At 28.9% G+C, this 57,671-nt stretch carries 53 protein-coding genes (1 of these 53 cut by a window edge); 15 read left to right on the forward strand and 38 right to left on the reverse strand.

The window, feature by feature from the left end; genetic code table 11:
• A partial coding sequence (locus tag H518_RS20855) for a cold-shock protein (RefSeq protein ID WP_162143115.1) occupies positions 1-89 on the reverse strand: 89 nt, incomplete at its 3' end.
• A gap of 767 nt (positions 90-856) precedes the next feature.
• Here H518_RS20855 and H518_RS21335 point away from each other — a divergent pair.
• From H518_RS21335 to H518_RS0111515, 3 genes are all read left to right on the forward strand, one after another.
• Positions 857-5,770, forward strand: a complete 4,914-nt coding sequence (locus H518_RS21335; RefSeq protein WP_081411183.1) for a PKD domain-containing protein — start codon at positions 857-859, stop codon at positions 5,768-5,770.
• A 14-nt stretch (positions 5,771-5,784) separates the two neighbouring features.
• A complete protein-coding gene (locus tag H518_RS21295) occupies positions 5,785-5,955 on the forward strand; it encodes a hypothetical protein (RefSeq protein WP_169720518.1) in 171 nt (56 codons plus the stop codon).
• A 213-nt stretch (positions 5,956-6,168) separates the two neighbouring features.
• A complete protein-coding gene (locus tag H518_RS0111515) occupies positions 6,169-6,744 on the forward strand; it encodes a helix-turn-helix domain-containing protein (RefSeq protein ID WP_028889194.1) in 576 nt (191 codons plus the stop codon).
• 43 nt (positions 6,745-6,787) lie between these two features.
• On the opposite strand, the gene H518_RS0111520 is transcribed toward H518_RS0111515, so the two are convergent.
• From H518_RS0111520 to nadC, 14 genes are all read right to left on the reverse strand, one after another.
• Complete coding sequence (locus tag H518_RS0111520) at positions 6,788-8,614, reverse strand: hemopexin repeat-containing protein (RefSeq protein ID WP_051263752.1); 1,827 nt, start codon at positions 8,612-8,614, stop codon at positions 6,788-6,790.
• 140 nt (positions 8,615-8,754) lie between these two features.
• Positions 8,755-9,426: a phosphonatase-like hydrolase gene (locus tag H518_RS0111525; protein WP_043706873.1), complete on the reverse strand. Its 672-nt coding sequence runs from the start codon at positions 9,424-9,426 to the stop codon at positions 8,755-8,757.
• A complete protein-coding gene (locus H518_RS0111530) occupies positions 9,427-10,584 on the reverse strand; it encodes a TIGR03364 family FAD-dependent oxidoreductase (protein ID WP_028889197.1) in 1,158 nt (385 codons plus the stop codon). It lies immediately after the preceding gene.
• Positions 10,574-11,836 (reverse strand): DUF5690 family protein, encoded by a 1,263-nt coding sequence (locus H518_RS0111535; protein ID WP_028889198.1) that lies wholly within the window; start codon positions 11,834-11,836, stop codon positions 10,574-10,576. Before H518_RS0111535 ends, H518_RS0111530 begins: the two co-directional genes overlap by 11 nt.
• 81 nt (positions 11,837-11,917) lie before the next feature.
• Positions 11,918-13,060 carry a phosphoglyceromutase gene (locus tag H518_RS19745; RefSeq protein ID WP_051263753.1) on the reverse strand — a complete coding sequence of 381 codons (1,143 nt, stop codon included), beginning with the start codon at positions 13,058-13,060 and terminating at the stop codon, positions 11,918-11,920.
• 74 nt (positions 13,061-13,134) lie between these two features.
• The gene (locus H518_RS0111545) at positions 13,135-14,520 is read right to left on the reverse strand and encodes a SusD/RagB family nutrient-binding outer membrane lipoprotein (protein ID WP_028889199.1); all 1,386 of its coding nucleotides are present in this window, start codon (positions 14,518-14,520) and stop codon (positions 13,135-13,137) included.
• Positions 14,521-14,540: 20 nt separating this feature from the next.
• On the reverse strand, positions 14,541-17,810 hold the full coding sequence (locus tag H518_RS0111550; protein ID WP_028889200.1) for a SusC/RagA family TonB-linked outer membrane protein: 3,270 nt from the start codon (positions 17,808-17,810) through the stop codon (positions 14,541-14,543).
• Between the two features lie 253 nt (positions 17,811-18,063).
• Complete coding sequence (gene folE, locus H518_RS0111555; protein ID WP_369800510.1) at positions 18,064-18,732, reverse strand: GTP cyclohydrolase I FolE; 669 nt, start codon at positions 18,730-18,732, stop codon at positions 18,064-18,066.
• Positions 18,733-18,800: 68 nt separating this feature from the next.
• A complete protein-coding gene (gene hisS / locus H518_RS0111560) occupies positions 18,801-20,165 on the reverse strand; it encodes a histidine--tRNA ligase (RefSeq protein ID WP_028889202.1) in 1,365 nt (454 codons plus the stop codon).
• Positions 20,166-20,268: 103 nt separating this feature from the next.
• The gene (locus H518_RS0111565; protein WP_028889203.1) at positions 20,269-21,198 is read right to left on the reverse strand and encodes a YihY/virulence factor BrkB family protein; all 930 of its coding nucleotides are present in this window, start codon (positions 21,196-21,198) and stop codon (positions 20,269-20,271) included.
• Complete coding sequence (locus tag H518_RS0111570) at positions 21,195-21,782, reverse strand: pentapeptide repeat-containing protein (RefSeq protein WP_456154799.1); 588 nt, start codon at positions 21,780-21,782, stop codon at positions 21,195-21,197. Before H518_RS0111570 ends, H518_RS0111565 begins: the two co-directional genes overlap by 4 nt.
• A 67-nt stretch (positions 21,783-21,849) precedes the next feature.
• Positions 21,850-23,964 (reverse strand): M3 family metallopeptidase, encoded by a 2,115-nt coding sequence (locus tag H518_RS0111575; protein ID WP_028889205.1) that lies wholly within the window; start codon positions 23,962-23,964, stop codon positions 21,850-21,852.
• Between the two features lie 112 nt (positions 23,965-24,076).
• Entirely contained in the window at positions 24,077-24,586 is a 510-nt protein-coding gene (locus H518_RS0111580; RefSeq protein ID WP_043706875.1) for a TlpA family protein disulfide reductase, read from the reverse strand.
• Between the two features lie 113 nt (positions 24,587-24,699).
• The gene (nadC, locus tag H518_RS0111585; RefSeq protein ID WP_028889207.1) at positions 24,700-25,560 is read right to left on the reverse strand and encodes a carboxylating nicotinate-nucleotide diphosphorylase; all 861 of its coding nucleotides are present in this window, start codon (positions 25,558-25,560) and stop codon (positions 24,700-24,702) included.
• A gap of 165 nt (positions 25,561-25,725) precedes the next feature.
• Here nadC and rlmH point away from each other — a divergent pair, with 165 nt between their 5' ends.
• A complete protein-coding gene (gene rlmH, locus H518_RS0111590; protein ID WP_028889208.1) occupies positions 25,726-26,199 on the forward strand; it encodes a 23S rRNA (pseudouridine(1915)-N(3))-methyltransferase RlmH in 474 nt (157 codons plus the stop codon).
• Positions 26,200-26,341: 142 nt separating this feature from the next.
• A complete protein-coding gene (locus tag H518_RS0111595; protein WP_028889209.1) occupies positions 26,342-27,187 on the forward strand; it encodes a hypothetical protein in 846 nt (281 codons plus the stop codon).
• Positions 27,188-27,386: 199 nt separating this feature from the next.
• On the opposite strand, the gene H518_RS0111600 is transcribed toward H518_RS0111595, so the two are convergent.
• Entirely contained in the window at positions 27,387-28,172 is a 786-nt protein-coding gene (locus H518_RS0111600) for a helix-turn-helix domain-containing protein (RefSeq protein ID WP_028889210.1), read from the reverse strand.
• Positions 28,173-28,349: 177 nt separating this feature from the next.
• On the opposite strand from H518_RS0111600, the gene H518_RS0111605 reads away from it, so the two are divergent.
• From H518_RS0111605 to H518_RS0111620, 4 genes are all read left to right on the forward strand, one after another.
• On the forward strand, positions 28,350-28,928 hold the full coding sequence (locus tag H518_RS0111605; protein WP_028889211.1) for a non-canonical purine NTP diphosphatase: 579 nt from the start codon (positions 28,350-28,352) through the stop codon (positions 28,926-28,928).
• Positions 28,925-29,956 carry a FecCD family ABC transporter permease gene (locus tag H518_RS0111610; RefSeq protein ID WP_028889212.1) on the forward strand — a complete coding sequence of 344 codons (1,032 nt, stop codon included), beginning with the start codon at positions 28,925-28,927 and terminating at the stop codon, positions 29,954-29,956. Before H518_RS0111605 ends, H518_RS0111610 begins: the two co-directional genes overlap by 4 nt.
• Before the next feature lie 2 nt (positions 29,957-29,958).
• Positions 29,959-30,756 (forward strand): ABC transporter ATP-binding protein, encoded by a 798-nt coding sequence (locus H518_RS0111615; RefSeq protein WP_028889213.1) that lies wholly within the window; start codon positions 29,959-29,961, stop codon positions 30,754-30,756.
• A gap of 67 nt (positions 30,757-30,823) precedes the next feature.
• On the forward strand, positions 30,824-31,870 hold the full coding sequence (locus H518_RS0111620) for a M28 family metallopeptidase (protein WP_028889214.1): 1,047 nt from the start codon (positions 30,824-30,826) through the stop codon (positions 31,868-31,870).
• A 280-nt stretch (positions 31,871-32,150) separates the two neighbouring features.
• Here the strand turns inward: H518_RS0111620 and H518_RS0111625 are convergent, their stop codons facing one another.
• The 21 genes from H518_RS0111625 to tssD all read right to left on the reverse strand — a co-directional run bounded on the left by H518_RS0111625 (position 32,151) and on the right by tssD (position 51,082).
• Positions 32,151-32,594, reverse strand: a complete 444-nt coding sequence (locus H518_RS0111625; protein ID WP_155995211.1) for a hypothetical protein — start codon at positions 32,592-32,594, stop codon at positions 32,151-32,153.
• A gap of 242 nt (positions 32,595-32,836) precedes the next feature.
• Entirely contained in the window at positions 32,837-33,187 is a 351-nt protein-coding gene (locus H518_RS0111630; RefSeq protein WP_028889216.1) for a hypothetical protein, read from the reverse strand.
• A 369-nt stretch (positions 33,188-33,556) separates the two neighbouring features.
• The gene (locus tag H518_RS20540) at positions 33,557-33,970 is read right to left on the reverse strand and encodes a hypothetical protein (protein ID WP_051263754.1); all 414 of its coding nucleotides are present in this window, start codon (positions 33,968-33,970) and stop codon (positions 33,557-33,559) included.
• Between the two features lie 177 nt (positions 33,971-34,147).
• A complete protein-coding gene (locus H518_RS0111640) occupies positions 34,148-34,552 on the reverse strand; it encodes a hypothetical protein (RefSeq protein WP_028889217.1) in 405 nt (134 codons plus the stop codon).
• Between the two features lie 132 nt (positions 34,553-34,684).
• Positions 34,685-35,032, reverse strand: coding sequence for an SMI1/KNR4 family protein (locus tag H518_RS0111645; protein WP_043706876.1), 348 nt, complete (start codon positions 35,030-35,032; stop codon positions 34,685-34,687).
• Between the two features lie 6 nt (positions 35,033-35,038).
• On the reverse strand, positions 35,039-35,152 hold the full coding sequence (locus H518_RS21560; protein ID WP_407635132.1) for a hypothetical protein: 114 nt from the start codon (positions 35,150-35,152) through the stop codon (positions 35,039-35,041).
• Positions 35,153-35,281: 129 nt separating this feature from the next.
• A complete protein-coding gene (locus tag H518_RS0111655; protein WP_155995212.1) occupies positions 35,282-35,647 on the reverse strand; it encodes a hypothetical protein in 366 nt (121 codons plus the stop codon).
• Positions 35,648-35,874: 227 nt separating this feature from the next.
• Positions 35,875-36,195, reverse strand: coding sequence for a hypothetical protein (locus tag H518_RS19755; protein WP_051263755.1), 321 nt, complete (start codon positions 36,193-36,195; stop codon positions 35,875-35,877).
• Entirely contained in the window at positions 36,196-36,861 is a 666-nt protein-coding gene (locus H518_RS20860) for an RHS repeat domain-containing protein (protein ID WP_316929593.1), read from the reverse strand.
• Positions 36,862-37,251: 390 nt separating this feature from the next.
• The gene (locus tag H518_RS0111675) at positions 37,252-37,911 is read right to left on the reverse strand and encodes a hypothetical protein (protein ID WP_028889221.1); all 660 of its coding nucleotides are present in this window, start codon (positions 37,909-37,911) and stop codon (positions 37,252-37,254) included.
• A gap of 94 nt (positions 37,912-38,005) precedes the next feature.
• The gene (locus H518_RS0111680) at positions 38,006-38,608 is read right to left on the reverse strand and encodes a hypothetical protein (protein WP_028889222.1); all 603 of its coding nucleotides are present in this window, start codon (positions 38,606-38,608) and stop codon (positions 38,006-38,008) included.
• Positions 38,609-39,262, reverse strand: coding sequence for an RHS repeat domain-containing protein (locus H518_RS21495; protein WP_081411184.1), 654 nt, complete (start codon positions 39,260-39,262; stop codon positions 38,609-38,611).
• A 124-nt stretch (positions 39,263-39,386) separates the two neighbouring features.
• Entirely contained in the window at positions 39,387-39,752 is a 366-nt protein-coding gene (locus tag H518_RS0111690; RefSeq protein WP_028889223.1) for a DUF7716 domain-containing protein, read from the reverse strand.
• Between the two features lie 87 nt (positions 39,753-39,839).
• Complete coding sequence (locus H518_RS19770) at positions 39,840-40,406, reverse strand: hypothetical protein (RefSeq protein WP_043706878.1); 567 nt, start codon at positions 40,404-40,406, stop codon at positions 39,840-39,842.
• 212 nt (positions 40,407-40,618) lie between these two features.
• Positions 40,619-41,125, reverse strand: coding sequence for a hypothetical protein (locus H518_RS0111700; RefSeq protein WP_028889224.1), 507 nt, complete (start codon positions 41,123-41,125; stop codon positions 40,619-40,621).
• Between the two features lie 330 nt (positions 41,126-41,455).
• Positions 41,456-41,992 carry a hypothetical protein gene (locus H518_RS0111710; protein ID WP_028889225.1) on the reverse strand — a complete coding sequence of 179 codons (537 nt, stop codon included), beginning with the start codon at positions 41,990-41,992 and terminating at the stop codon, positions 41,456-41,458.
• Positions 41,993-42,018: 26 nt separating this feature from the next.
• Positions 42,019-42,618 carry a hypothetical protein gene (locus H518_RS0111715; protein WP_028889226.1) on the reverse strand — a complete coding sequence of 200 codons (600 nt, stop codon included), beginning with the start codon at positions 42,616-42,618 and terminating at the stop codon, positions 42,019-42,021.
• Positions 42,609-46,832 carry an RHS repeat-associated core domain-containing protein gene (locus tag H518_RS0111720; RefSeq protein ID WP_028889227.1) on the reverse strand — a complete coding sequence of 1,408 codons (4,224 nt, stop codon included), beginning with the start codon at positions 46,830-46,832 and terminating at the stop codon, positions 42,609-42,611. The genes H518_RS0111715 and H518_RS0111720 overlap by 10 nt, the downstream gene beginning before the upstream one ends.
• 11 nt (positions 46,833-46,843) lie before the next feature.
• Positions 46,844-48,199, reverse strand: coding sequence for a hypothetical protein (locus tag H518_RS0111725; RefSeq protein ID WP_028889228.1), 1,356 nt, complete (start codon positions 48,197-48,199; stop codon positions 46,844-46,846).
• 8 nt (positions 48,200-48,207) lie between these two features.
• Positions 48,208-49,938: a type VI secretion system Vgr family protein gene (locus tag H518_RS0111730; protein ID WP_028889229.1), complete on the reverse strand. Its 1,731-nt coding sequence runs from the start codon at positions 49,936-49,938 to the stop codon at positions 48,208-48,210.
• Between the two features lie 745 nt (positions 49,939-50,683).
• Positions 50,684-51,082 carry a type VI secretion system tube protein TssD gene (gene tssD, locus H518_RS0111735; protein WP_028889230.1) on the reverse strand — a complete coding sequence of 133 codons (399 nt, stop codon included), beginning with the start codon at positions 51,080-51,082 and terminating at the stop codon, positions 50,684-50,686.
• Positions 51,083-51,680: 598 nt separating this feature from the next.
• Between tssD and H518_RS0111740 the strand changes: the two genes are divergently transcribed.
• Positions 51,681-52,160 carry a membrane protein gene (locus tag H518_RS0111740; protein ID WP_028889231.1) on the forward strand — a complete coding sequence of 160 codons (480 nt, stop codon included), beginning with the start codon at positions 51,681-51,683 and terminating at the stop codon, positions 52,158-52,160.
• A 64-nt stretch (positions 52,161-52,224) separates the two neighbouring features.
• On the opposite strand, the gene H518_RS19775 is transcribed toward H518_RS0111740, so the two are convergent.
• Positions 52,225-53,109, reverse strand: a complete 885-nt coding sequence (locus H518_RS19775; protein WP_051263757.1) for a LysR family transcriptional regulator — start codon at positions 53,107-53,109, stop codon at positions 52,225-52,227.
• Positions 53,110-53,245: 136 nt separating this feature from the next.
• Here H518_RS19775 and H518_RS0111750 point away from each other — a divergent pair, with 136 nt between their 5' ends.
• The 5 genes from H518_RS0111750 to H518_RS0111770 all read left to right on the forward strand — a co-directional run.
• A complete protein-coding gene (locus H518_RS0111750; protein ID WP_028889232.1) occupies positions 53,246-53,971 on the forward strand; it encodes an SDR family oxidoreductase in 726 nt (241 codons plus the stop codon).
• A gap of 243 nt (positions 53,972-54,214) precedes the next feature.
• Complete coding sequence (locus H518_RS0111755) at positions 54,215-55,549, forward strand: ankyrin repeat domain-containing protein (protein ID WP_028889233.1); 1,335 nt, start codon at positions 54,215-54,217, stop codon at positions 55,547-55,549.
• Between the two features lie 36 nt (positions 55,550-55,585).
• Positions 55,586-56,584, forward strand: coding sequence for an SAM-dependent methyltransferase (locus tag H518_RS0111760; RefSeq protein WP_028889234.1), 999 nt, complete (start codon positions 55,586-55,588; stop codon positions 56,582-56,584).
• A gap of 4 nt (positions 56,585-56,588) precedes the next feature.
• Positions 56,589-57,176, forward strand: a complete 588-nt coding sequence (locus H518_RS0111765) for an alpha-ketoglutarate-dependent dioxygenase AlkB (RefSeq protein ID WP_028889235.1) — start codon at positions 56,589-56,591, stop codon at positions 57,174-57,176.
• Between the two features lie 178 nt (positions 57,177-57,354).
• Positions 57,355-57,671: the 5' portion of an aspartyl/asparaginyl beta-hydroxylase domain-containing protein gene (locus H518_RS0111770; RefSeq protein ID WP_028889236.1), read on the forward strand. 403 nt of this gene lie beyond the right edge of the window; only the first 317 of its 720 coding nucleotides appear in the window; the start codon lies at positions 57,355-57,357; its stop codon lies off the right edge, out of view.

Raw genomic sequence — 57,671 nt, forward strand, 5'->3', positions numbered from 1 at the left:
TGTACAAAATGTTCTTTGTTTGATCCTTCTTCTGTGATAAATCCAAATCCTTTTGATTCGTTGAAGAATTTTACGGTACCTTTATGCATAATAAAAAATTATTTGTTGTTTACTTAAGTGCAAACAACGTTTATTGAGTTGCAAATATACTGCCAATATTTTTAATTCTACATAAAAAAATTATTTTATTTCAATTTATTTTTTAATAAGTACATTTAAATTATTAGAAGAACAGCTCTTGGAATAATGTACTTATATGTTAACAGTGGTTATACCTTTTTCTTCTTCTAACTCGAATTAAACTTCTCTTTATCAATAAGTTTTATCGACTCTCCATTAGCTTAGCTATTTGCAAAAAATTATATCTTTAATTATTCTTCAGCTAAAATTCCAAATATTTCAGATTCATTGAAAATTTTATTATACATATAATTACTTAATATCTATAAATATTAAGTAAGCTTATTTTAGTTAAAATAATACTGTTTACTGTAAAAATATAATTACACATTTAACAATATTAACGTCGTGTAATTTACTTATCAATAATAAAACAAAACAGGTACAAACATATATACATAATACCTGACTCATAAATAAAAATACAGCAAAAACAAATTCACCTAAATTGATGGATAAACCATAACAATTTTGTTGATTTCCACTAAATATTATCTATTACTAATACTATATATCCTCAATAGTTACTCAAAGTGTTCATATCACAGGTATTTTTGTATCATTATGCATTAACTACCTTTTTATCAGAATAATATCACTCACAAATAAGGTGATTTAAAAAGCATATTAAACTTAATGTACTTAAAATAAGTATAACAAAAATCAATACATAATCATGATTAAAAACTTTTTATTAATAACATTCTTTACCATTTCTATGAGTGCAATTTTTGCTCAGAAAAAAGAAATTGGATGTGGTGTGAAATTATCACCCAAAGAACAAGAAGCTTACAAAAAAGCAATTTTAAAAAATAAACAACTAAAAAGTAGAAAAGGAGTACAAGGATCCTATAAAATACCAGTTGTTTTTCATGTATTAAATAATGGAGGGTCTGTTACTCGAGAAAATATGGAATGTCGAATTAATGACGTTATGGAAGTTGTTAATAAAGATTTTCGTGGAGAATTCCCTGGATATAACAGTACAGATCCAAGGTTTGATGCTGTAAAAAGTAAAATGGAGAATATTGAATTTATTTTAGCTAAAGAAGATCCTGATGGAAATTTATTAGAATATCCTGGTATGAACTGGTTAGCAGACAGTAATCTTGTTCAAGATGGTTATGATACCAAAATTACAGGAGACCAATGGTGGTGGGGTAAAAATGGTAAATACTATTTACAAGTATTTATTGTATCACATTCTAATGGAATGGATGAAGGTGAGTATCAATCAGGACATGCATTTTTACCTGTTCAAGATGCATTTCCTAGAGTAGTATTTAATTGGAGATACGTAGGTAGAGCTTCTGCTTGCCCTAGTAACCCTTCTGAAAGTAATATTGGCTTTGAAAAAGTTATGACGCATGAATTTGGACACTATTTTGGTTTAAAACATACTTTTAATGGCAGTAATAAAGCGGAAGGAACATGGACTGTAGAAAATGATGGTATTGATGATACACCTCCTACTTTAGGTTCTGAAGGCTGCACTAGAGATGTATTAAATGTACCAGGAGTATATCCTAATTTAGAAAACCACATGGATTATAATACTTCATGTCAAAACATGTTTACTATTGATCAAGTTGCAATGATGAATATGTGGTTAGAAGATACCAATACCGCTCCACACCCAAGAAGTTTACTTTGGCAACCTAACAACCTTATTGCAACAGGTGTAACACCAAGAGTTCCAACGGCTATATTTACTAGTGATGAAACTGCCGTGTGTATTAATAAGAATGTTATCTTCAATGATATATCTACAGGTTTACCAAGTTCTAGGCTTTGGACTTTTGAAGGCGGAACACCAGCAACATCTACAGCTATAAATCCTACAGTTACATATAGTACTGCTGGTAGATACAAAGTAACCTTACAAGTAACAAATACATCTGGTACAAACACTACTGAAGCAGTAAATTATATTGATGTTGACCAATATACAACAACTGATACTGCTGAAGATTTCTCTGGTACTTTTCCTGCTAAAGGATGGACTATTACAAATCCTGACGGGAAATTATCATGGGAAAAACGTACCGATGTTGGTAATGGTGATTCTTCTTGTATTATAATGAATAATGCAGATAATGCAATTACAGGAGAAGAAGATTATTTAAGATTACCTTTTTATGATTTTACTAGTGCAACAAAAGCACAAATGCATTTTGATGTAGCTTATGTTAAATTTGATGCTAATAGTCCTGATATTTTAAAAGTAGAAGTATCTACAGACTGTGGAACAAGTTGGAATGAAGTATACTCAAAAACTCATTTAGAACTAGAAACTACCATATCTGCATTATCTCCAAATGATTGGATTCCTAATGAAGAATCACATTGGAGAAAAGAAATTGTAGATTTAAGCGCTTATGATGGTACCTCTAATTTAACATTTAGATTTAAAAACATATCTGGATATGGAACTAGAATCTGGTTAGATAATGTTACTATCTCTTTAAAAAATGATGTTGCTCCAGAAACTGACTTCTATACCAAAACAAGAAACTCATTATGTAGTAGTGAACAGGTCGAGTTTTTTGATACATCAAACGCAACACCAACCTCTTGGGCTTGGGAATTCCCAGGAGGAACACCAGCAACTTCTAACCTACAAAACCCTATAGTTGATTATAATGGTGCGGGTTCTTATGATGTTACGCTTACAGCAACAAACATGTACGGTAGCACTTCTGTTACTAAAACGGCTTTTATTGTTTTAAAAACACCTAAATCACAATCATTTACTGAAGATTTTTCTGGCACCTTCCCTCCTACTGATTGGCAGATTCGAAATTTTGATAGTGGATTAGAATTTGAACAAGGAAATGCTGGAAACGGCGATAATTTATGTATGATAATGAATAACGCTGATAACGCTACTGTAGGTGAACTAGACGAAATTTTATTACCTTCATTAGACTTATCAGTAGGAGCTACCGATTTTTATTTTGATGTAGCTTATACTAAATTCGATAATGACAGTCCTGATAAACTTAAAGTACTAGCTTCTAAAGATTGTGGAGTAACTTGGGTTACATTGTATGAAAAAACTCATACCGAACTAGAAACTACAGAAGTTTTAGATAACCCAGGAACACCAAATAATGAAGCCAATGACTGGGTTCCTTCACTACCTGAACATTGGAGAAAAGAAAGAGTTATTCTTAATGACTATCAAGGAGAATCTAATGTATTAGTAAAATTTGTAAATGAATCAGGATACGGAACTCGTATTTGGATTGATAATGTAACTATTACAACAGATAGTAAAGAAACACCTATTTCTAATTTTGAAAAAGAAGATAAAGGAGTTTGTCAAGAAAGTTCTGTTCAATTTACTGATTCATCTACAGGAATACCAACTGTATGGAGTTGGAAATTCGAAGGAGGAACACCTGCTACTGCTACTGAACAAAATCCACTAGTTACTTATAGTCAACCTGGTGTTTATAAAGTAGAACTTACAGCCAGTAATACTTATGGTACAGGAACAACCACTATTAAAACATCGTACATTACAGTTAAAGGAACAAATTCTTTGCCTTATACTGAAAACTTTGAAGGAGTTTTTCCTATTACTGATTGGGAAATTATTAATCCTGATAATGATGAAATTCTTTGGGAGAAAAGAAGTGATGCAGGTAACGGAGACACTTCATGTTTAGTTATTAACAATGCAGATAATCCTACTGACAAAGTAGATGAACTAATATTAAAACCTTTTGACTTCTCTAATCAAGGAGATAAAAAAATGGAATTTGATATCGCATATACTAAATATAATAACGCAACAGATCCTAATGTTATTAGTCCTGATAATTTAATTATTTTAATTTCTACAAATTGTGGAACTACCTGGACAGAGGTTTACAACAAGAATCAAAATGAATTACAAACTTTTGAAGTATTAGATGATCCTGCAACAGTTGATGATAACGAGGCTAATGACTGGATTCCTACATTACCAGCGCATTGGAGGAAAGAAGCTATCGATTTAAATACTTTTGATGGTAATCCTAATGTTTTAGTAAAATTTAAAAACATTTCGGGGTATGGAACAAGAATTTGGATTGATAACTTAAGTTTAAACTCAACTGTTGATAATACTTATGTTACTTGGACTGGGAATACTGATAATAATTGGAATACATCAAGCAACTGGAATACGAACACAGTACCATCTGCTACAAGTATTATTACAATTCCTAATGGTTTAACTAATTACCCAACAGCAAATACAGCTGTAAATTTTAATACTTTAACGATTAGTTCTGGTGCTTCTTTTATACCACAAAATACAGTTACAGGAGAAGTAACATATAGAAGAAATATACCTACTACCAATTGGCATTTAATTTCTTCACCAGTTGCAGGTCAAACTATTGAAGATTTCATTACAAATCCAAATCATACTTTTGCCTCTGGAACAAATACTAATATAGGTATTGCTCCTTTTAATAATGATAATCTTACAAGTGCTTGGAATTATCTATCGGCAGCTTCAACTGGAGCTATTGAAACTGGTAAAGGTTATTCTGTAAAATTAGCTAACACAGGATATCTATCATTTACAGGAACATTAAATACAGTTGATATTAATATGAATATTAGCAATGGTAGTAGAAATAGTTTTAATTTATTAGGAAATCCTTTTTCAGCATATGTTAGTTCAGCAATGTTAACTTCAAGCAACACACTTGAACTTTCAGAAGAAACTGTTTGGTTATGGAATGGTACTGAATATGTAGCTCATAATGCTTTAAATCCTATTCAAATTGCACCTGCACAAGGTTTCTTTATAGAAGCAAACGCGAATCCTGCTACTAATAGCGTTTCTTTTGCTACTTCTAACCAAACACACCAAAATGGTGACACATTTAAAAGGGAAACGCCAAAACAGTTTTTGGAATTATTTGTAGAAAACGGAACTAGTAAAAAATCAACTAAAGTATTTTATGTTGCTAATAAAACTACTGGTTTTGATAATGGTTATGATTCTAAAATATTTGGAGGAGTTAGTAATGATTTTGAGTTATTTACAGAATTATTAACTGATAATAAAGGAAATAAATTAGAAATTCAATCTTTACCTAATAGTAATATTGAAACAATGGTAGTTCCTATTGGTTTAACAACAGAAGGTCGTAAAGAATTAACATTCTCTATTAATACGCAAAATTTTCCTGAAGGAATTAATGTTTACTTAGAAGATAGATTAACGAATACATTTGTTAACCTTTCTGAACAAAACCATAAAACAGTAATAGAAACGGCTATCAAAGGTATTGGTCAGTTTTATATTCACACGACATCTAAAAAATTAGATGATCTAATTATTAAACAAGATTTACAAAATATAAGTATTTATAAATCTGCCAATAATAATTTAACTATTACAGGCTTACAAACAGATAAAGCTTCTTTAAATATGTTCTCTATATTAGGGAAAAAAATTATCAGCACCCAGTTTAAATCAACAGGTGTTCATGTAATTCAACTACCTGAAACTTCTGTAGGTATTTACATTATTGAACTAACATCTAGCCTAGGTAAAATTAATAAGAAAATTATTATAGAGTAATTAAACACAATCTCATGAAAAAACAAACTAAACATAATAGTGAAAATATATCTAGAAAAGAGGCCTTAAAAAAAATAGGCGGTTATGGTAAATATGCTGCTTTAACAGCTTTAGGAACTTATCTTATTTTAAATCCACAAAAAGCACAAGCCCAGAGTCCAGAAGCTCCTGGAGGTGGTTTTTAATATTTGCACACTTCTTTATAAATAATAAAACCCCGAAATAATCGGGGTTTTATTATTTATACAACTTTCGATTTCACAAAAAACAGAAAGCAAAACCCCTTTAGTGTAATATTCAATATATTTTAAGATTAGAGAAGCTATTTTAATATAAACATCTTAAATTTAGACCTCCTAAAATGAAATTTTTATTTTACTTTAGTTTAAAACTACACTATGAATGATTTCTTAATTGGTATTGGTAAACGTATCAAAACCATCAGAAAAAAACAAAAGCTAACTATCAGCCAAGTAGCCGCTAATGCAGGTGTTTCTAACGGACTGATTTCTAGAGTTGAAAATGGTAGAACGATTCCATCTTTACCCGTTTTATTGGAAGTTATTGGCGCTTTAGAAATTGATCCTAGTACTTTTTTTGAAGGTGTCGAAAAAAGAACCAATGAAAAATTTATTCACGTCAAAAAGGAGAATCTACAATTAATAGAAAAAGAAGTGGAAGCTGAAGGTTTTACTTATTTTCAAATTTTCGGAAAAAGTTTGAATGCGGTGGGCTTTGAGGCTGTATTACTAAATGTATCTCCAGGATCTAAAAGAAAAAAAGTTATTACAGATGCTTGGGAGTTTAAATATGTTATTAAAGGGGAATGCACTTATTTAATAGATGACACAGAAGTAACCGTTACAGAAGGTGATTCACTTTATTTTAATGGAAGGTTACCACATGTTCCCGAAAATAGAAGCAAAGAAGATTGTCTAATGTTGGTGTTCTACTTTTATTCTGAAAATAATTAACAGGGCTATTTTTAGTGTATTTAATAACCCTGTTTTATAAATATTATTTAAGTAGTCCTGGCCAAGTACGATTATTAGTCGGTCTTGGGTAATTTAACTCTGCTCTATCTAATGTTTTGCTATATTTCACGTACGTATTATCATTTAAAAAGAAATAGCAGTGCACTGAATTCCAGTTAACAGCTGCGGTAATTTTACTAGCTGTATTTCCTAAGCCTGGCCACGTTTTATTATTAATTGGTTTTGGGTATCCAGAATCTACTCTATCATTAATTATACTATATCGAAGATATGTACCATCGTTTAAAAAGAAATATGCTTTTTTATTATTCCATTTAAAAGCAGCTCTAACTTTATTTTTGCATGCTTCTAAACCTGGCCAATTTGAATTATTTATTTCTAAAGGATATCCTGGATCTATACTATCATTATTCATATCATATCGAATATATCTTCCATCTTTCAAAAAGAAAATACATTTTGAACTATTCCATTTAAAAGCTGCACTAATTAAATTTTTATAACTTTCTAAACCTGGCCAATTAGAGTTTTCTATTTCTACAGGATAGCCATTATCGGCCTTGTCAAGAATTTTATTATAACGAACATACTTATTATCTCCTCTAAAAAAATATGCTTTATTATTTAAATCATCATTCCAATCTAAACCAGCAGTAATCGTTAAGTTATTTATAGTTGTAGTTGCTGTTTGGTCATTTAAAACTAATGTATAATTGAGTAATCCTTCTGGCTGATCATTATCTGAAAAATATCCTTGAGATGCGTTAACGCTATTTATATACTGGTTATTACGATACACTTCTATGTTTCCTGACGAATTTGAATCCCAATAAATAGTATTGTTATTTTTCATCATTACCTTTCTAGCACCTGCATTTCCTATTAATGATGTTGATGATAATTGCCATTCTTTTTTAATAGGAATATCTAAATGAGTTAAAATAGTTGGTACTATTGAAGTTTGTGATACATGCCCATACAATCCATTAAAATCTTTATTAGGAATAGAAGAAGTATATGAAGTAAATTCTTCATTTCCTACTTTATTCATTCCTATAAAAATAGTTTTCTCAGAATTTGATTGGCTTCCATGGCCATAACCGCTTAGCTGTCTTCCATGATCTGTTGTTAAAATAATTAACCAATCTTCATTTCGTTTCTTAGCTCTATTTTTAATAGCCGTTACCAAAGTACCTAATCGTTCATCTGCTTTTTTAATAGCATTATTATAAAGTCCTCCAAATCCATTTCCATGACCAACTGAATCGGGTTCATCTATATCAATAAATAAGAAATCGGGATTATGGTTGTTAATTTCATTTACGCCATTTATAATTGCCTTATCATCTCCATATCCTTCAATCTTATAATCTATATAATTTAATTGCTCTCTTAAAAAGTCATGGATAGTTTTCCAAGTAACAATACTTGTTGTTTCAAGATTTGGATTATGTTCTTTAATTCTTTGAAAAACACTTTTTGTAGCTGATTTAAAAGAACTACTATTATCTAAAACATGGTGTTTATTAGCCCAAACACCTGTTAGAATAGTTGTCCAACCTGGTCCACTATTTGTTTTTTGTTCTGTAATAGTTCCTTTAATTCCGCCTGTGTAAGCTTTTACAATATTAAATTCATCTAAATTAGGTGTAAATACATTCGCCATTTTTTCAAATTGAAGACCATCTATACCTAATAATAAAACTTTCTTCTTGACCACACTTTTTGAAGATAACTTTTCTTTTCCTAACTTTAAAACAGCTTCTTGTTCTTCTATATTGTTCTGACAATTCGATAGTAAAATCACAAAAGTTAATGCAACTAATTTTTTGAAGGGTAATTTTTTCATGTGTAAATATTTTAGTATTAGTTAATAATTAACCCAAAAATATATTATTTGTAAACAAAAATTACCCTTTAAAATCATCCTTAAAAGAATGATAAACTACATAACATTAAAAAAATATTATCCATACAAATGATTTACAATTAACTAACTTTTAAATCTGCTAATGAATCAATTATATAATCTGGTTTCATAACAATTATTTGCTCTTTTGTTTGTGCACCAGATAAAACTCCTATTGTTACACCACATTTTGCATTTTTTCCTTCTTCTATATCAATTGCAGAATCTCCTGCTTTTAAAACTGAGGAAGCATCATCAATTTGAAACATTTTCATTGCCTTTTCTATCATTTCTGGATAAGGTCTACCAACTTCTACATCACTTGCAGTAATTAATGCATCATAATGCACTCCTTCTTTCCATTTCATTTTACCTAACAATAAGCTTGCTATTTCTCTATTATACCCTGTATTTAAAACAACAATGATATTCTTCGATCGTAACTCTAATATTACTTTTTGTACTCCCTTTATTGGTTTTACCTCTAGAACCTCATAAGCTTCATTCAACATATTTTTAAAATTTTCAAAAATCACATTTGAATTATTTACTTCATAATTCAAATGATTTAATATATCTTTAATTGCCTGATGTTTTTCTTTACCTGCACCGAATTCTAAAACTGTTGCTAAACTTGTCTCAATTCCGTAAGCTACAATAGCTTTATGTAATGTTTTATAAACTACATTTTGTTCATCTACCGTTGTTCCTGCCATGTCAAAAACAACCATTTTTATCGTATCTTTTATCATTTAATAATTAAATATTTTATTTATATTTTCTTTTGAATAACCAGCACTACCTGTCATTCCTTTACCTCCTATACCAGTAACTATATGTATGTTATTACTTATGGTATGTTCAAAAATATCTTTTGTTTTACATTGGCTGTAAAAACCTGCCCAACGATGTTGAATTTGATATGTAGGCATATTTATGATTTTTTTCGCTTCTTCAATCATAAAATTATCTATGTCTTCTTTTAAATCAAAGCCTAAATCATCTACATCCTTAGCATCTGCATACTCATGAGAATCTCCTATAATTACAGAGCCATCTGATGCTTGTTTGAATAAAATATGTATCCCATATTTCTTACTGAAACAATTTGGGTCTTCCTTAATCTTTATACTTTCCCAAGAAGCACACTCTTCAAAAGCCTCATACCTACGAATTGTTAATCCTGTTAAAATAGAACCATCTAATTTATAGTTCCCTTGTGATTTTGTTTGTAGCATTTGTAATTTAGAGACAATCAAATCACTTTCATTGTAAATTTTTGGATAAAGCGTTTTAAAATCACTTCCATTACAAACAAGTATCTTATCAGCTTTATATATTTTTCCTTCAGAAGTAATGGCTATTGTTTCTCCTGTAAGTTCCTCTACATCTATAACTGTTGTATTATAATATATAGCAACAGTTAATTTTTTTGTCATAAAAGAATGTAACTTATGTATCATTGTTCTTGGCTCAACTGTTACTTCTTCTGGAAAAAACAGGCCTGCTTTACAATAATCATTTCTCAAACCACTATACTTTTCTAAACATTGATTTTTAGTTAATAATTGTGATTTATAATTATTCACTTTGTTTATTTGGTGCAGCTCTTCAATCAATTGTACCTCCTCTTCATTTGACGCTAGATATACTGTTCCATTCTGGCGAATCGAAATATCAAACTCTTTTTGTATGGACTTGTAGATGTTTAAACTTTCTCTTCCATAATTTTGCCATTTTTGATTCATTCCAGAAGGTACAACTTGTCCGAAATTTCTCACAGTCGCTCCTTGTGGTTCGCTATTTTTTTCTAAAATAGCCACGGTTAGTCCTTTTTGTGCAGCATGATACGCATGAAATGTTCCTAAAACACCTCCTCCAACAATAATAAGATCGTATTTATTGTTCATATATTAATTCGTTAATTTTTACTGGTTGTTTATATTTTTTCTTAAAGAAATGGTAGCAATACAGTGTTATTCCCAAACCTGAGAAAGCTAAAAAGTATAAGCTTGTGATAAAAAAGGATAACCAAGAGAGTTCTTCTTTAGCAAAATTTTTGAATAGTAAAATAAAAATGCTTCCTAAATAACCGAAAGCATCTGCTATATATATTAAGAAACCTACATTTCCTTCTATTTTGAAAGTTGCTATCATTCTATCAAAAAAAATTCCATTAAAAGGTACATAACAACTATACAATCCCAACCCTGAAATCATCATCCAAGTAATTGGTGATATTAATTCTAATTGAAATAAATAGGTTGAAATTAAAATAGATAAGCACCCTATAAACAATACATAATGATAAAATATAAAAGCTTTATAATTTTTAGTAATACTACCAATAATTCCCAAAACTATTAATACTATTATTGCTATTGGAATTTCAGAAATACTATAAATAGCAGCATCCTTATAATTTAAGGTATCCCATATTTCACGAGCAAAATTATCTCTAAAATCTCTGATGGATGTTAACATCATAAAGAAAATAACAATTATGATTAATGGTACTGAAAATTGCTTAAATAGTTCTTTTCTCCCTTCTTTATCTAATGGTTTTCTAGCTGTTTTTAACGCATTATCTTTCTCTGTGGGTTTTGGTAATTTTTCTAATAAGTACGTAAAGAAAATTAATGGTATTATAAAAAATAACCCTGTAATAAAAGGCATCCAATATTCATTAAATTGCAATTTATCCATTACTAATTTACCTACCGATTTTACTGCTCCTGAAGAGACTATAAAGCTTGATGATAATATAACACCTAATAATTCCGTTGCTTTTCTCCCTTCTAAGTAAGAAAAAATAATTCCCCAAATCATTCCAAGTGGTAATCCATTTAAAAATAAAAACAAAATATTATATGGTGCCGGAACTAATGCAAAACCCAACAATGCTAGCTCAGCAAATAAGATGAATGCGATTAAAGCAAGCATTCTTTTTGATGATTTCATTTCTGAAATAATCTTTATACCTATAAATTTTGACAAGGTATACCCAAGTACTTGCGCTATGATTAGCAAAATTTTATAATCTACACCGAAAAAAAGCTCATTAGAAAAGGTAGCTACTGTAAATGGTTTTCTAAAAGCATACATACAAAAATAAGTGCCAAATGCTGCTAAAGAGGCTTGTATAATGAAACGTAAATTCATATTCTTTTTTTATAAAACAAGTTCTCTTCAATAAAGAGAAACTTGCCTAACATTTAATTCAAACAACACAACTTGAGTTTATCATTCTTGAATGAATGGTAAGCTTTTTTTATTTGCCTTACTCCCTAAAACACTAATGTTCATAGTTTTTTCTATGGTAGATGCAATTTGACTCGTATATAGCTGACTTTTTATTTTTATTTCTCCTTGCTTTTTTACACCATTACCAAAAGCAGCTACCCAAACTTCATCGGCTCCTTTAATTGTATATGTATTTCCATGGTATTGTAAATTATTACCATGATGTTTCCATGTTTCTAAAGGTTCTGTACCACGACCATGATCTGTTGTTATAATAAATGTTGTATTATCTTTATAAAAAACATCTTTCTGTGTAAACTCCCACAAATCTTTAATAAAAGTATCTGATCTTTTTATGGCATTTAAATATTGATCATACTCACCATCGTGTGCAAAATCATCAGTTTCTCCGTAGGCTATGTATATTAAATCAGGATGTTTTTCTTTCATATAATTAATAGCGTAATTATGTGTAAAAACATCTAATCGTACATTATGCCATGGACTCGGAGTTTCTGCTTGATATTTATTTAATCGTTTTTCTTTTTCTGAAGCATCTTCTCTCATAGCTGTTTCAAACCCTGCATTAATATGCATTTTACTTCTTGTTCTATTAATAATACTAGGAAAAACATCCCAACTACCAAAAGCAGCTACTTTATTTTTATAGTCATTAGAATTATTTACTAATTCTAAAATAGTTTTATTAGGATTATCAATTTTATCATTACTCTTTATCCTTTCGTTATCTGCATAACCACAAAGAATTTCACTATATCCTGGATACGAAAACCAATGATTATTGGTTAGATTTACATTGTTTTCATAATTTCTATTTCCATAAACAACACCATTTTTTGCTATATAGCTCCAAAAAAAAGGCAATAATGTTTCTCTTCTTTTATTTGGAGTATTTTTCCAAAAATCAGCAGCTAATGAAACGGTATCTTTTACATATTTACTATTTGTAACCAACAATGAATCGGCTCCTGAGAATAATTCTTGCCAACGAACTCCATCTAAAGTTATTAAAACAACTTTAGGTTTTATTATTTTTTTAGAGAGTGATTCTTTATTATTTTTTTTACTACAAGCTGTTAGTATAATAATAAACAGCACTAATAATACTCTTATTTTTAGCATAATATTTGTTATTTGATAAACCTGTTGCTAGGTGAAATAAAAATTGCAACAGGTTATCTTAAAAACCTTATTAATTATTTATCCCACCACGATTTAGCATCATAATTATTACCTCCTAACCAAGAAACTGCTTCTGTATTATTTACTTTATTAGCAAATGTTTCTTCTGAAGGATATTTAAATCGTACTGGTATTTTGTTTGAATTTGTATTATTTAGGGCTGGTGTTAAAATAGGGAAACCTGTTCTTCTGTAATCAAACCAAGCTTCATGACCTAACATAATATTTGCTAAGTACTTTTGGTTAATTATATTTTCTAGAGTCCCTTTCCACTGTCCTTTAGAAGTGTTTGTTAAATAATCAGTAGGAAGTTTAATATTTCTATATTCAAAATTAGCTGTTATCGCATTTTCATAATGCTTTTTAGATTCGGAAACATCAATAAGACCTTTTATAGCTGCTTCTGCTAAAATAAACTCTTGCTCAAAATACGTTGCAAAAACCATATCTAATACATTATCAGCTCTCATTGCATCTCCCAATCCTGTATAGTTACCAGACCTATCATTTGAACCAGGTATAATTCCTACATAAGCATTAGTCATATTAGGTTTGTAATAAAATGAAATTCTAGGATCTTCTCTATCCCCTAACATTTTTAAAATAGTTGTTGTAATACTGTATATTTTAAAATCACCCTCTCTTACTTTTGATAAAAACCAATTATTTGGTTCAGAAGTAAATGGTAAAATGGCATTATCAGCATTCGAATTAAAAATATTTCCCGAAGCAATTATCTGATTCATTTCTACAGCTGCGTTTGCATATTTATTGCTAATTCTAAGTAAATATTTCAATCTTAAAACATTTGCAAACTTTATCCATGCATTATTATCACCATTAAATAATACATCACCAGTTATTGCTGCATTACTGTTAGACAAAGTAATAACTGCCTGAGATAGTAAATCTAATACACCATTTGAAGCCGTATATATTTCTTCTTGGGTATTATATTTTGGTGTTAAATTATTAATATCACCAGCCTCTAAAAAAGGAACAGGCCCATATGAATCGGTAAGCTGCGCTCCTATAAAGGCTTTCATAATTTTTGTTACAGCTTTCATTGAGGTATTTACCTTTTCTTCTTTTAAAATATCATTCATATCACCCAAAAGCCTATTGTTAGTAACCCAGAGTGAATTATTTGAATCTATTTTATATTGATCTATCGTATTAAAATCATACTTTCCTTGGTACTGCATTAATATACTAGCATAGTTAAACCCACTAGTAGCAGTTTGATTTCCTAAAGTATAAATAGCATTAGTTATTAAGTATGTTGCTTCAGCAGTTGTAGGTTCGTTTGGGTTTATATTAATATTGTCAAAATTATCGCAAGAAATAAAGGTGGTTATTACACCAATCAATAATCCTTTAAAAATTTTAGTAAGTTTCATATTTTCTAAGTTTCTTTTAATTAAAATTTGAATAAAAAGTTAACACCATAGCTTCTTGATGATGGATACGAAACATCCTCTATACCAGGAACAATATTAGATCCTTGCATTGCTAGCGTTTCTGGATCGAAATGAGGGTTTGAAGAGGGTGTCCATAAACCTAAGTTTCTACCTACAATAGATATTTTTAATGATTCCATTCCTAATTTTTGTACAAAGTCGATAGGAACATCATATCCAAATTTAACCTCTCTTAGCTTTACATACGTTGCATCTACAATTCCTGTTTCTTGTTGATTTCTTCTATCGTACATTGGTTTATAATAAGTCCACCAACCTACAGCATCAGCATCTGTTAAAGCAACATATTCATCACCTACTTGTTTTACACCATCAGGCACAATATCTTCATAGTTGTTTCTATTTTCTGAACCCTCAAGGTTACCAGCGTATGTTGCTATTTGTTTTGTTCTAGAAATAATAGTTCCCCCTTGTTTCCAATCTACTAAAAATGAAAAATCGAAATTTTTATACTTAAAACTATTTTTAAAACCTAAAGAAAAATCAGGATTATAATTACCTAATAACTGTAATTCATCATTAACCAACGGCTTACCATCTTTATAAATTATTTTACCATTATAACGTTCAAACTTTCTTCCATACATATTACCTAAACGTTCTCCTTTTCTTGCCTGTACGAATACTTTTGATGTTTCTGCTCCATATACAGAAGCATATCCCATTGTTAAAACATCTGTGTTTTCTGCCAATTCTAATACTTTGCCTTCATTTTTAGAAAAGTTAATACTTGAAGTCCATGCAAAGTTTTCGTTTCTTATTGGTTTTAATGTTAATAAAGCTTCAATTCCTTTATTTTCAATTTTACCAGCATTAATTACCTGTGCACTATAACCAACCGTATTGGTAATTGGCACTGTCATAATTTGATTTTCTGAACTAGATTTGTAATATGTAAAATCGACACCTACTGCTCCATTAAACATTCTTAAATCTGTACCAACCTCAAATGAAGTACTCATTTCTGGTTTTAAATTTTCATTTAACAATATGGTACTTCTACTTAATGTTTTATTACCAGCATATGGTGTTTGGTATGAATATGGTGTTTTTAAATTATAAGGAGAAGTATCATTACCTACCTTAGCTAAAGAACCTCTTATTTTAAAGAAACTAAACGCTGCTGGCATTTCAAAAATTTCATTCATTAATAAACTAACAGATGCTGAGGGATAGAAGTATGAATTGTTTTTTTCTGGCAATGTAGAAGACCAATCGTTTCTTGCTGTTATATCAACAAATACTTTATTATCATATGAAATGCCTAGAGTACCATATAAACTATTAATTTCTTTTTCTTCCTTGTACTGTTCTGTTACCAAATTAGATACAGAGTTTTGAAGATTATAAAGCTCTGGTATAACCAAACCATTGGCAATATTTGACAAAAAATTAATTTCTTGCTTCATTTGATTACCTCCAAAATTTGCACTCACTCCCCAAACTTCATTTAAGTTTTTATCATAAGAAAACAAAAAATCTGTATTTACTTCTTTAAAATCGGCCCTTTCATCTTTATAAGCACCTTTTAAAAATCGTTGAGTACTATATGCTCTTTTAGATTCTCTTCTGTCAGTATAATAATCCATACCGCTTTTTGCTTGAAATTTTAAATTTTCAGAAAATTGATATTCTAATTTAATATTTCCTAAAACTCTATGTTTATTAAAAGCATTGGTATTTTCATTCAACATAAAATAAGGATTATCGTGCCATGCATAATTATAATTATATTGCTCTAATCCTTCATAACCTCTTTGCCAATATTCTTTTAAAGCATCTGTATTTACAGTTCTTCCGTACCAAGTAAACATATACATTGCCGATTCTGAACCGTATCCAGAACTTGGTCGGTTAGTACTATTTGAATTTATATAATTAGATTTTAATGAAATTTTTAATTTATCTGTTACATCAATACTTCCATTAACTCTATATGATCTTCTTTTTAATCCAGTATTGGGAATAATACCTTCGTTATCTAGCAATCCGAAGCTGAATAAAAAACCTGATTTATCTGACCCGAAACCAATTGCTGTACTAAATGTTGTAGTATGCCCTGTTCTGTAGAAATTTTTAACATTATTTGGCCTTGCTGTAAAAGGAGTTGCTGTTACATCATTAGGTATGCTCGTTGGTGATATTACTTTACCATTAGCATCTCTTACCCATCCTCTAGAAAATATATCTCCTGCTCTTAACCCTCCTTCTGCAGGACTATCGAATTGAGTAATTAACTGACCGTTGGCTTCTGGCCCCCAAGAAACATCTTCTTGATCATTTTTTCCTAAACTATTGTTTAAACCATCAGCGTATTCAAATTCTCCTGACCAGCCTTGCCCATATTTATTTTGATATTTAGGCAATCTTAACGCCTCTTCTAAAGTAGTACCTGTATTTATTGAAATACTTAATCCCTTATTACGTTTTGCAGTTTTTGTATTTATTAATATAACTCCGTTAGAACCGCGTGAACCATATAATGCTGCTGCGTTTGCACCTTTTAAGACACTAATACTCTCTACACTATCTGGATCAATTTCTGAAGCACCATTACCATAATCTACTTCTTGCATTTCACTACCTCCAGTATTTTCACCACTTCCAAAAATGGTATTATTATGTATTGGTACTCCATCAACTACAAATAAAGGTCCATTACCACCTAAAGTTAAAGAAGATTCTCCACGAATTACAACTCTAGATGTTGACCCTACTCCCGTAGATCCATTTGTAATTTGTACTCCTGCAATTTTTCCGTTTAAAGCATTCACTAAGTTAGTTTCCTTAGCTTCGTTTAGTTCCTTTGCCTTTAAGTTTGAAACCGAATACCCTAGTGATTTTTCTTCTTTTTTAATTCCTAACGCAGTAATAACAACTTCTTCTAATTGTTGTGCCGATTCTTTTAAAATAACAGTTCCTAAATTTTTATTTTCTTCTTTATTTAAGAACACCGTTATTACCTTATTTATATGTCCTATAAAAGAAATTTTTAAAGTAACTTTTCCTGAAGCTAGTTTATTTAATCGGAATTTACCGTCAAAATCGGTATTTACTCCAGTATTCGTTCCTTCTATTACAACACTTGCTCCTGGTAATGGAAAACTACCATCACTAACCACCCCTGAAACAGTAGAAGATTGCGCTAAAATTGTGTTACTTATAAAAGAAATAAGTAATATGCTTACAAGAAGCTTAAAATTATTCATTTGCTTATGTTTTACAATAGTTAAATATTAAAGATCAAATTAAATGATATTTTTACTATTTGTAAACTTATAAGAGTTAAGAAAACTTATACAAAAAGATACTTTCTTGTAAGGTAATTGTTAAATGTAGCATACTTAAATTAAATTAATGTTGGCGATTTACTTAAATATTTGGCCTACAAAAATTTAGAAAAAAAAAGCTCTTAACTTTAAAGTTAAGAGCTTTTTCTTTTATTATATATAAATGTAAAAATTAATCAAAACTAGTGTTTAATTTTAAGTAATCTAAAAACTCACGTTTTGTATCTTTCTCTTTAAATTTACCACCAAATTCTGCTGTAACAGTAGAACTTTCAATATCTTTTATTCCACGAGAGTTTACACATAAATGCTTCGCATCAATAACACAAGCAACATCATCAGTTCCTAATGCTTCTTGCATTGCTTGTACTATTTGCATTGTTAAACGCTCTTGTACTTGTGGTCGTTTTGAAAAATACTCTACAATACGATTCATTTTAGAAAGTCCTATAACTTTTCCGTCAGAGATATAAGCAACGTGTGCACGACCTACAATTGGTAATAAATGATGTTCACAGGTAGAATATACAACGATATTCTTTTCTACCAACATTTCACCATAATTATAATTATTATCAAATGTTGATGCCTTTGGCATATTTGCAGGGTTTAATCCCATAAAAATTTCATTTACAAATGATTTTGCTACACGCTTAGGTGTTCCTTGCATACTATCATCTGTTAAATCCATTCCTAAAGTGATTAAAATATCTTTAACACTTTCTTCAATTCTTTTAATTTTTTCATCATCAGATATATCAAAAGCATCTGCACGTATTGGTGACTTTGCTGATGTACCTATGTGATTCTCTCCTATCTCCTCTATCCTTTCGTCATTCATTTTGTTGTTGTTAACTTCAAACATTTCTTTCAATTATTTGGGCGCAAATTTACACTTTTGTTGTTAATTTACTGTACTTTACTTATCAATTCATCTAAAGAGCAAGTAGTTTGCTCTCCGCTTGTCATGTTTTTTAAAACATATATATTATTATCTACATCGGTTACAACAAAATCTATGCCTCTATTAGTAACATATTTCCATTGTTTCTTTTCTTGTTTATTACTTGTTGCAGTATCAGGATATAATTCTGATTTAATATTATTTTCTCTTAATTTTTTAATCGCTTTAATCTTTGAAAGATTTTGATCTTCTTTAAAATTTAAGAACAATACTTTTGGTTTTGGTAATTCAACAGTTTTAAATAAACCTAGTTCTTCCATTACCAAGTAAATTCTATCTAATCCGAAAGAAATACCAACACCACTTACATCTTTTAAACCAAAGATACCTGTTAAATCATCATAACGACCTCCACCACCGATAGAGCCCATTTTTACGCCTTCTGGTGCTGCTACTTCATAAATGGCACCTGTATAATAATTTAATCCACGAGCTAAAGTTACATCTAATTCTAAACTTGCTGATGTTAAACCAATTTCTTCGATCATACTTACAACAGTACGTAATTCTTGTACACCTGTTTGTCCTTCTTCCGAAGATTGTAACATCCCTTCTAAAGAAGCTAATTTATCTTGATTCGTTCCTGAAAAACTAAATAAAGGATCAACTTTAAGAATTGCATCTTCTGAGATACCTTTCTCTAACATTTCTTTTACAACACCTTCTTTACCAATCTTATCTAACTTATCTAAAGCTACCGTAAAATCAATTAATTTATCTTTTGCACCAATTACTTCAGCGATACCAGATAATATTTTTCGATTATTTATTTTGATAGTCGTACCGTTTAAACCTAACTTACTAAAAACAGTATCGTATAGTTGCACAAACTCTACTTCTTGTAATAATGATTTACTACCTACTACATCTGCATCACATTGATAAAATTCTCTAAAGCGCCCTTTTTGTGGACGATCGGCTCTCCAAACTGGCTGAATCTGGTATCTTTTAAAAGGAAAAGTAATATCGTTTTGGTGCTGTACTACATAACGTGCAAATGGTACCGTTAAATCATAACGAAGTGCTTTTTCAGAGATTTTTGATATTATTTTTTGACTGTTTTTTTCTTCTAATAAACTTCCGTCAACCTTTTTTAAATAATCACCTGAATTTAAAATCTTAAAAATTAAACGATCACCTTCTTCTCCATACTTTCCCATTAAAGTTGAAGAGTTTTCGAAACTTGGTGTTTCAATAGGCTGAAATCCAAAATTTTCAAACGAATGTTTTATTATATTAAAAATATAATTTCTTTTTGCTACTTCGTTTGACGAAAAATCTCTAGTTCCTTTTGGGATTGATGGCTTCATTATTAATTATGAATTATAAAAATGATTATTTATGAGTTTTAATTTTTACATCAGTAAATACTTAAACACTCTGTGATGGCAAATATCTGAATTTAATAACAAATTATGAAGTTTTATTTCTACGTTTTAATCGATAAATAGATGCATTTAATTCAAAGCCTAAAAGCAAAATAATAGCGTTTAACCAAACGAATAACATTAAGATTAGCAAAGTACCGATGGAACCATATAATTCATTGTAAGTTGCGAATTTAACAACATAGATTCCGAAAAGATAAAATGTAAAAAGCGATAATAGCGTTGTTAAAATTGCACCTGGAGAGAAAAATTTCACTTCTTTACCTTGTGTTGTTCCAAATCGAAATAAAAGTGAAACAATCGTAAAAATCATAATTAAAAACAACAATCCTCTACCCCAATACAGTAAATCTAAATCTCCCGTATCTAACCAACTTATATTACCTATTCTAACTAAAGCTACTTGGTAAAAAATAATTGCCACAACCGTTATTATTAAGAAGAAAGACATTAATAATGAAACCCCTAATGAAACAATATATGCTCTAAACACATTTCTCATTTCCGTTACATGGTATGAGTATTCAAATCCTCCGAAAATAGCATTTACCCCATTTGTCATTAAAAAAATAGATGCTAAAAAACCAAAAGATAATAAACCTCCGTATTGATTATTAATAATATCTTTTAAAACTAAATCTACAGCATCAAAAGTTTTGGGTGGTAACATTTCTTGAATTAACCAAAAAAGATTATCCTGAAATCCATCAATAGGAATATAAGGAATCAATGATAAGATAAATAATAAAAAAGGGAATATTGCCATAAAAAAACTAAACGCAATTCCTCCTGCTCTTGTCGTTAAAGCTCCTTTAACAATACCAATAATGTACATTTCTATTACATCATACAAAGACATACCTTGCAGCCCAGGAATTTTTATCTTCTTACCAAAAGCTACCAGTAAATTTAATACAGGTATTTTATCTAATTTTATTTCTATTTTTTTTGTCATTCAACAATTATATTATACTGCTGTAATAATCCAATTATATTTTCTTTTGAGAATTTTGCTTTTTTTAACCTATTGCTATCAGGGTTTATTAAAAAATCAACAGCCGTTTTAAAATCTGATTTCTCTAAAATTGTATTTTCAAATATTGCTTTTTGTAAATTACAATTATCAAAAAGTGAATTTGTGACATCAGTTTCCGTAAAATCAACTTCTTGTAAATTGCAGTTTACAAATTTCGTGTTTTGTATTTTTAATTTATAAAACGAAGAGAAATTTAATTGGCATTCTTTAAAACTAAACTGCAATAAAAACGGATCACATTCATTAAATTTCACACCAATCATTTTACAATTTATAAAAGACACTTCTTTAAATGCTGTGTTTGTTACAATTGCATTACTAAAATTACAATCGATAAACTCACATTCTAAAAATTGAATATTTGATGCATGCACATTTTCGAAATTACAGTTTGTAAACGTACAATTATCATACTCTCCTTTTTTTATTTTTGTAGTATTAAAATCAAGTTTTGTAAATGTTTCACTATCAAAGTAATCGTTCATTATAAATATATTTAAGATATTGTGTTTATGATTATTTCACAAACACAACCATCTCTATACAAAGTTATCTATTGCTATAAAAAGGTTATTTTAACCCTCTAGCTTTTAACATAGGCACTGCTTTCGGATCTCTTCCTGCAAAAGTTTTATACATCTTTGCATAATCCATTGTATTTCCTTTTGATAAAATTTGCTCACGGAATTTTTGTCCGTTCTCACGAGTTAATAATCCGTTATTCTTAAACCAATCATAAGCATCATGACTTAACATTTCAGTCCATAAATAAGAATAATATCCGGCTGCGTAGCCACCACTAAAAATGTGTGCAAAATATGTTGAACGATATCTTGGTGGTACTTCAGATACTTTTAATTTCATTTTAGCTAAAGCCTCCTCTTCAAATTTTGCAACATCTGCAATATTTTCATCAACTGATACCGTGTGCCATTTCATATCTAAACTAGATGAACACAAGTTCTCTATCATAGAATACCCTTGATTAAAAGTACCAGCATCTTTAATTTTCTTTAATAACGCTGCAGGAATTACTTCTCCTGTTTTATAATGTAATGCGTAATTATTTAAAACTTCTGGATGTGTAGACCAGTTTTCATTAAATTGAGATGGAAATTCCACGAAATCTCTTGCAGTACTTGTTCCTGAAATTGATGCGTATTTTTGATTTCCGAATAAACCATGTAAAGCATGTCCAAATTCATGAAACATAGTTTCTACTTCAGAGAAACTTATTAAAGCAGGTTCTCCTGCAGCTGGCTTAGGTGAATTACACACATTATAAATAACAGGTTTCTGGTTACGTAATTTAGATTGTTTTACAAAAGCACTCATCCATGCTCCTCCACGTTTACTATCTCTAGCAAAAAAATCTCCATAATATAAGCCTAGCTTACTCCCGTCTTCTTCAAACAACTCATAAACAACTACATCTGGATGGTATACTGGTATATCAGTACGCTTTTTAAAAATAATTCCGTATAATTTTGTTGCAGCATAAAAAACTCCTTTTTCTAATACATTTGTAACCTCAAAATAAGGTTTTACTTCCTCTTCATTTAAATTGTATTTTGATTTACGAACTTTTTCAGCATAATGATTCCAATCATATGGACTTAGTTTAAAGTTTTTTCCTTCTTTAGTTATTTCTGCTTGAATCTCTTTAGTTTCTGAAGCAGCCTTTTCTAAAGAGCCTGGAATTAATCCATTAAACATCTCAAAAACTTTATCTGGTGTTGCTGCCATTGTACCTTGTAAACTCCAGCTTGCATAATTATCAAAACCTAAAATTTGTGCTTTTTTTGCTCGTAAAGCAACCATTTCTTGCACTAATTTACTTGTATTATATTCACCCGCATCTGACCTATGAATAGATTTTTCGAATAAATTCTTACGTACTTCTCTATTTTCTAATGTTTGTAATGATGGTTGTTGTGTAGTATTTATTAACTGAATTTCATACGTACCATCTTTTTCTAAAGATTTAATTTTCTCTTTTGAAAATCCTTTTAATTTTTCTTTATCAGAAATTACAACACCACCTTTTTTACTTGCATCTAGTAACTTCTTTCCAAACTCGTTAGACAAACTTGCTATTTGTGAGTTTATATCTTTTAACTGACTCTTTTTATCTTCTGATAGGTTTGCTCCTGCTTTTGTAAAATTCTTATAATATTCTTTTACTAAATGATTAGATTCTGCATCTAATTTCAAATTATCTAAATCATTATATACTTTTTGTATTCTTACAAACAGTGCCGTGTTTAATAAAATTTCATCACTATGCTTAGAAAACTTAGGTGCTAATTCTTTTTGGTTTGCTTTAATAACATCATTTGTATGCGCTCCTGCTAATCCATAAAAAACAGCCGTTACATTATCTAAAGTACTACTACTTTCCTCTAGTGCTAAAATTGTATTTTTAAAAGTTGGGCTTTCTGTATTTTTAATAATAGCCTGTATCGTTTCATTTTGCTGTTTCATTCCTTCTAAAATAGCAGGCATAAAATGCTCATTTTTAATTTTAGTAAAATCAGGAGCACCATAATCTAACGTACTCTTAACTAATAAAGGGTTTTCTACAGTCATACTTGTTTTATTTCCTTTTTTTGTTTCTTTAGCTTTATCCGTATTACATGATATTGCTAAGACTAAAACTGCCCCTAAAATTATATGTTTTTTCATTTTACTTATTTTTAATTAAAATTGAAACATCTATTAAAAAAACATGCTTTACTAAAAAAACATGTTTTTCTTATAAACAATTGTTTATACTTTCGTCTATTTTTTTTAAATTTTATGGTTCAATCAAGTACTTAATTGATAAATCCATATATTTTTTTCTATTCCCAACCCATTTATCAATAATAAAACCGTCTTTATTAATTATAAAAAAAGTAGGGTATTGTTTTACTTTATAAATTCCTTTTATCTTCTCTTTCCCCTCTATATCCCATATAGTTGCAGCTTCAAAATTTATCTTTAAACGTTTCGCAATTTTATACCATGTATCTTTTTTTTCATCTCCATGTATAGAAATTACTTTTAAATCTGATGCATATTTCTTTTGAAGTTTATCCATCTGAGGATATGTTTTCCAACATGGTCCGCAATAAGTTGCTGTAAAGTTTAGCAATACATTTTTTTTATTTTTAAACTGAGAAAGTTTAATTTGTTTTTTTGATTTCACATCATATCCCTTAATATCTATAGCTTCACTACCTATATCTATACTTTGGCTAATTGACGGAAAACAAAATCCTAACATAAATAAAAAATTAAAAAGGATACTTACTCTTTTCATCATCTGACTTTGATTTTTATACTAATTTATTAAAACTCAAACATTCTTTTTTAAACATAGTATAATTTTATTTACTAAAATTATTTCCTCTTCTAAAATTGCAAAAATATAAAATATTAATTTACAGCCTTTAAACTTAGGTCTAAATTATATACCGAGTGTGTTAATGCGCCTGATGATATAAAATCTACTCCACACTCTGCATACTTACGAATAGTTTCTTCGTTTATTCCGCCTGAAGATTCAGTTAAACACTTATCTCCTATTAAAGCTACTGCTTTACGGGTATCATCATAATTAAAATTATCTATTAAAATTCTATACACACCTTCATTTGTTAGAATTTCTTTAATTTCCTCTAAACTACGTGCTTCTACTATAATTTTAATATCTAATTCTTTTTTAGCTAAGTATTTCTTTGTTTTAGTTATTGCTTGCGTTATTCCGCCTGCAAAATCAATATGATTATCTTTTATCATTACCATATCATATAAGGCAAATCTATGATTTTTTCCTCCGCCGATTTTTACTGCCCATTTTTCTAAAGCACGAATACCTGGTGTTGTTTTACGTGTATCTAATACTTTGGTTTTAGTACCTTCTAATAAATTTGCAAAAAACTTAGTTTTAGTTGCAATTGCACTCATACGTTGCATTGCATTTAAAACCAAACGCTCTGCCATTAAAATTGATTGTGATTTTCCTGATACATAAAAAACGATATCACCATATTTTACTTTATCACCATCATTAATTAATGTTTCTATTTCTAAATCTGCATCTACATAATTAAAAACCTTTTTAGCAAACTCTACTCCAGCAATAACTCCTTCATCTTTTACTAACAATTTAGCTTTCCCTGTTGCTTCATTAGGTATACATGATAAAGATGTATGATCTCCATCTCCAATATCTTCACGAATAGCATTGGTTATTATTATCTCTAGCTCTTTATTAAATTGTTCTTTTGATATCATTCTTCTCTTTTATTATACCGTAAAAATACGGATTGATTTTATTCTATGGAATTATTTTGTTAATTCAACTCAATTTATACTTTAAAACAAATAAATTTGCAGCTAATTTTACTAAAAACATCTCGAAATAAATTTATTTCAGAAAACAATTCGAAATGAAAGCTTATGAAAATAAAACTAATCGCTATTGGTAAAACTGATGACAAAAATTTGATTCAGTTAATTAATAATTATGAAAGTAGATTAAAACATTACGTTAAATTTGAATTAGATATTATACCTGACATAAAAAATGTAAAGAATCTTAGCGAATCTCAGCAAAAAGAAAAAGAAGGAGAATTAATATTATCTAAACTTCAAAATACGGATCAATTAGTTTTACTTGACGATAAAGGGAAACACTTTACATCTATTGAGTTTTCGCAATATTTACAAAAAAAAATGAACTCAGGTATTAAACAATTGGTATTAGTTATTGGTGGGCCTTATGGTTTTTCTGAAGCAATCTATAAAAAAGCTTTAGGCAAAATATCACTTTCTAAGATGACTTTTTCACATCAAATGATTCGATTATTTATTGTTGAACAAATATATCGAGGCTTTACAATTCTACGAAACGAACCTTATCATCACGAATAGTGACAGTTACATAACTACAATACTTTTTTTAATAAAACGAATCTGTACTTTTCTTAAAAAAATATTTTCTATATTAATGGCCTTTTTCTATTCTAAATTTCATAATTTTGTCGCCCCTAAAAACACACAAAATTAAATTAAAATGAAAACATTAAAATTTTTAATATTTACTATTCTCTTTACTAGCTTTGTTACTGTACAAGAAGCATCTGCACAAGATGAGATTAAAGTTTTAAAGAATAAAATTAAGGATAAGAAAGATCAAATTAGTGCTAATGAAGAATTCTTAATTAGTGGAATTAGTGCTTTAAAACGTGTAAACTCAAATTTAGAAGACTTTAAGAAAGATAAAAAAGCAACTAAAAAAGAAGTTAAGAGAAAAGAAAAAATCGTTGCTAATGTTCAAACTAGATTAACGAACTTAAAGACCTTAATTAATAATAGAAAAGGTGAATTAGTTGCTCTTGAAAAGAAGTTAGCTAGAAAACAAAAAAAGGCTGCACCTAAAGAAACTAAGGCTGTTCAAGAAACAGAAGCTGAACCAGAAGCTCCTTTAACAGATGCTAAAAGCGAATTAGCTTTACGTAAACAAAAATTAGAAAATGCACGTAAGAAATTAGAAGATGAACGTAAAGCTAAAGAAATAGCTTACTTAAATCAACAAGAAGAATTACGTTTAGAAGCAGAGAAATTAGCACAATTAGATACTCAAATTAAAGCTGAAGAAGAATCTATTATTAATGAAAACAAAACTTTAATAAGTGATTATGAAGATGACATTAGCATTAACGAAGAAATCTTAATTAGTGGTAAAGAAGGATTAGCTAGAATGAAAACAAAATTAGAAATAGCTAAAAAAGACCCTACAACTTCTAAAGAAAGTATTGCTCGTAAAGAATCTATTATTCTAAAAATTCAAGAACGTTTGAGTAAAATAGAAAAAGAGATATATCTTAAAAAAGTAGAAATGAATAAATTAAAGTCTTAAAAAACTTATATTTTTATTCTTAAAAAAAACGAAATTTAGAAGCTTCTAAATTTCGTTTTTTTGTTTAGATGTACTACCCTCCTATTCTTAAAAAACAGAATATTTATAGATAAAATCTTCACTTTATATAAATACTTATCTCAACAAGATATGTACTCTTTTTATTACTAAATATTTATGTGTTTTTTCACTAAGTGAATTAGCTTTTAGCAAACTTATATAAAACTACTACTTCTATAATTATTGTAGGTATTAAAAAGAACAATCCGATAGAAGACAAAATAATTGTAGCAATGCAAACACCTGTTACAATCTCCAGAATTGCATTAACCTTTATAAGATTGTTAAATTTTGTTTTTAATTGTAATAAAGATAACCCGAATATTATTTGAATTGTTCCAAAAATAATTAGTTCAACAATACTCGTTACAATTATTGTTTCGTTAGACGAACTAATTAAAAAGATATCATATAACTCTGAAAAAACATAAGCTATCATAAAAACATATACAATTACCTCTAATAATTTGTTTGAATGTTTTTTTGCTATTTTTACAAACCCCATAAAAAAGAACACAAATGTTATTGCTGAAATCACTTTAATAGCGATATAAAACGTTTCTCCAAAAATCATTTTATTTTGAGTAAAATGATATACATCTGCGATTGTTTCAAAAAAACCAAAACAAAAATATACAACTCCAAAAATCCAAGCTAAATTTAACTCTTTTTTATCTTTATTGCTTATTTCAATTTCATTTGTAATAGTATCTACATTGATATCTGCATCTAAAGCCTGCAATATTGTTTTAATAGTAAAACTTCTAGGAATTGTTTCGCCTGCCTCTATTCGTTGTATAGTACGTACATTTATATTGCATTTTTCTACTAATTCTTCTTGAGTTAAACCTTTTTGTTTTCTTAATTCAGAAATCCTTTTTCCTAATGCTGGTTGTTTCATGGTAAGTAAATTTTTATTTTCCATACAATGTTACTTTAGCTTTTCTTTTTGATGAAACATTTTAATTGATTTTAACCCGACATTTACACGACATTCCTTTAATTTCAATGGATACAAAGTTTTTTTGTTTTTATAAAAAACAGAATATTAATTACAAAGATGATAAAAATTGATACATTTGTTTATCTAATTTATGAACAAATGAAACTTGTTTTTGCAACCAATAACCAAAACAAATTAATTGAAGTACAAAAAATGCTTCCTGATACGATTGAATTACTTTCTTTAAAAGATATTAATTGCTTTGATGATATAGAGGAAACTGCAACAACTCTAGATGGTAATGCTAAAATAAAGGCCAATCATGTTACCGAAAAATTTAAATATAATTGTTTTGCTGATGATACTGGTTTAGAAGTTGAAAGTTTAAACAATGCTCCTGGAGTGTATTCTGCACGTTACGCTGGCGAACCTGCAAATACCGAAAATAATATGCAAAAATTACTTTCTGAGTTAACTGACAAAGAAAATAGAAAAGCCCAATTTAGGACTTCTATTTGTTTAAATTTAAATGGAAAACAATACCTGTTTAATGGTATTTGTAAAGGAAAAATATTACCCCAAAAGCAAGGTGAAAAAGGTTTTGGATATGACCCTATATTTCAACCTAAAGGTTTTCAGGAATCATTTGCAGAAATGACTTCTGATGAAAAAAACACAATTAGTCATCGTGGACTAGCTATTAAACAATTAGTTGAATTTTTAAAATCAATTAATTGAATTCATCAAAAAGATACACCAAACACTTTATTTTATTATCAATTTTATTGATTACTTTCTTATTGCTAAACATTAGTTTAGGATCAGTAGCAATTCCTATTAAAGATATTTTAAATTCGTTAACAGGTGGTATTGCTTCAAAAGATAGTTGGAAAATTATAATTATAGATTATCGTTTACCTAAAGCTATCACTGCCATTATGGTTGGTTCTGGCTTATCTATTTGCGGGCTTCTTATGCAAACATTGTTTAGAAATCCTTTAGCGGGTCCTTTTGTTCTTGGTATCTCTTCTGGAGCTAGCTTAGGTGTTTCTTTACTTATTTTAGGCTCTGGATTATTTGGAGGTATTATCTCTGCTTTTTCTTTTTATAACTGGGCATTACCAATTGCTGCTAGTTTAGGATCTTTTTTGGTGTTATCTGCTGTAATTATAGCTGCTAATAGGGTTCGGAATACCATGTCTATTTTAATTATTGGATTAATGTTTGGGTCATTAACTTCTGCAATAATAAGTGTATTGTCCTATTTTAGTGAAGCTGAACAAATTCAACAATATCAATTTTGGAGCTTTGGTAGTTTAGGCGACTTAACAGGTAAAAAGCTTATCGTTTTTGGTATTATTTACAGTATTAGTTTACTTGGAACTTTTAGCATAATTAAACCACTGAATAGTTTTTTACTAGGCGAAAGTTATGCAAAAAGCTTAGGTATAAACATTAAAAAAAGTAGGAATATTATTTTAATAATTACCAGTTTACTCACAGGGGTAATTACTGCTTTTTCTGGCCCAATAGCTTTTATTGGTTTAGCTGTACCACATATTGCTAAAATAATTTTTTCAACATCTAATCATAAAACATTATTACCTGCAGTTGCACTAATTGGTGCCATTGTTTTATTAATTTGCGATTCGATTGCTCAATTGCCAACAAGTGAATATACTTTACCTATTAATGCCATAACATCGTTATTCGGAGCTCCTCTTGTAATTTGGTTATTAATTCGTAAAAAGAAAATATATGTATAGATTTGACTGATTCTAAAAAAAATATCGTTCTTAAAACTGATAATCTATCAATAGGATATCAAACAAAAAAGCAACAAACAATAATTGCCTCAAACATCAATTTATCTGTTGAAAAAGGAAATTTTGTTGCTCTTTTAGGTAAAAACGGAATAGGAAAATCAACTTTATTGCGCACCTTATCTAAGGTTCAAGAGCCATTGAGTGGAACTATAGAAATTAATCAAAAAAATAGTGCAAATTATTCGTATCAAGAATTAGCAACCAAGTTAAGTTTAGTTTTAACCGAACGCATACCACAAAGTCAATTAACAGTTTTCGAGTTAATTGCTTTAGGAAGGCAACCATATACAAATTGGATAGATCAATTATCAACAAAAGATCTTAAAAAAATTCTTTGGGCAATTGAAGAAACAGCAATTAGTCATTTAAAAGATAAAAGATTTTATGAATTAAGTGACGGACAGCTTCAACGAGTTCTTATTGCTCGTGCTTTAGCACAAGATACTGAAATTATTATTTTAGATGAACCTACTGCGCATTTAGACATTCACCATACCTTTAAAGTATTCTCTTTATTAAAGAAACTAGTTAAAAATACGGGGAAAACTATTATCATTTCAACCCATGAGGTAAACCTTGCAATTCAGCTTGCTGATGAGTTTATTCTACTTTCTGAAAAACAGATATATAGTGGAACTTCAAAAGAATTAATCAATAATAATGCATTTGAGCAGTTATTTCCTAAAGAACTCATAAGTTTTAACAAAACATTAGAACAATTCGTTATAAAGAAAAATTAAATTTGAACCCTTGTAACAATTTGTTATTTTTAAGAATTAAATAAAACCTAATTTCAATTAAATATCGATGAAAAAATTACTTTATATAGCAAGTGCCGTAGTACTTGCAGCTTGTGGAGTTAGTAAAGATACTACTACAAGTATTAATAATGATTCTAATGTAGATTATGCTGCTAAATTTGCAAAAACGATTACAGCTAAAGATTTAGGTAAACATTTATTTATATATGCCTCAGATGAATTTGAAGGTCGTGATACAGGTGAACCTGGTCAGAAGAAAGCGGTTAATTATTTAAAAGATTTTTATATAGATCAAGGGATTAAATCACCTTTAGGTGGTACTAAATATTTTCAAGAAGTACCTTCAGCTTATTTAAGTAACAACCGTAGAGGAATGACTTTAAAAGATTCTGAAAACGTAGTTGCTTTTATTAAGGGAACAGAAAAACCAGATGAAATTGTGGTAATTTCTGCCCATTTAGATCATGAAGGTGTTAAAAACGGGGAAATTTATAATGGTGCTGATGATGATGGTTCTGGTACTGTAGCTATTTTAGAAATTGCTGAAGCTTTTAAAAAAGCCGCAGATGCTGGTAAAGGCCCTAAACGTTCTTTACTTTTTTTACATGTAACTGGTGAAGAAAAAGGATTATTAGGTTCTAAATATTATACAGAAAATCCAATTTTTCCGTTAGCAAATACTGTTACTGATTTAAATATTGATATGATCGGTAGAGTTGATGAGCGTCATAAAGGAAAACCTAATTACATCTATTTAATCGGAGCTGATAAGTTGAGTACTGAGCTACACAATATATCTGAAGCTATGAATAAAAAATACACAAATGTTAACCTAGATTATAAGTATAATGACGAGAACGATCCTAATCGTTTTTATTATCGTTCAGATCACTATAACTTTGCAAAGCATAACATACCTGTTATATTCTATTTTAACGGAACACATGCTGACTATCACCAACCTACTGATACACCTGATAAAATTAATTATAAATTATTAGAAAACAGAACTCGTTTAGTTTTTCATACTGCTTGGGAAGTAGCTAATCGTAAAAATCGCTTGATTGTTGATAAAGTTGCAACTGAAAAATAAATAACTATAAATAAAACAAAAGACTCGCCAATTGGCGAGTCTTTTGTTTTATTTATAAATTTTGTACTGAAATAACCTTTTACGAATATCGTTTATTAAACAGTAAGCCTTTATTTATTAATATTAAAATCACTCATTATTCACAAGGCTCATAGCAGAAAATTATTTCAATAAAAAACCACAACTTCCGTTATGGTTTATTTTTTTTATGCTAATTAATTTTTGCTATCAGTAATATTTTTAGGTTATCAAAAATTACAATACTACTAATAATTGGCTACTATTCTTCCTCATCATCTTTACCAAAAAAACGATCATAAAGACCGTACAGTACAAACAAAGCCAAAACACCTAAAAGTCCTTTACCTACGAATTTGTCAAAAAATGAAACTTCTCCTTTTTTCGGAATCTGAACTCCTGTTATTTCTTCTATTCTTTTTAAATCCTCAGCACTCAATTTTAAAAAAGTACTTTCATCTCCTTTTATAAAACCTACTATTTCAGGCTCTGTATTACTATAAGACAGCCACAATAAATGACTTTTAGTATATTTACTTCCAATATCAAAATATCTCCCATCTTTTAACTTAAAATCTTCTGTATCTGGTAAATCTTGTATTTTTATAATTTTTTCTTCTGTTCCATAAGGAACTGGTATTCTAGCTTTTGAGAACACACTTAGTGAACTTAATGAACATATTAAAAGTAAGGTAGTAATTTTCATATCTTTTCTTTTTTATTGGTTATTTTTCTTTTTATTTCATCAACTTAATGAGCTACGGTAGAATTATAAATTCTACTTAAAAATTTCTTTTCTTATATTTTTATTTACCTTTTCACTAGAAGAAATTCTATCAGAATTTACAATTTTTTAGTATAATCTATTTTTACTTATAATAAACTAATACTAATTTGAGTAAAAAAATATTTAGCTAAAACATAAATTTTATTATGGTTTTATTTATTCTATTGAAAAACAACTTTTTTAAAGTGTTTTATATAATAAGCTTCTATTCTATTTGCTATTTTTTCACGTTGCTTTTTACTTGTTTTTTTACCTGTATCCCATCTTTTTGGTAAACATTCAGTAAAAATATCTTTATTCATTAAATGATGTAACTCTAACTTTGCTACTAAAGCTCTATCCTTTTTTTTGTCATAGTAAAATAAAAAAGAACCATCAAGTATCGGTTTTATACGATATTCTTTTTCTAGATTTTCTTCTACTGTATCATCTACAGAGCTATCCGATTTTAACGAAGCTAATCGCTCTTTTTTCTTTAACTTTATCTGTTCTTCTATTAAATTGAAATCCATATACTAATTGTTACTTTTCTTAATCATTTTTTTTATTTTATAATATTAATAAAAAAACATAACTTTTACATTATACTTCTTACCTTTTATTAATACTCTGCATATTTACTATCAATACTAGTTATAAAATAGCCATAATAAAAATATAAAAACTAGGTTATCCATTTCCTAGTTTAATAGGATACTAAGAAATGTACTCATTAGTATCAGAGGTATACTATTTAAAGGTCCTGATTATTATGTTTTTAAATAATTTTTAACCTTCCTACTTATAAAATCATATTCTAAATGTTTTCTTCACTAATTTATATATTAAAAAGAATCTTATTTTTATCGAGAAACTACTATATTTTATTATAGTTACAAAGGTTATTTAAAGAAGTCTGATAAACATCCTTCTTCTATTTTTAATCTACCATTTGGAATTTTATTTTTTTGATATTCATTCCATAATGAAATTAACCATCCATTATTATAGCCAACATCAATTGCGTCTGACAACAATCCTAAATCGTCTGAAATATAGGCTGCTAAATCTGAATTTTCGGTTTCATCAATTATAAGTTTAAATGCCTTTTCTCTTATCTCTTCCGAAAATGTACTTACTCCTTTCTTTGCTGTTAGAACTTCTATTTCATTGTAAATACTCATCCAAACATCTGAAAAGTATTCCTCATCTCTTTCTTCAAAAACATCGTTAAAACTATCTTCATAATAATTGTTTAGTAACGTTTTTAGTCTACTATTTATAAACTTATTTAAAACTTCTTCTTTATTATTCATAAATTTTATTTTCAATTTAATAATTGATTTTTGGAACAAAAACAAATCAACTTCTTCAAATAATAAATCGTCTTATAACATATGATATAAAATGATTATCTCCTTTACAAACATATCAAACAAAAAAACACAACTTTTACATTGTGATTCTTCTCTTATATTATTATTTATGTTTACCTATATAGTGCGAAAATCTTGGATACCTGCTAATTCAGCTGCCTTTTTATTAAGAAAACTAAAAGAGGCAGTATCAAACCCAGCTATTACTTCTAATTCATCTTTAGCATAGTATATCTTTAAGAAACCAGATTTTGCTTTACTTTCTCGATACGCTGCTAAATCGGGATACTCTTTAAAATAAGAGTCTTCTAAACTATTTAAAGTATAAGATTCTACGATATCATCGCCTGTTTGTTTTACCCCAATAGTGCTATTAAAATAAAATACATTTTCTAAAATTATTCTAGCTTCTAATATTGTTGTCTCTAAATCAAATAGTAACTCGATACTATTCTCCTGTTTAGAGATACCTATTAATCTTTTTCCTGTTAGACTTTCTGTAAAGGATTCTACTATTTGCATAACTTAGTTTTTTTTAATTCATTATTTTAAAAAACCATAAATTTTAAATTGTGGTTTTTCGTTTTTTGTATCTGTTAAACCTTCTCACACTTGGCACAAGCATGATGCTTGCGCTAGCCCGGGCTTAAAAGTTTAACCTTTTCTAGTTAATAATTCATTTATATCTTTTGACTCATTTTCCATATCTAATGAACCTAAAGCTCCTAAATCATTTGAAAAAATCTGTTCCGAATTATCTTTTTTTATAAAAAATGCTAAATCTCCGTCTTGTCCAATCAAAAAATAATCTGGTTCGTATTCTGGAACTTCATAAGTTTCATTTCTTTCAATCAAATCATTAATACTATAAAGGTAAATTCCTAAATTATTTACCTCATAGACTTGATTTGGCTCTAACTTAAGTAAAAATTCTCTATATAATTGAGGGAAAGAGTAATTTAAAGTTTCCTCTATTTGTTTTATTTCTATTTCTGTACTCATAATATTTTAAATATTGAAAAATGGATTATTCAAATTTTGATCTCTTAAACTATCAAAGAATTTATATGAATCTTTAAGAGCTTTTTGAGCTTGTGCTTTAGGTGTTCCAGCATCGATCATTTCCTTCTAACTAATATTAAAACTCTTCTTTTAAAGAAGTATTCCATACCTTCAACTTAACCCACGTTTAATGGCCCTGATCTATCCTAATAACCATTTTTAAAATCTGTTATTTAATGTATTGATTACTCATCTTTTTTTTTGAGAAGAATATGAGCTGCTATTTTTAGTTTCAGAAAAATACAAATATACTTTTTGATAAATGTCTTCTTTACATTTTATTACTAATATAGTTTTGTTATGATTATCAGAATTTGCAATCACTAATTTTCCATTCGAATACCTTAATTCTGCTTTAGATAAATCTAATGTTCCTTTTCCTATTTTTAATCCACAAGAAATTGTATAAACAATATTACTATTTGTAATACTTATATTTCCACATTTATTAGCTTTAAAAAAAACATTTAAACTAAGATGAGTATCACATAGTTCAAAAGATTCTACGTGAAGTTCAATAAAAAGTGATGTTAATAACATAATATTTTTTTTCAAAATGATTTTATTTTATTTGATAAGAAATTTGGTATCAACCATTTACACCTAGGCTTTTTTATTTTTTTAACCTCAGTTGCATAAAAATTAGGTTCTCCACTTCCTAACCCAATCGGGTCTTGAGAAATATAACCACCTGTTTCAGGTTTTTTATCTTTATTACTTCTTATCTTGATGGCACGGAATACAATTCCGCGCTATCGAGATGATGCTTGCGTTAGCCGGGGCTATTCCCATCTACGAATAGCTGTATTATCGTAAAAATAATTTAATTGTTTTTCATCAATATAGCCATTATCATGTAAGTTATTAATTATATTATCTGCTATTTCTTGATCTTCTGTACATCCTGTAGATTTTGCTAAAACTAACAACGCTCTATTTATTACATCACTATTTAAATTATTAATTTTGATAATTAAGTGCTTTATTTTTTCTTTGATAAGCTTATTTGTTTTATAATCATCATTACCTTCTTCAAAAGAATTTTCATAATAATTCTGAATCTCTTTTTCTATTGTTTCAATTTTTCTAAAATAATCTTCCATCTATTTACAAATTTTATAAGCTCCTTTTGGTATAGCTCCTTCAACTAATACTTCTGCATCCTTAGTAGCATATCTTAATGCAGGCATTTTTAACTTTTTACCTGTTTGAGGGTCAACTCCTCCAGACATATCAAAAACTTTTGATGAGCTTAATTTATCTGTATCTATAGCAATTATGGTACTAGGATTTACCTTACCTCTTTTAGGGTTTGGTTTTGCATAAAATTTAGCTGTCCCTTTTTTCTTGGTAGTAGATATGTATTTAGTTTGTAGACTTCCATCATCTATATGCTGCTGTATAGTATGTGTTGAACTAAGATTTTTAGGTTGAATAGCTTCACCTGCCAAAGCACTAGCCTCTTGACCACCATTTAATGCCCTAAAAATAATTATTAACCCAAACGGATCTACTTGAAAATTACTATCATATACATAAGCATAGAAGTTTGGGTTGTTTCCAGCCAACCCAATCGGGTCTTGAGAAATATAACCACCTGTTTCAGGATTATAATATCTAAACCTATTATAAGCTAAGCCTGTTTCTTCATCGTAATATTGCCCTTGATATAGGAATGGTATAAAATGATTATCTCCTTTACGAACATTACCATAAATATCTAGCTCTCGCTCCCAAACCTTATTTCCTTTTTCATCAAACGATAAAATAGGGGTACCTAATTAATCAGAAATAATACTAAATGTACCTTCTGATGTAATTTTTGCAGAGGGCACAAATGTACCTTCGTCAAACACCCAAGTAATTAGGTTTGTTGTTGGCTCTTCTTTATCAAAAGACAATCTACCTACATCATCGGCAATCGTTTTTGGTCTTTCAAAAATAGCATACGCAAACTCGTGTAAAAGAACGTTTCCGTCGTAAATGTAATGGTTTATTTCTTTTTACCAATATTTATTTTAGCTGATACCTGTTCTTTTTTTATTATAAAAAAACAGTTTTATAAAATCCATAAAAACCACAACTCCCATTGTGGTTTTTATAGATTTATTACTTTTATCCGTAATATCTAACTAGTATTAACTGAGCGAAAATAGCATTTAAGTATTTTGTATAAAAAACAAACCTGCATCATCTCCTGATTTAAGTTTTTTTATATTTTTATCTACATAAAAATAACCTATTCCCGTTTGGAAAATTTTAAATTCCTTTTCAATATCTTCTTCTAAAAGTTGTAAATAAAATTGATGTTTTGGGCTAGGGTTAATAATATCTTGCTCAAAATAAGGAATACTTTGTAGTTTTGAAATATCTAACCCCATTCCATTCTCTTCAAAGAATACATGTTCTTTTTCCATGTATTCTTCAGTATCTGATATAAACTCAAAAAACTTTTTCTTCAAAATTATTTCCGATAAATTTAATTCTTCATCATTAGTCTGATCATAAATTAAAACTTTGCTATAACCTTCTTTTAAAATTGTTAAATCATTTTTTTGATTAACTGTATATTTCGATGTTAAAGATTCTTTCACTCCTCCTAAAGAATGTTCTTCAAGTGAAATAAATATAGAAATATTTTTATTTTCTGCTAGACTTCCATTTCTGAAAAAATTAGAAAAAATTGTACATAAATGTGTTTGATTTATATTAGTATTCGGAATTTTAGGCCAAATATTATTAGGCATTTGAATACCTCTTCCACCTACAAAACCTATACTTTTTTCTGTTTTATGGTCAGTAAAAATTAATTGTGACATTTTTAAATATATTAGTTTTAGTGACAGCCTTTCTTGCTTATTGCAGAACACTAGCTACATCAAATATTCTTCCCGACAATTCTTACGATACTATTTAATCTATATTAAATGTATTATCTTGAGATATTTCCTCTAAAGACAATAAGTTATCCACCTTTTTTAAATGAAAACCAAAACCAAAATTTTCTTCTCTCGAATCTAAAGAATCTTTTCTTTCATATCCTGTTACTGTAACAATATACTTGCCTTTACTAACCTTTTTCTTTTGAGCTTCGTACACATTTTTAATATCATCATCTACGCCATCAAGTACTTCATAACTAAAAGTACTCTCCTCTGTTTTAAATTTTTTATAGCTCCAATTTCCTAACTGATTAATAGCTACAACCCATAATTCACCTTCATCAACCTCCAAGTTAAAACCTTCAATTTCTTTCACTTTAACCCATTGATCTTCCTTAAAAAAGGAACTCTCATTTTCATATATATCAAAAAAATAATCATTAAAAGAAGCAGTAACGATTGGTAAAAACGTTCCCGTTATCATTATCTTTTTTGAAAAATCTTCACTTTCATCAAAAAGCTTCGTTAAGTTTTTCTTTTTTACTTTATCTTCTAAAAGTCTTTTTTTTAAAACTTCCTTTGAGAATAATGCAATAGCATATCCATTTGATGTAATCTTATTATTTAATATCATTTATTTACAGGGTATTTTTCCTTTTTTAATCATATTTTCCATTGTATCAAGAGCTTCATTTGGTGTCAGATTCGTTTTTATTATTCTACCATTTGCTCCTTTAAACTTAAGCATTCCTTTCATATCATAACCTTCATAAGCTTTTCTCGCTTTTTTCATAAAGTCATCCAAAGTACCTTCAAAATTGCCTCCTCTCCAAGGAATACCTTCTCCTTTAAGTTTTTGGTGCATTTCTAAATGAATATCAGGAAAGTCACTAGGTTTATTTGGGTACCAAGCAAAAGCTTTTGTAGTTGATAAATTTTGAATACCTAATTTCCCAGCAACAGACCTCGGTAATAGATGATGTCCCATTCCTGACCAATTTAAAGGACCCCATGCTAATCCAAATGGATCAATCCAACTATTTACATCAGGTGCATACGCATAAAAATTAGGTTCTCCAGAAAGCAATCCAATCGGGTCTTGAGAGATGTAACCTCCCGTTTCAGGATTATAATATCTAAACCTATTATAAGCTAAACCTGTTTCTTCATCGTAATATTGCCCTTGATAGAGGAATGGTATAAAATGATTATCACCTTTACGAACATTACCATAAATATCTAGCTCTCGCTCCCAAACCTTATTTCCTTTTTCATCAAATGATAAAATAGGGGTACCTAATTTAAATAATCATTTTTTTACAAAAAATCAATAACATTATACCAAAGTAAAAACCACAATTTTTACACTGTGGTTTTTAATTATTCATTACCGACAGGTATAACAAATCTATTTATTCAAAATCTAAAAAGGTATCATTTTCTGTATAGTAATTTAATCCTAAAATAAATTCATCAATAGTTGCTTCGCTTTTCTGATGTAATACATTCATTATAACATCTTCAAATTGGCGCCCATCATAAAGTAATTCTAAAGATTTCTCTACTACAAAATCAGGATAAACTTCTTCATCTTCATCTGAAATAATAGGATAACTTTCTAAATAACAAGTACAATTTATATCTGTTATATTTTCATCTACTTCTGAAGAGTATAAACAAAAATTATTATCAGTCAAACCGTTTTCTTTAATTCTTTTTTTTACAACATCTATTAAATGAGATAATGTATATGCTTTTTTAAATTCTAATTTTTCCATAACATATTATTATTTACACATTCTCCTGTTAAACCATCTTATTTTCCTTTTGGATGATCCTAATCATAAAGACATATCTAGATTTTTTTATTCAAAAAAAAAAGAAATAAAATCTGATTGATATTTATTATCTAAATTTTTATCAAAAATATTTTTGATATCTTCTATAAAATCAGGTAATGTTTCTTCATCTTCATCAAATGCTTCTAAATTATACTTCTCTTGTTCTATTTTCATTCCTTCTACCATAATTTTAAAAAACATTGCAAGTGAGTCTGCTAATTTAAAACGAGTAGTTTTATTAATACTTCCATATACTTCCTTACTCGTTTTATCAAAATAAATAGCATCGCCATTTCTTGTAGCAAATACTATCCAATCTTTATTCCAATTTAAATCATCATATTTTTCACCTTCGTTACTTCTTAGCACATACCAACCTTCTTGAACCTTTGATTGCATTCTTTTAGGGTATAAATCTATATACAACTCACCTCCAATAGTAATTGTTTTATCGAATTCAAGATAGTCATATAATAAGTTTAAAGAATTTTCAGAACTACAATTTATATCTATAAATTTTACCTCGCCAATATCAGTATTATCTCTACCAAAAATTAATATGAATTTTTTTATTATCTCTTTTAACTCCATAGTTTATTTAGTGACATTTTGCTCGACCTATTAACCTATCTTTTCTTTTATTCTCGGAATTTCCTCTATGTCCTTTATTTGAGTATAAATACTCATCAGTTTTATAATATCTAAAGGTGTTATACCTCTATTCTTTTTAAATATTTTTTTCAATAAATTTACACTAAAGTAAATGTCGTAATATAAAAATTCTGCATTTACTTTAATTTTTTTTAAAAATATTTATATGGATATTTATTATACAAATTGGGGCTAATATTATTTAAAGTATTTATAAAAGGTTTTTTTACAATATCTTCGTCAACTTCTTCTATCAGATAGTTTTCTAATTTATTAACTATTAAACCTAATTTAAAAAAATCTTCAAAAGATAAGTTCATTTCAATAAACCCTTCTTCAATATATTCGCCTTTATTATGATCATAAAAAAATACTTTATTATCTTTAAGGCTTAAAAACCACTCGTCTCCTTGGCCAGAATCAGCAATTAACCAAAATATCTCACTTAATTGAGAATAATTTTTCTTTATATAGGAATTCTTATTTAATACCTTTTCGTAATCTAATAAATGAATATCAGGACTTAATTCCTCTGATTTATATTTGGAAATAAATTCTAAATATAATCCACTTTTAATAGGTATCTTATCTAGTTTTTTAATTACGTTATTACGAGGTGTAAGCTTATCTAACTCTTCTTTTATTTTTATTTCAAACATTTATTATTATAGTTAATTACATATTAACATCAAACACATAAATTTTGGTTCATTAGAAAATAATTATGGTTTTTACTTTTGTATTTACCCTTTATTATTTCTAATAATTACTAAATAGTATCCATAGCTGATAAACCAATTTATACATCATATATAAACTAACATTACATCAATTTTATTCCAAGGAAATTTGAACTTCTCCCTTTTTTGAAACTAATTTTAAGCACTGGTATTTAACCTGTAACTCCTTAATATTTTCAATATATTTATAGGGAATAAAATTAGTTTTTATTTTAAAATTTTCTTTTTCATTTATTCCCGTGGAAATATTCAAAATGCTATCTTGTAGTTCAAGTTTTTTCGTGCAAAAAACACAAACTTTTTTTTATCAATAAAATTGATTTTTGGTACAACAAACAAATCAGCTTCTTCAAATAATAAATCGTCTTTATCATCTATTACTAAAGAATCTGCTAATTTTAAATCATCTTCAAGCCAATTAAAAAAGTTTTTTCCTGTCTTATATAAATCTATCGAACCTATAGCTCCTAAATCAAGATAATATACTTTTAATTCACCATCTGCTTTATTAATGAATATTCCTTGACCAGAACCATCATCACCAATTAGAACGAAGCTAGATAAGTAATTTGATATTTCATATTGTAAATTTCGTTCTTTAGCCAATTCAAATCCATAAATTGAAATACCGCTATCAAATAAAATATGTTCATAAGTATTCCAAAAAGATAGCATATCATTACTTATCTCAAAATTTAAATCTTGTAATACTTGTTCCTTATTTATTTCAAATTCTTTCTTACAAAAGATTATTGAATCAGGCTTTTCTTTTAAATTAAAATTCATTTTTTATTAATACTATGACATATCAATTACATCTGCGCAACATTAAAATTATATTTCTCGTCTTCTCTTGGGTCTTTATATCCATCAAAATTTTCTATTTTTTCTAATTCAAATAAAAAACCAAAATTAGCCTCTGGGTATTCTAATGCCACTTTACGTTTAAAACCTTTAACATTCACTAAGTACCTTCCTTTAGAAATATTGAACCTAAATGAAGAATAAAGTGTTTCATCATCTAATGTTTCATAAGAATTATAATCTTTAGAATTATCATAATCTTTCTTGTTCCATGTATGTAAATTACTTAAAGAACCTATCCATAGATCATTATCCTCTTCTATTTCAATATTAAATCCTTTAATTTCAAATAATTCAATCCAATTATCATTAAACTTTTCATTCAGTTTAATAATATACTCTATTGAATCAATAGGCAAAATTGGTAACCAAACTCCTTCTTGGATAGATTCAATATAAGTTTCTTGGTTCTTTTGAAAATAATTTAGAATTTTTTTACTCTTATTTTTTTTGTTTTTAAAAAAAGAAACTACTTTTTTAGGTGATAATATATAAATTCCATAATCACTTATTTCTAATTTTCTCTCTTTTATATCATTTACTTGCATGGTATTTTCCCTTTTTTATGTAAATCTTGTAACTTTTCTAATCCTTCAAGTGGAGTTACGTTTTTAAGTAATTTGTTATCCGTTCCTGGTATTTTCATAAACCCTTTAGTATCCATATCTTTGTAAGCTTTCTTAGCTGCTTCAAAAAACTCATCAGATGTTCCTTTAAATTTTGATCCATGAAAAGGAATTCCTTCATCTATTAAATTCCTATGCATTTGTTTATGTAAATCTGCCGTTCCAACCCCATTATTTGGATACCATGCTATTGCATGGTTAGGAGATAAGTCAGCTATACCTAAAGATTTCGCAATACTTCTTGGCATTAAATGATGTCCCATACCAGAACCTAATAAATCTGAGTATAATCCAAATTTATCTATATAAGCATTAGAATTACGTACATAACTATACATATTCGGCATTCCTCCAGCCAACCCAATCGGATCTTGAGAAATATAACCACCTGTATCAGGATTATAATATCTAAACCTATTATAAGCTAAACCTGTTTCTTCATCGTAATATTGCCCTTGATAGAGGAATGGTATAAAATGATTATCTCCTTTACGAACATTACCATAAATATCTAGCTCTCGCTCCCAAACCTTATTTCCTTTTTCATCAAATGATAAAATAGGGGTACCTAAGTAATCAGAAATAATACTAAATGTACCTTCTGATGTAATTTTTGCAGAGGGCACAAATGTACCTTCATCAAACACCCAAGTAATTAGTTTTGTTGTTGGCTCTTCTTTATCAAAAGACAACTTACCTACATCATCGGCAATCGTTTTTGGTCTTTCTGAAATAGCATACGCAAACTCGTGTAAAAGAACGTTTCCGTCGTAAATGTAACGGTTTATTTCTTTTTTGCCAATATTTATTTTAGCTGTTCGCCTACCCAAAGCATCGTACTCAAAAACAGTAGTTTTTCCCTTAGGATCTTTTACCTGTTTTAACATACCATTGGCTTGCCAAGTGTAAAACCATTCACCATATTTCCAATGTGTTAATGGAGTATCTGGTTTTAAATTTGGTTGTGCTGCTTCATCGGTATAGCCCAAAACTCTATCGAACCAAGTATTTTTTGTTGGAGGGTTTTCTTTTTGTTCTTTTTTAAAATCTGCTAGTATTTGAACAGTATTATTCTTTGTTTTTTTAATTAGATTCCCTTCTGAATCGTACAAATATTGCCAATTTTTATCTTGTAGTAACTGCCCTCCTTTTCCGTATTTAAGCTCGTCTTTTTCTTTATTCTTGTATAAATTACCTACCTCATCAGGTAATTTATAATCATAACTATTATCTACGTATTGCGCACTAGCAAGGCTACCAAAAGCGTCGTAAGTAAATTGGGTGTTAGTGCGGCTTGTTACATCAAAAATTTGTTCTAATTGATGGTTTGGGTTCCAAGTATATCGAGTACTTCGGTAACGTTGCTTTTTACCGTGTACTTCATGGCTATTTTGCCTACCTTTCCAATCATAACCTCGGCTAGAGGTAATACCGCCTGTTACTACGCGTTCTATTTCTTGCCCTAACGGATTGTATTTTTTTTGAGCTGTATAGGCATTTCCTTCACTCTCTGCTTGGGTATTTACACACTGCCCTTGGGTATTATATTTATGCTGTATGTTAGCGCCTAAACTAGAGGTTAATGCAATACGATTACCATTTGCATTATAGGCACTTTGCATGGTATACCCTTTTTCGTTAGGCAGCCCTGTACTTTGCTTTTCTGTTACAATGCGCCCTACATTATCGCGCTCTAAACTTACGGCGCTATTTTGGTTTCGGGCTTCTATTAATTGTCCGTTTTTATTATAAGAAAAGGTTTCCCAAGTGCCATCGCTATACTCAGTACGAGTTATTTGTCCTAAGGCATTGTATTCGTATTCGGTAAATTGATTGTTAGGGCGTTCTACTTTTATTACTTTACCAGCACGGTCTCTTCTATAAGTACGTTGCAATGCATCAAAACCTGTTTCGGTAATTATTTCGCCATTTTTATTGCGTTTAAAACTATAAGTTTCGTTGTGTTCGTTTTTAATACTTTTTAACTGCTCCATTTTGTCGTAGCTAAAAAATACTTTGGTACCATTTTCTTGACGCATTTTTAAGCTCCCCATTGGGGTATATTCAAAATCTACCTTTGTTTTATTATTAAAAGCTTGTAATACCTCGTTATAGGCATTGTATTTTAATTGAGTTTCTTCTTGCCCAATATTTTCTACACGTATTACACGTCCTAAATTATCATAACCAAAATTTTGTTGTATGTGTCCGTTTGCAGTAATATTTAATACTTGTCCTCTACGATTATAAGCCCAACTTGTTATGTTACCGTCTTGGTCGGTAAAGGTTTCTAAACTGTATTGTTTATCGTATTTTAAATTACTTTTTTGGTCGTTGTTTTTTACTTCGCTAACAAGTTGCTTGTTGTTGTAAGTAAAAACAGTCATACTATTGTCTGGCTCTACAATACTATTTACTAAATGCGGAGCTTCTTTTTTATAGGTATAATTACGTTTGTTACCTTCAGGATCTATAGTTATTACTAACCGTCCTTCTTCATTATACATGTATTGTGAGGCTGCTCCGTTTGGATACACGACACTTGTTTGGTTACCTTGTTCGTCATAAGTATATCCGGTAACATTACCTTCTTGGTCTATATCTCTATAAACTTCCATAAACTCGGTATACTCAGTATACTCACTATCTCCTTCACCGTTTTTAATTTCGGTAACCAAGCCTTCGGGTGTATAATAGTAATAGGTTACAATGCCATTTGCATCTGTAATTTTATTATAACCTTCGTCAGTGTGGTATTCCATCCAACCTTCTTGCCAACCATTATCTCCCCATGTATGTATACATTTTGCTGCGGTACCTTCTCCTTCATATTCCCAATAAAAGGCTTGTCCGTTACGGTCTACTTTTTTAATCATTAAATGATCTTGGTATTCCATAATGGTTTGCTGCTCTAAAGCATCAGCAATACCAATCATATTACCCAAAGCATCGTATTGGTAAGCTACTAAAAGTTCTTTGCCGGCATTTTTATTTAAATAAATATTACTTACAAAGCCTTCTGTAGTATATTCTAATGTTAATTCTCTATTTGATGCATCAATAATTTGAGTTAATTGATGGTGTTTAAAAATAAATTGGGTTTTAAAACCTCTTAAATCTTCAATTTTAGTCAGTTTATATAAGGTTTGTTCCTCTTTAACTGTTTTATGCTCGAAATAATAATGTAATTCTTCGGTATGTGAATAAGCTACAAAATGTCCTTTTAATGTTCTGGTTAGGGTAGTTTTTTCTTGACGCATGTAGTACGACTCTCCTAAATCTAATAACGGAAAGGCTAACATTCTTCCGTCATCAAATCGTAATCCGACCGCTTCTTCTTCAGGAAAAATTTGTACTGCTCTATCGTATTTACAGTGCACACCATGCCCTAGTATACCTACGTAATCGGAATCGGAATCCCATGTGCGTTCCCAGGCAAATGGTATAGGACTTGGTAATTCAAAATCTAATCCGTCATACACAACTGCTCCTGTAACTAAATTAATTGGTTCGAAACCTAATTTACACAGCCATTTGCTCATTTTATTAGAGCCATTTCCTATTTTTTTTGCTAGTTTATTTAACAGCTTACCTGCATAACGCATAATAGCGCCAAAACCAAAACTCATTGCTAGCCCCATAACCATACCCATCATATCTGGGCCATAAGGTGCGCCAACAATAACAGGTTTTCCTGTTGGGATAGGTAAAGAATATGAAGTGGGTGCAAATATAGTAGGTACTAATTTTGTAAATTTCTTTTTTCCTGGTTGTATTGATAATGGTATTCCTACATCATTACAACTCATTACCATATATCCTTTTGGACTTAAACGGGTACCATCAGCTTTTACGGTTTCACTGGCAAAAAAATTCATGCTTTCGTGCCCAATAATAGGTGCTGCTGCAAATGGCCCTACGATAGGTATATGAAATAATGTAGCTAAAACGCCACTGGTGTCTGAGACCCCTCTTTTAGATCCGTTAATGTTTACAGTAGCTCCTATAAACGGAATATAATCCATAGGATCCATTACAACTCCTATAAACGGTTGAAACGGATTAAAGGGCGGTAAGGTTGTAAAATGTATATCTATACCTACAATAGGTGTAAAATGATTGTCTGCTAGTAACATAGTTTTCGGGGTTATGACACAAGTTCTTTGTTTTTTATTTGCTTTCTTAAATTAATTACTTGTGTTTCCCAAGTATCACCAAATAAAAACGACAAACGTGTGTTTATTACTGTTAGTTCCTTTTTAATTTCAATTGTTTCCTTTTCTTCTCTTAAGGTATTAACATAATGACTTGCGATATAAGCAAACTCAGTAGTTTTTAATAATTCATCATCAATCGCATAACCTCTTTTAAAAGCTATAGGAATTGTATCTTCTACGGCACTCATCATACGACTTTGCTCTGCTAGTAATAGTGCGTTTTTATAAGCAGTTATCATTACCAGTTTTTCATCATTTTCATTGGCAAGTGTAGCTTGCTTTATAAACCATTCTAAAGCTGCTTCTTTTTTATTTATAAAACTATAGTAAGCTGCTTTGTAGCTATATAATTGTAAGGTAACGCCTAATAGAGCTTTATCGTTTGGGTCTTTTTGCCCTATTCGTATACCTTTATCTAATAAGTTAATAATACGATCGGTATCTCTAAATCCAAATAAATAGCCTGCATAAATTACATGTGCCGATGCCCAAAAAGGTAAATTTGTGGTTTGTTTTGTAATATTCAGCCCTTTTTCTCCCCAAGAAATTAGTTCCTCTTTTTCTTGATTTCCTGCTGCCTCTCCCATTTTTATCATGCACTTTCTAAAAGCAACTTGTGGATCGTTAGGGTTTCCTTGGGTCATTAAATTAGTATAAGCTCCCTGTATATCTTGATTTTTTAGACGGAGGGTTTGCTTTTCAAAAAAAGCATCTTCGTTACTAAATATCTCTTCAAAAAAGGCCTCTTTTTTATAATCTACCACCACAAGGCCTATGTTTTTAGGTAATTGTGCTATTAAACTACAAATCCAACTACATAAAGCATCATAATCTGCTACTTTTCTTGGATGTATGCCTATATACATATTGTTTTCTTTACCCTCGTAGTTTTTAAATTGCTTTAATAACTTTACAAAAAATGTAGTTGCTTGTACGGTATTATCACCATCTATCTTGTTAAACTCTGTTTGTAAATTTTCATATGCTGGCCATTGTAATTCAGGGTATTTTTCTGTATCTTTTTTATAGGCGGTTAACCAATCGTTGGCTACTTGGTACGAAAAGGAGTCTTCAGAATCAAAATCGGTAAGCATTACTACAATTGTTTCGTCTATTTTACCGTAAGGTGACGATTCTAATTTATAAAATCCATTAATCAACGGTACGTCTTGCTCATCAACCATCCACCGTACAAATTGTGCCTTTGGTTTTAATGGTCTTTGTTGCATCCAAAAACTTTGAAGGTAATTAATGCGCTGTGCTATAGGATTGTGCTCATTACTCATAAAAACATCTAGTTTAAATTAACAATAGTTCCTTTTACATTGGTCATTAACTTTCCTTCAATATCTACTGTCATTTTAGCAGTTATTTCTGTTGTATCTGAATTTGCTGTTATTTTTGGTGATTGAATATCAACTAAAGTATCACTCGTTTCTTTAATGCTATTTGTACCAACAATGGTTACTTCTTTACTTTCTATATGTACTTTGTCTTTTCCTAAAAGTGTAATTTCTGCTGCATCTAATAAAATACTTTTTGGTGCAGATATAGTAATAGTTTCGTCACCATTTAACGTTATGGTATTTCCACTAGGATCGCTTACTGTTATTTTTCCATCTCCTTCATTATCATCTATTGTTATAGTTGCGCCACTTCGTGTAGTAAGGCTTTTTGTTTTATTAGCTTCACTACCTCCTGCACCTGTAGTTCCGTTAAACATACTTCCCATTACAAAAGGTCTGTTTGGGTCGCTGTAACGAAAACCAATCATAACTTGGTCTCCTACTTCTGGAACAAATACAAATCCTCGGTTTGTTCCTACTAAATCACTTTTTCCTGCATCTGGTGTCATTACTCGAAGCCAAGATGTTTTCATTTGATTTTTTTGCCATTGAAATTGCACTTGTACGCGCCCTTTACTTTTTGGGTCTTCATTAGATAATACTGTTGCAATTTGTGGTTGTGCAATAGGTAATGCAACCTCTGGGGCTGGTAATACTTCTACTCCCGATGATATAGCTTCAAAAGTGTTACTATACATACCTTGAGAGGTAGCTGTGTGCGTTATACCAATAATCATATACTCGCCATAGCTTTTTACATCATAATTCTTTTTATCATATTTAGCTGAACTAACCTTTATAACACTACCAATACCTAATCCTTGTTTTTTACTATGTGCTGTAAGTGTACTTAATGATGCTACAGCTTCTGTTTGTGCCTTTTTCATTTGCGTATCTATTTGACTTTTGTCTGATACACGAGCAGATGAAATATTATTAGGTACTATTTTAAAGATTTCACCTGAAACATTAAAGGAATGTAATCCCAATTCATTAAGTCCTCCAAGAACATCATCTTTAGATTTCACCTCACTTTTTGCATCATCTAAAGCGTTGTATGAAAACATATTTGCTTTATTAGGTACTGCTTTAATAGCAATCTTTACATTTGATAAATCACTACCATACTCTACCTTTATTGGACTTGATGGTGATGGTTTACCAAAAACAAGTTTAAGTCCGTCGTAATACAAGAATTCACCATATTGTTTTGCCAATCTTTGAATAAATTGATAGTGTGTTTCATTATACTGTGATTGGTATTCTATTGCTGTTTTAAATTCAGGTGAAATATCAGCATCCACTCCAGCTGCATCAACAGTATCTGTAATAATATTTGTTAGTGTTTTATCTAACCAAGAATGCATATGTTTACCTGATTCTAGTAATATAGTTTTAGAGTAACCACTTACTATTAATTCACCACTATGACCATTTTCATGGTTTAGCGCTATATCTGTTGCTATACCTATGAATTCTTTTTCTTCAAAAGAAATAATTACAGGTTTACCAAGCCAATCTTTAGATTTATCTATAGTATGACCACCAACTTCTTCTATTGCTTCTTGGTCTAAAATAATTTTAAAAAAATGATGGTTATTTATGTGCTGTACAAGGTTTGCACTTTTAAAAACATCTATTTGTTTATTATCTATAATTACTCTTGTTTTTACTTCCATTTTTCTTTTTTCTTTTTAATAGTTTTAAAAACTAAATATCTTTTCTTTTTTCAGTTTATTTTTTACTTAAAGTAATATCCTTAAAATTATACATTATTAAAAAAAAGCAGATTTATATATGTACTTCAATAACAAAACATTGTTTTACTATTGCATCATATATAAAAAATGTAATAAGATAAAACACAAAATAAGACTTGCTACAGCAATATTATAGTGCTTCATTTAAATGTGAAGAAATAAAAAGATCTACTAAGAATAATACAAAACAATGATATTATCAACTATTTTGTTTTCATCTTTATTTTTAATTAACTGATTATAGACTACAGTTAAATATAAGGATTAAGCAATGTTTTTTTCTAATATAAACACAAATACATGTTTATTTCATCACTCATTCTTGTGAGTATTTTATATTCTTTTTCTTATACATATTTTTACAATAAATTTTTGCTTTTTCTTTTTTTTAATTTCAACTAAAGGTATGAAAAATAATTAAATACAGATTGTATAAAATCTAAAATAATTTCAATTAAACTAAATATTGTATTTAGTTTTTTTATACAGTTTTCCTTACGTATAATAAAATTACATACGTATAACAGTCTTATAAATTAAATGAAATTTACTTTTTTTACAGGCTTCTATTCTTAGTCAAAAACACACCTGATTATAGCAGTATACTAACAAGTAGTAATAAAGAGCAAACCCATAAGATTTGCTCTTTTTTATAAAATAATATTTATGCTACTGGCCAACGGTTGTCGATAGCTGCATTACCAATAGTCATTTCTTCTGCCGATACAGTGAAATTAATAGTCATTGGTACGTCTCCGTTTACGTTTAAAGTTTCTTTATAATATACGATATACGCATTTTTAAATTCAACTTCTTTCATTTTTGAATCTTCTTCAGACTTCTTAAAAATGATTTTTCCTTCAATAGCTTTAAATTGGCTATTTAACATCGCTTCAATTACAGATGAATCTGCTGTAGACTCTATTGTTACATTGATTCTTCCTCCGTAAACATTAGATGCAATTTTACCTTTCTTATCAGTATCTCTACTAAAAGCGTATTCTGTTGCTAATACGTCAAATTCTTTTCCTCCTAATTCTAGTGATGCTCTAAATGATCCCATAATGTTTGTTCTTTTTAATTATTAATTTTTAAATTTCCTTTTTTGCTTTATGCATAGCGTAACTAGTATTATACAAACATAAAACTAACTCCATACAACAATAGATAATTTTCTAAACTAAAAAAATAAACGTGTTTCACTGGGAGAAAATCCCGAATAGGTATACTTCATTATACAGATTAGGATAATCTATATAGATACAAGTATGACAGTTTATTTTACAAAGAAGAAGAAAATTCTAAATTGTCATTTGTGCTGTAAATATAATCACTTTTTCTTTATAAAAAAATAAATTTGTATTTTTTTTATATTATTACCTAATTCCTTTCAAAAACCTTGTTTACAACTTATTATCTTATTACAACACTATTTTTAAGTATTGGTATGATTAAAATGTAGTTTTTTAACTGCTATTTAGTTTACATATAAAAATGTGCCTTACTCCACAATTTCTTGCATATTTAGCTTATAAAACATCAAATAATGTTCTCTATAAATTAAAATAAAACACATTACTAGTGTATGATTTTAATTATTTTTGATATTCATAAATTCCCTCTCTATTTCTACACAAGAGGCTTCTAAAAATAGAAAAAAAATGGAAAAGTTCACTTTTGCTAGAGTAATACATATAATTGCTGTTATATTATGGATTGGTGGAGTATCTATGGTTACTACAGTTATCATTCCTGCTATTAAAAAACTAAAATCAAAAGAAGATCAAATAAATACCTTTGAACAAATAGAAGGAAGATTTGCTACACAGGCTAAAATAACAACATTACTAACTGCTTTAACGGGCTTTTACATGCTTTACGAACTTAATGCCTGGGACAGATACTTTGATTATAGGTTTTGGTGGATACACGCAATGACTTTAGTTTGGATACTGTTTACATTAGTTTTGTATATTTTAGAGCCTTTTGTGTTGCATAAATTATTTAAAAAATATGCTAAAAAGAATCCTGAAAAAACATTTTCATTTATGCACAGAGCTCATTGGGTATTACTTATACTAAGTTTAATAACCACCGCAGGAGCTGTTGCTGGGAGTCATGGGTGGTTTCTAATTAAGTAAACTAAATTTACTTAATAAAAAAAAGGTTAGTAAAGTAAAAGTTAACATACTCTTACTCTAAAATTTATAAATTAGCTTTCAAATAATATCCAAAATCTTCAAATTTATTCACTTTTAATTCATTCTTTGAAAAGTATTCAATAATTTTTAAAATCGCAGGGTTTCTTAAACTCTTTCTCGGATATGATAAACCAACTTCTCTAAAATATTTTGGTCCTTTAAATTTCTTCACTTCAAAACCATACCAACCATCAACAAATGCTTTAGGTAAAAAAGTAACTCCTAAACCAGCCATAAGCATTGTTAAGGTTTCTGTTTTTGAAGAACAATTAGCAACTGTTATCATTTTATTAGTTTCATTGTTCAAAATAGACAAACACTGTTGATGTGCTTCACATGGTGGACAATGAATAAAGGTTTCTTTTTCTAAATCTTTTAAAGTAACAACTTCTTTATTTAGTAAATGATGTCCGTTTGGAATACATAGTACATAATCTTCTTTCCAAAGCGGTAAAAACAAATCTTCTTCATTCTTCCATTCTCTAACCAATAGATTTATTTCATTTTCTCTCCCAATCCCGTTTGTCGTCCATGCTATAGATTCACATAAATCAGATGCTGTTCTAAAAAATTGCTGCTTATGTTCTTGTGGCAAACCATCAGCCACACCTATTTTAATTTTATTTTTAAATTCTTGCTCATTAAAAATACTATTTAAAGAATTTAACTCCCCTACCAAACGCTTAGCAATTGGGTATAAGTAATGTGCTTCTGTTTTTAATTCAACACCTTTTTTATGACGCTCAAAAAGTACTTGACCTAATTCTTCTTCTAATTGCTTTATTCCATTAGAAATATTTGGTTGCGACACAAAACATTGCTTTGCTGCTCGTGTTAAATTTTTCTGTTCATAAACAGCTATAAAAAATTTCAATAATCTCCCATCCATAATTAAAAGTTATGATTAACATAAAAAAATAGTATTTCCATTAATCCAATCAACACTATAAATTTGCATTAACAAATGTAGTCAAAGGAATTACAATAAAAATATCATTTAAATTAACTATAACAAAAAAACATAAATGTTAAATAAAAAATTGATTATTATTACAGGAGCAAGTTCTGGAATAGGTGAAGCTACCGCTAAATTATTATCTAAAAAAGGGCATCCTCTTTTATTGTTAGCTAGACGTATAGACATAATTAAAGCATTTAATTTACCTAATGTTTTATGCGAAAAAGTTGATGTTACAGATATTAATGCAATTAAGAATGCCGTTATTAAGGCAGAAACACAATTTGGAGATGCGGATTGTATAATCAACAATGCAGGTTTAATGCTTTTAGGAGATATAGCAACACAAGATCCTTTGGAGTGGAAAAAAATGTTTGATGTAAATATTCTAGGCTTATTAAATGGTATGCAAGTTGTACTACCGAAGATGAAAGCAAACCAAAGCGGAACAATTATTAATATAAGTTCTATTGCTGGAAGAAAAACATTCCCTAATCATGCTGCATATTGCGGAACAAAATTTGGAGTACATGCTATAACAGAAAACGCGCGTGAAGAAGCAGCTTCTGCAAATGTTCGAATGGTAACTATTGCGCCTGGTGCTGTAGAAACAGAATTGTTATCACATACAACTTCAAACGAAATTAAAAATGGTTATGAAGCTTGGAAAAATGATATGGGAGGTGTATTAAACCCAAATGATATTGCTAATGCAATATGGTATGCTTATAATCAACCACAAGGTGTAAACATTAGAGAAATTGTTATTGCTGCAACTAAACAACAACCATAAATTTAATATAACCTAGCGGCTAAAGCCAATATTTATTTTCTTTATAAAATAAATATTGGCTTTTACTGTATTTAACTTTTCCTCTTTCTTTTGTTCTTTCTAAATTATACTTTACATTTATAAAATGTAAAATTTTAGCTATCGTATAATTATAAATCTTAGTTAAGTTTTAAATACATTTAATCCCTTATTTCTTGATATATAATGGGTCTAAATTATCTCTTTATTTAAAAAAATAAAAGCATGATCGAAAATAGCATTGATGTTTTCAAAGCAATACTAAATGGTGATATTACAAAAATTAAACAAGCGCTCATTAATGGAGAAAATGTAAATATAACAAGAGTCATTGATGCCAATCAATCTATGCTTCATTATGCTACGAATGATAAAAATACTGAACTTATTAAATTACTTATTGAGCATAAAATTAATATTAACATAAAAGATAAATACGGAACAACCGCACTTCATAAGGCTGCTAAGAAAGGGTTTATCTCTATAGTAAAATTATTAATTGATAATGGAGCTCTGGTAGACATACAAAACATACAAAAAGCAACTCCTTTCAACGAAGCTATTTATTATAATGAAATTGAATGTGCTGAATTCTTATTGAAAAATGGTGCTAATATTGATAATAAATACGACTCAAATTATGTTAAAGGAATCACTTCCCTTCTATTTGCTGTTGAAGATAGTTTTGATTATTCAAAAAAATTGGTTGAATTCCTTACAGCGAACGGAGCTAAGCCTGATATAAAAGATAGTAAAGATAATTTACTTTTAACAAGTGCAGTTGAACAGAATACATTAACAGATGAACTAGTTAAAGCTACTTCAAACATAAATATTCAAGATAAAGATGGTAAAACAGTACTTCATCATGCTGCTGCTTCAGATAGTATAAATCCTTTAAAAAAATTAGTTAAACACGATAGTCTAGACTTTAAAATTTTAGATAAAGATGGTAAAGTTCCATTATACTATTCAATAAATGAAGCTAGAGCTGCTTTCTTTATAAAAAATGGTGCTCCTTATAATAAAACTAAAGAATATGATGATTTATTTTGGAGTTTATATGGTGAACAACATATTGATTTAGAAAAGTTAAATAAGTTAATTGACTCAGGTGAAGAAGAAAAATTTGAAATACCTAAATTAATAAATCAGTTAAAAAAGGCTATAAAAGATTTTGCAAAGAAGCATCAAAATGAAACATTTTATATTTTAACTATAGAAGGAGACTCAATATCTTTAAATTCGAAAGAAGCGTTTAAAAAAACGTTAAAAGAATATCAAAACAAATATCCTGAATTTTATAATGAAAAAGATGCCATTGATAATTTAAAATTCAATACCGGAGATTTTAAGTATCAAGGGTTTTGTTTTCTTCAAGATGGTTTTATTCATCATTATTATGAAGAACATTGTAGCTTATCTAATGAAGATCAAAACACGAGTGATTATAATCTTGCGATGAAAACTTTATTAAAAGAACTACAAGATAAAGATACTCTTAAACCTTTAAAAGTATCTAACAATTTTAAAGCTATTCAAGTAGCACATACATATTAAAAAATAGTTTTTCAGAAATAATTAATCTATAATAGCATGAGTAATAAACAAATAATTGCTGAAATAAAAGAAATAACACTATCGTTATTAGAACCATCACTTGAACAAGAAAAAATAGAAAAAGGATTAAACGATATTCATCTTCATTTTCAAAAACTTACAGAAATTACTGGTTTTGATACTAAAATTGAACATTTAGCAGCTATTCCTTCTTCTAAAGGAAAAGCTTTAGGCTTAAATCATGCAGCACAGTGTTTATTAGATTATAAGAGAACTGTTAAGTTTTTAAATGCTGTTATATTAGCTATTAAAGAAAAACAAAAAGAATGTCCTAATGAAGTTATCCATTTTTTTTATGCAGGCTGTGGCCCTTATGCTCCTTTTATAACTTTAATAGCACCTCATTTTTCTCCTGAAGAAATACAATTTACTTTATTAGAAATAAATAAAGCATCACTTGAATCTGCTAAAAAATTAATTCATTCATTAAACTTAACCACATACATTCAAGAATTTCATTTAGCAGATGCGGTAACATTTAAAGTTCCAAAAGCTACTAAATTTCATATTCTTTTTAGTGAAACCCTTGATGCGTTACTTTATAGAGAAAGTTATGTTCCTATACTTTACAACTTACTTCCTCAATTTAATAAAGAGGTTACCTTAATTCCAAAAAATGTACTTATAAACATGAGTTTATCAAATCAACCTGAAACAAATTCAAACTATCAAGAACATAATACAACGACTATTTTAAATGTAAGAGAATCAATATCATTACATAAAAAAGAGCAACCTATCCCGTTACAATTACCTGATAAAAAAATAGATTTAAGCTCATTAGATATGAGTAAATATGATAGTATGATATTAGATACACAAGTTCATGTTTATAATAACATTTGGCTAAACAGAAATGAATCTTCCTTAACACTTCCTCTAAAAATGACTTTAGAACAACCTTTTAAAAATAAAACTATCCTTTTTACCTACTTTATAGAACCCAACATAGAGTTAAAATGTAAATTAGAATAAATACATGAAACTACCTTTAGATTGCACAGTTGAATATATTCAAGAATTTTTAACAAAAAATGAAGCTAACACGCTTTATAGTGTACTAATAAATGAATATAAAATACATGAAGAACAACTTATTCTTAAAATTAATGGAGAAACATTTGTTACAGATAGTTTTAAAATACTATTTACAACAAAAAAATTAATAGATCTTAATAGTCATCCAGAAAGTGTACACGGAAAAGCGTTTGAATGGTCAGGCTTTATGGCAAAGTTAAAAAAACGTGTAGAAGATCTTACAAGAAAAAACTTTGATCTTGCTATGTGCTTGTATTACCCTAATGGAAATTATTTTGCCCCTTATCATTTTGATCAACAAACTTCTGGGTACAAAACTGTTTTACCATCTGTTAGTTTAGGGGAAGTACGTGAATTTAGTTTCAAAAAAAATGATACTGAAAAAACTTATTCTCTAGATTTAGCTAACGGAAGTTTATTAATTATGAAAGATTATTCACAAGAAAGATACACTCATAGCTTACTTAAAAACCCTTCTTATAAAAATGGTAGAATTAATATAACCTTTAGAGAAGCTGATTTTAAATAAAAAAACTTTTTATAGATTGTAAATTCCAATTATGTATAAAATTTTGCTATTTTAGTAGTTAACCAAGCGCTTTTATTGTTTTTATGAAAAATACTATTTCTTACAATTAATTATTTTGTGAAAATTATATAAATCACACAAAATTGCTTGAATAACTCTTAAAATTTTAAGATTACTAATGCAAAATCATACAAAATTTCTAAAACTCCCTTTTCAATTTAACACAAAAAAATTGATAAGTGATTTATCGCTAATTCTTGATAAAAACTGGGTTTCTCATTTTAACACCGATGGCTATAATGGCGACTGGAAAGCTATTTCTTTATATGCTCATAACGGTGAAGAGTCTAATATATTTGCCTTACCTACAGCCACTTCAATAATATCAGAAACCTCAATTCTTAAAAAATGCCACTATTTTAAAGAGGTTATAAATTCTTTTAAATGCACTATACTAACAGCACGTATTTTACGGCTTAATGTTGGTGCAGAAAT

The sequence above is a fragment of the Tenacibaculum ovolyticum DSM 18103 genome (assembly GCF_000430545.1).
Taxonomy (GTDB): Bacteria; Bacteroidota; Bacteroidia; order Flavobacteriales; family Flavobacteriaceae; genus Polaribacter; species Polaribacter ovolyticus.

Coding starts and splice junctions, on each gene's coding strand:
- H518_RS21335 (WP_081411183.1), top strand. CDS start 857: ATGATTAAAAACTTTTTATTAATAACATTCTTTACCATTTCTATGAGT.
- H518_RS21295 (WP_169720518.1), top strand. CDS start 5,785: ATGAAAAAACAAACTAAACATAATAGTGAAAATATATCTAGAAAAGAG.
- H518_RS0111515 (WP_028889194.1), top strand. CDS start 6,169: ATGAATGATTTCTTAATTGGTATTGGTAAACGTATCAAAACCATCAGA.
- H518_RS0111520 (WP_051263752.1), bottom strand. CDS start 8,614: ATGAAAAAATTACCCTTCAAAAAATTAGTTGCATTAACTTTTGTGATT.
- H518_RS0111525 (WP_043706873.1), bottom strand. CDS start 9,426: ATGATAAAAGATACGATAAAAATGGTTGTTTTTGACATGGCAGGAACA.
- H518_RS0111530 (WP_028889197.1), bottom strand. CDS start 10,584: ATGAACAATAAATACGATCTTATTATTGTTGGAGGAGGTGTTTTAGGA.
- H518_RS0111535 (WP_028889198.1), bottom strand. CDS start 11,836: ATGAATTTACGTTTCATTATACAAGCCTCTTTAGCAGCATTTGGCACT.
- H518_RS19745 (WP_051263753.1), bottom strand. CDS start 13,060: ATGCTAAAAATAAGAGTATTATTAGTGCTGTTTATTATTATACTAACA.
- H518_RS0111545 (WP_028889199.1), bottom strand. CDS start 14,520: ATGAAACTTACTAAAATTTTTAAAGGATTATTGATTGGTGTAATAACC.
- H518_RS0111550 (WP_028889200.1), bottom strand. CDS start 17,810: ATGAATAATTTTAAGCTTCTTGTAAGCATATTACTTATTTCTTTTATA.
- folE (WP_369800510.1), bottom strand. CDS start 18,732: ATGAATGACGAAAGGATAGAGGAGATAGGAGAGAATCACATAGGTACA.
- hisS (WP_028889202.1), bottom strand. CDS start 20,165: ATGAAGCCATCAATCCCAAAAGGAACTAGAGATTTTTCGTCAAACGAA.
- H518_RS0111565 (WP_028889203.1), bottom strand. CDS start 21,198: ATGACAAAAAAAATAGAAATAAAATTAGATAAAATACCTGTATTAAAT.
- H518_RS0111575 (WP_028889205.1), bottom strand. CDS start 23,964: ATGAAAAAACATATAATTTTAGGGGCAGTTTTAGTCTTAGCAATATCA.
- H518_RS0111580 (WP_043706875.1), bottom strand. CDS start 24,586: ATGATGAAAAGAGTAAGTATCCTTTTTAATTTTTTATTTATGTTAGGA.
- nadC (WP_028889207.1), bottom strand. CDS start 25,560: ATGATATCAAAAGAACAATTTAATAAAGAGCTAGAGATAATAATAACC.
- rlmH (WP_028889208.1), top strand. CDS start 25,726: ATGAAAATAAAACTAATCGCTATTGGTAAAACTGATGACAAAAATTTG.
- H518_RS0111595 (WP_028889209.1), top strand. CDS start 26,342: ATGAAAACATTAAAATTTTTAATATTTACTATTCTCTTTACTAGCTTT.
- H518_RS0111600 (WP_028889210.1), bottom strand. CDS start 28,172: ATGGAAAATAAAAATTTACTTACCATGAAACAACCAGCATTAGGAAAA.
- H518_RS0111605 (WP_028889211.1), top strand. CDS start 28,350: ATGAAACTTGTTTTTGCAACCAATAACCAAAACAAATTAATTGAAGTA.
- H518_RS0111620 (WP_028889214.1), top strand. CDS start 30,824: ATGAAAAAATTACTTTATATAGCAAGTGCCGTAGTACTTGCAGCTTGT.
- H518_RS0111625 (WP_155995211.1), bottom strand. CDS start 32,594: ATGAAAATTACTACCTTACTTTTAATATGTTCATTAAGTTCACTAAGT.
- H518_RS0111630 (WP_028889216.1), bottom strand. CDS start 33,187: ATGGATTTCAATTTAATAGAAGAACAGATAAAGTTAAAGAAAAAAGAG.
- H518_RS20540 (WP_051263754.1), bottom strand. CDS start 33,970: ATGAATAATAAAGAAGAAGTTTTAAATAAGTTTATAAATAGTAGACTA.
- H518_RS0111640 (WP_028889217.1), bottom strand. CDS start 34,552: ATGCAAATAGTAGAATCCTTTACAGAAAGTCTAACAGGAAAAAGATTA.
- H518_RS0111645 (WP_043706876.1), bottom strand. CDS start 35,032: ATGAGTACAGAAATAGAAATAAAACAAATAGAGGAAACTTTAAATTAC.
- H518_RS21560 (WP_407635132.1), bottom strand. CDS start 35,152: ATGATCGATGCTGGAACACCTAAAGCACAAGCTCAAAAAGCTCTTAAA.
- H518_RS19755 (WP_051263755.1), bottom strand. CDS start 36,195: ATGGAAGATTATTTTAGAAAAATTGAAACAATAGAAAAAGAGATTCAG.
- H518_RS0111675 (WP_028889221.1), bottom strand. CDS start 37,911: ATGTCACAATTAATTTTTACTGACCATAAAACAGAAAAAAGTATAGGT.
- H518_RS0111680 (WP_028889222.1), bottom strand. CDS start 38,608: ATGATATTAAATAATAAGATTACATCAAATGGATATGCTATTGCATTA.
- H518_RS0111690 (WP_028889223.1), bottom strand. CDS start 39,752: ATGGAAAAATTAGAATTTAAAAAAGCATATACATTATCTCATTTAATA.
- H518_RS19770 (WP_043706878.1), bottom strand. CDS start 40,406: ATGGAGTTAAAAGAGATAATAAAAAAATTCATATTAATTTTTGGTAGA.
- H518_RS0111700 (WP_028889224.1), bottom strand. CDS start 41,125: ATGTTTGAAATAAAAATAAAAGAAGAGTTAGATAAGCTTACACCTCGT.
- H518_RS0111710 (WP_028889225.1), bottom strand. CDS start 41,992: ATGAATTTTAATTTAAAAGAAAAGCCTGATTCAATAATCTTTTGTAAG.
- H518_RS0111715 (WP_028889226.1), bottom strand. CDS start 42,618: ATGCAAGTAAATGATATAAAAGAGAGAAAATTAGAAATAAGTGATTAT.
- H518_RS0111720 (WP_028889227.1), bottom strand. CDS start 46,832: ATGTTACTAGCAGACAATCATTTTACACCTATTGTAGGTATAGATATA.
- H518_RS0111725 (WP_028889228.1), bottom strand. CDS start 48,199: ATGAGTAATGAGCACAATCCTATAGCACAGCGCATTAATTACCTTCAA.
- H518_RS0111730 (WP_028889229.1), bottom strand. CDS start 49,938: ATGGAAGTAAAAACAAGAGTAATTATAGATAATAAACAAATAGATGTT.
- tssD (WP_028889230.1), bottom strand. CDS start 51,082: ATGGGATCATTTAGAGCATCACTAGAATTAGGAGGAAAAGAATTTGAC.
- H518_RS0111740 (WP_028889231.1), top strand. CDS start 51,681: ATGGAAAAGTTCACTTTTGCTAGAGTAATACATATAATTGCTGTTATA.
- H518_RS19775 (WP_051263757.1), bottom strand. CDS start 53,109: ATGGATGGGAGATTATTGAAATTTTTTATAGCTGTTTATGAACAGAAA.
- H518_RS0111750 (WP_028889232.1), top strand. CDS start 53,246: ATGTTAAATAAAAAATTGATTATTATTACAGGAGCAAGTTCTGGAATA.
- H518_RS0111755 (WP_028889233.1), top strand. CDS start 54,215: ATGATCGAAAATAGCATTGATGTTTTCAAAGCAATACTAAATGGTGAT.
- H518_RS0111760 (WP_028889234.1), top strand. CDS start 55,586: ATGAGTAATAAACAAATAATTGCTGAAATAAAAGAAATAACACTATCG.
- H518_RS0111765 (WP_028889235.1), top strand. CDS start 56,589: ATGAAACTACCTTTAGATTGCACAGTTGAATATATTCAAGAATTTTTA.